This window comes from Pseudomonas sp. G1002 (assembly GCF_013385455.1).
Classification (GTDB): Bacteria; Pseudomonadota; Gammaproteobacteria; order Pseudomonadales; family Pseudomonadaceae; genus Aquipseudomonas.
Genome location: NZ_JACAPY010000030.1, coordinates 1 through 57,671 on the forward strand (window position 1 = coordinate 1; position 57,671 = coordinate 57,671).

Consider the following 57,671-nt stretch of genomic DNA (forward strand, 5'->3'; position numbering starts at 1 on the left):
CTGTAAGAGCGGAACCATAAGTAGCCGTTACCTAAATAACGGATATGTACTCCCCCCAAAGCAAAAAAAAGGCCGCACCCTGCCAAGGAGACGGCCAAAAAAATTGTCGAGGCATTTGAAACTAACGTGCAGTAATCACCGACAGCTTGGTAATCCCCGCGCGCTCGATCGACGCCATGGCTCGCGCCACTTCGCCATAGTTCACTCCATCATCAGCCTGCAGTTGCACCCGCACATCCGGGTCCTTGGCCTTGGCCGACTGCAAGTTGAACTCCAGCAAATCCGGCTGGATTTCATCCTTGTTGATAAACAGTTTGCCGGCCGCATCAATGCTCACCACCAGCGGGTCCTTCTGCTCCACCGGGGCCACCGCCTCGGTCTTGGGCAAGTTGATCGGAATCGCATTGGTCAACAACGGCGCCGTGACGATAAACACCACCAGCAGCACCAGCATCACGTCCACCAGCGGCGTAACGTTGATCTCGCTCAGCACCTCATCACTGTCTTGCGTGGAGAAGGCCATCTCAGGACGCCTCCTTCACTTTTTGCGCGCCACCCTGGGCACCGGCCTTGCTCAGCGTCGGGTGCAGCAGCACGCGGAACGAGTTCTTCTGCGCCAGGCTGTAGAAGTCGTGGGCGAAGTCGTCCAGGTCAGCAGCCGTGAGCTTCAGGCGACGCAGGAAGTAGTTGTAGACCAGCACCGCCGGCACCGCGACGGCAATACCCACACCCGTGGCAACCAGTGCCGCACCGATCGGCCCGGCCACGGTTTCGAGGCTGGCGGAACCGGCGGCGCTGATGCCTTTCAGGGCTTCCATGATCCCCCACACAGTGCCGAACAGGCCGATAAACGGCGAGGTGCTGCCGATACTCGCAACCACGGCCAGGCCGGTTTCCAGGGAGCGACGCTCACGCACGATCTGTTGGCGCAAAGCGCGTTCAAGACGGTCCTGATGGTTGATCGCCTGGCTCAGGTCAGCAGCGTGTGGCGCTTCACCGACCTGGATCGCGGCGTAACCAGCCTGGGCCACACGAGCGGCGGCGCCGGGTTTGGTTTCAGCGAGTTCAGCGGCCGAGTCCAGGCTGGATGCCGCCCAGAACTGTTTGTGGAACTTGCGATCCTGGGACTTGAGGCGGCCGAACTGGACGCCCTTGAGCAGGGCCAGGCCCCAGGTAGCGACCGAAAAGACCACCAGCAGCCAGATCACCGCGCTTTCGATGGATTCAGTTGGAGATGCTAATGCCATGATGTTTTCCCTCTGTGCAGGTCGCGATGTGTCCAACACACCGCATCCAATAATTAATGAATCTTGAAATCGATCGGTACGCTGACCCAGCCGTCCTGGGCCACATCACCCTGCTTGGCCGGTACAAAACTCCAGCGCTTCACGGCAGCCAGTGCGGCTTCGTCGAGTTGCTGGCGACCACTGCTTTTCTGAATCTGGATCTCACCCGGCTTGCCGGTGGCCAATACATGCACCCGCAACAGCACCGTGCCTTCCCAACCCCGGCGCTGGGCCAGTGACGGGTATTCGGGCGCCGGGTTCTTCAGGTACGCGGCGTTGGCCGAGGCCGGTGTGACCGGCGCGGGCGCAGGCGGTGCCGGCGGTGCTGGAGCCGGTGGCGCGGGTACAGGCGGCGCGGGCGGCTGCTCGGCTACCGGTTTCGGTGCGGGCTTGGGCACAGGCTTTGGCACCGGCTTGGGTTTCGGAATCTTTTTCGGCGCCGGCTTGGCGGCCAATTCATCAACCACCGGCGGCGGTGGCTCGACAACCGGTGGCGGCGGCGGTGGCGGTACAGGCGGCGGCGGCTCCACAACCGGCGGAGCCGGCTGGGAAAATTCGATCGTCATCGGCGGGATTTCCGGCGGCACAATCGGCAGCACCGGGGTTGGCTTCTGGCTGACCCAATAGATCACCGCGCCATGCAAGGCCAGCGCGAGAATCCCCAACAGGATCGCTTCACGCCGACTCAACACACCCTTCGGGGTTTTCTGCGTACGCAACTGCCCCAACGGCGCGCGATGCGGCCGGCCAAGGTCGACCAACTCACCACCCGGTGCGTGGCGCCACTGCGCCTCTTGTGCACTGGCGGCGGTCTGGACATTGCCCATTGATTAACTCCCCTGCGGTCTTAAGCAAAAAAACCGACGGGCCTGCCTTGGCGGCCGTCGAGGGCTGAATCATCGGGGGCAGACGCTTATCTCTTAAAGTAATCTTTAAAGTTATAGATAGATCTAAATTGAATAACCGAAACATCCGGATACGCTGAAGCCACGTCCTGCGCGGCCTGGCGCCGAGGGGGAAAATCTCAATGCTTTTGAGGCATACAAAATATTCACTGAAGGCATGGCTCAGCGTGGATTACCGGCACACAAATCCTGCAATTGGCGTAGCAACGCCTGCCCGGCCGCACCAAGGCCGTTGCGTCCATACAGCGCCAGCCGCACGCCCTGCACCGCAGGCAAACCGCTGTCTGCGCCCAACACCACATGCCCGGGCTGCACCACCCGCACCGGCAACAGGCTGATCCCCAGTCCCGCCGCCACCGCCGAACACACGCTGGCCAAGCTGGCGCTGGAATAACCGATGCGCCAGCGCCAGCCGCCTACCTCCAAGTGATGCAGCATTTCATTGCGGTACAGGCCGCCAGCGGGAAACGCCACCAGCGGCAGCGGATCACGTCCCAGGGACGGCGAACTGCGGCTGTCGACCCAACACAACGGCTCCGGCCAGGACACCAGGCAGTCATCGCTGTCACCCATTTGCTTGACCAGCAGCACGTCGAATTCACCGCCGCGATAATCCCGCAACAACTCCGGCCCCAAGCCGCTGGTGACCTCCAGGCGCACCCGGGGATAAGCCTGCACAAACGCCGACAGCAGCGGCATCAGGCGCTCGGCCGCAAAATCCTCGGGCACCGCCAGGCGCAACACGCCATCGCTCTGCTGATTGATCAGCACGTCGGCCGCCTCTTCGTGCAGCGCCAGGATGCGCCGCGCATACGCCAGCAAGCGCTCGCCCTCCACCGTGGCCACCACGCGGCGCTGATCCCGGTCGAGTACCTGGCTGCCCAGTGCATCTTCCAGGCGGCGGATCTGTTGGCTGACCGTGGACTGGGTCAAGTGCAGCCGCTCGGCCGCGCGGGTGAAATTGCCGCAATCGACGACGGCAACAAAGCTGCGCAACAACACAGGATCGAACATGGGCTCACCATTCCATTTGCCACTGATTGGCATGGTTATATTTAATTTCAGAATACCCCTGTGGCTGCCCATACTTCACGCCTCATTGCGCACGAGGGGTTTTCCATGACTGACGATCAACAGCATCTGCATCACGCCGTGCAACTGGCCAAGGCCAACGTAGCCGCCGGTGGCCGCCCGTTTGGTGCGGTCTTGGTGCGCGACGGCAAGGTGCTGGTGGAAGCGGTAAACGAAATCCACTTGAGCCAGGACCCCACCGCCCACGCCGAGATGCTCGCCATCCGCGCCGCCAGCCAACAACTCGGCCCGCGCCTCGACGGTTGTGTGATCTACGCCAGCGGCCAGCCCTGCCCGATGTGCCTGAGTGCGATGCACCTGTGCGGCATATCCCGCGTGGTGTTCGCTGCCAGCAACGACGTGGCGGCGCCCTTTGGTTTGTCCACAGCAGCGATCTACCAGCAACTGGCGCTGCCGCTGGCGGAGCAAAAATTGCCCGTGCAGCACCTGCCGCAGGCAGCGATGCAAGCCCTCTACCGCGAGTGGCAGGCCCTGCATGACGCTGAATAATTCATTCGCCGGCAGGCTCGCCGGTTGGGGTTTGCTGGTGGTGCTCGGCCTGAACCTGCGACCGATCCTCAGTTCCATCAGCCCGTTGCTGGGGGAAATCCGTCTGGCCACCGGCCTGAGTTTCCAGAGCAGCGCCCTGCTCACCAGCCTGCCGGTGATCTGCATGGGCCTGGTGGCGTTGGTGGGGGTGCGCCTGGAGGCGAGGCTGGGGGAGCGTCGCGGAATCGCCCTGGGCTTGATGATGATTCTGCTGGCGTGCCTCGCGCGCTGGCTGTTTGGCCAGGCGCCGGCGCTGCTGGCCACGGCGCTGTTCGGCGGTGCGGGTGTGGCGCTGATCCAGGCGCTGGTGCCGGCGATGATCAAGCGCCAGTTTCACCAGCGCGTGCCGTTGGCGATGGGGGTTTACTCGGCTTCGCTGATGGGCGGCGGTGGCTTGGCCGCCCTGCTCAGCCCGTTGGTGGCGGGGCATTTCCAGCAGTGGCAGGCGGGGCTTGGGATCTGGCTGCTACCGGCCCTGGGCGCACTATTGTTGTGGGCGTGGCTGCCATTGGGTGCGGCGAAAAACCCGCAGGTGACGGCGCCGTTCCAGGGCCTGCGCAACCGTCGGGCGTGGTTGCTGGCGCTGTATTTCGGCCTGGTGAATTGCGGCTACATGAGCATGGTCGCGTGGCTGCCGGCCTACTATCAGCAGTTGGGTTGGGGCGTACTGCCCAGTGGTTCGCTGCTGGCGTTCATGACGATCTTCCAGGTGATCGCCGCGCTGCTGATGCCGGCCCTGGCGCAACGTGGCATTGATCGTCGACCGTTACTGAGCATCAGCCTGCTGGCCCAGACCGTGGGCTATATCGGCCTGCTGACGGCGCCGCTGGAATTCCCCCACGTGTGGGTGGCGTTGATCGGTTTCGGCCTGGGAGCGTGTTTCGCCCTGAGCCTGTTGCTGACCCTGGATCACCGCCGCGACCCACGGGAGGCCGGCCAACTGGCGGCGTTCGTCCAGGGCGTGGGCTTTTTGATCAACGCCGTATCACCGTGGCTGACCGGCTGGCTGCGGGAATTGACTGGCAGTTTCGTAAGCGCCTGGATGGTGCTGACGCTGACGGTGGTGGCGATGCTGATACTCACCCGGGTGTTCAGCCCGGCCACCTACCGCACAGGCTCTATGGATATGCAATTTGAATCTAGATAAAACAATGAACATTCTTTTGCGGAATAAGCGAGGCGATTAGAATCGCGGTTTCCTTCAGGACGCCGGAAAACTCCATGGACCTTCGCCAACTGCGCTACTTCATTGCTCTGAACGAGTACCGCAGTTTTGTTCGCGCCGCCGACGCCATGGGCATTACCCAGCCGGCGTTCAGCCGCAGCATCCAAAGCCTGGAACAGGAGTTTGGCTGTGTGCTGGTGGACCGCGCCCACAAAGACCTGCGCCCCACTCCCGAGGGCCAGGTGGTGTTGCAACATGCCTTGTCGCTCGTTCAGGGGGCGGCGCGGCTGAGCCACGAAGTCACCCGCATGACCAAGCTCGACGCCGGCGAATTGCGCTTTGGCTGCGATGCCGTGGCGGCGGTGAACCTGGTGCCTGGAGCGATCGCACGGTTTGTCGGCGCTCATCCACGAGTACGCAGCGGTTTGCATGTGGATAACTGGGAAAAACTCGGACGCAGTTTGAGTCGCGAAGAGATCGAGTTCTTCATCGCCGATGTGCGCCACTTCGAGGCCGATCCGAATTTCCAGACCCAGGCCCTGACACCCCGGCGCAATGTATTTTTCTGCCGCGCCGGGCACCCGTTACTGGCCAAGGACAGCCTCTCGACCAACGACTTGTTTGACTACCCGCTGGCCACACCGCTGATCGCTCCCGGGGTACGCAAGCTACTGGCCAACCTGAGCGGGCGTGTCGACTTTTCTCCCGCTATCGAACTGGAGCAGTTTGCGGCGCTGGCAGCCATCGTGCACCAGTCCAACGCGATTGGCCTGGGTGCCGAGGATGCGTTTGCCGAAGACTTTGCCCGTGGCGCACTGACGGTGTTGCACTGGCGCAACGTGCCTCACAGCCTCGACAGTTTGAACAACCGCTGCGGGATCATCAGCCGTACCGGGTTTCGCTTGTCGCCGGCGGCGAAGGCGATGATCGAAACCCTGATCACCGTGGATACCCCCTCTGCTGAAGCAAGCTTGCTCGCCCGCAATTAAAAACCAGGCTTGCGCGCGGCAGTCCATTCTCTTGATTTCAATGAAACTGTTATCGGCAATCAGCGGGTTTTTTCGCCTGCCGGGAACCGACACCATTGGCTCCAGAACAGAAAAACCTGGAGCCCTGCCATGTACTTGAAATACCCAATCAGTTGGACTGCCCTTGCCTTGGCAGCAGCCCTCACCGGCACCGCCGCCCAGGCTTCCATGCCGGCGAACCTGCCCGCCGATCAGAGCGTTGGCACCATCGAGCAGGTGCACGCCTTCCACGATGCCATGCCCACCGGCGTGAGCGTTACCGAGACCGGACGCATCTTTGTCAACTTTCCTCGCTGGGGCGACGAGGTGCCGTTTACCGTCGCAGAACTGCGCGACGGCAAAGTCGTACCCTACCCTGACCAGGCGATAAACCAGGCCAACCCCAAAGACCCGGCCAAAGGGTTTATCAGCGTACAAAGCGTGGTGGCCGACGGGCGCGGACGCCTCTGGATACTGGACACCGCGGCGCCTGGCTTCTCGCCTCCACAGCCAGGTGGTGCCAAGCTCGTCGCAGTTGAGCTCGCCACCAACAAGGTGGTCAAGACCCTCGTATTCCCGAAAAACGTCATGCTGCCCGGCACCTACGTCAACGACATGCGCTTTGATTTTCGCGTGGGTGACCAAGGCGTGATCTATATCACCGACTCTTCACTTACCGGCCCGGGCGCGATCATCGTCATGGACATCGCCAGTGGCACGGCCATACGCCGGCTCAGTGGTGCACCCTCGACCTCGGTCGACCCGAACTTCGTACCCACGGTCGAAGGCCAGGTCCTGAAAGTGCGGGATGCCAAAGGCGGCACCCAGCCTTTTGCCGTGGCTTCGGACGGCATCGCCCTGTCGGCTGATGGGCAGACCTTGTATTTCTGCCCGCTGTCGAGTCGGCACCTGTACGCCATCCCCACGGCACTGCTGCGTGACGAGACAGTCAGCGAAGCACGGCTCGAAATGGCGGTCAAAGACCTCGGGGAAAAAGGCGCCTCGGACGGGCTTGAAGCCGACGCCTCGGGGGCCGTGTATGCCGGCGACTACGAAAACAACAGCGTGCGCAAACGGCTGGCGAACGGGCAATGGCAGACCATCGTCCATGATCCGCGTGTGCTTTGGCCCGACACACTGTCAATCGGTCCTGATGGCTACCTGTACTTCATCGCCAATCAGCTGCACCGCCAAAGCATCTTTCACGCAGGCAAAGACTTGCGCCAGAAACCCTACAGCCTGCTGCGCGTGAAGATCGATGCCGCGCCGGCGCCCACACACTAGCGGCGCCGAAGCATGAATATTGATGCGTTGAACCTGTTCATGCGATCAACAGAGCTGGGCAATATCACCGCAGCCGGCAGGGAGCTGGGACTCGCGCCCTCGGTGGCCAGCCACAAACTGGCGAAGCTTGAAGAGTACCTGGGCATGCGCCTGCTGCATCGCACCACCCGTCAGGTCAGCCTGACCGAAGACGGTGCGCTGTTTCTGCCCCATGCAATCCGGGTGCTGGCAGCCGTGGACGAGGCCTATCTGGTCGCGGTGAAAGGCAAGGACGTGGCCAAGCGGGTGTTAAGAGTATCCGCCCCCGGGTCCTTCGCGCGGATGTGCCTGATGCCGGCCATTACCCGGTTCCTGCACGCCAACCCGAAGCTGAAGATCGACCTGATACTGTCCGATCAAATGCAGGACCTGACCGAGATCGGGATTGATGTGGCAATCCGCATCGCCGCCCTGAAGGACTCATCCCTGGTGGCGCGCAAGCTCGGCTGCGACCGACGCATCCTGTGTGCGGCACCCGCCTACCTCCAGGCGCATGGCGAACCGACTTCACCTGCGGAGCTGGTCAATCATTCCTGCATCCTGCTGGGCGACGAGGACCATTGGCGTTTCGTGGGTGCCCAGTCACACAAAGTCACGGCAATCAGTGGTTCGCTCAGAGTCAATTGCGGCGAAAGCGCACGGCTTGCCGCGGAGGGTGGGCTCGGCATCGTCTCTGTTTCACAGTGGAACGTCAGGCCCTCACTGGAAAGCGGCGCATTGGTGGAAATCATGCCGTCCTGTGTCCTGGAGCAAACCCGGGATATCTGGGCGATCTACCCCAGCGCGCGGTTGATCTCATCCAAGGCTCGGGCTTTCGTCGAGTTCATGATCGCCGAGTTCCAGGGCGATTTTTAGCATAGGGAAAAAATCATGACGGTGACTCACCAAGCTGCAGGCAAAACAAATCTCGCGAGCGGTCCACGCGTCGTTCGACTAGGGGTGACAGACTTGTCGTTCCATCGGGTTACCGCTGCGGTGGTAGCGCTGGTGTTGCAACGCATGGGCCTGACCGGGCAAAGACGGCCGTTCGATTCCGAGGCCTTTTACGAATTCTGAATTCGCGGCGTGCTGGCTACAAGGGCCTGCTCACTGAGGCTAGTTTGGCGATGCAGATGTTCTGCAATCTCCCCAAACCGAGGATTCCAACATGCTCTACCTGGTTTTCAGCGGCACCATCAAAGAAGGCAAACAGGCCGAGTTCTATCGTGATGTAGCGGCCGTTTCACAAAAGCTCACCCACCAGCACGACAAGGCCGTGGTCTATCAATGGCATAAGGATGAAGAGAACCCCAACCGGTTCTTTCTCAACGAACAGTGGGAAAGCGTCGCGGACCTGCACGCGCATTTCGAAACGCTCTACAAAGCCTTCGGCCCGGCGAAACCCACCGAGCGCCTGCCGGCGAAAATCCTCGTGTACCTGGATGAAGCACAGGTGAACTTCTACCAGGCCATTCAGTAAATCGCACCCGGTCACCCCAGGGTGACCGGGACGCTTGCTCAGATCGCTGTCCTTTCCACCGGGTTGAGTTCGCTCAGCCGTCCCTCCTGGCGCGCAAACCGATTGGCCCGGGCAAACGTGCCGAAATCGTTGAAGCGCACGCCCATCTCAGCCATCACCTTGTGCGCCGTTTTCACCGTCATCTGGCGGATGTAGAACGGCTCCTTGACCACAAAGTGATGAATCCCGTGGGTGCTGCCGAAGTTGAAGCAGAACGCTTGCAACGGCCACAGCCACCACGGGTTGAGCACCTGGGTTTGCTGGATCACGTTGCCCGGCTCGATGTCGCCGTAGTAGTGCATGTTGGAGCTGACAAAGTGCAGGCAGAAGGTACGCAGCACGTTGGGGCCGATGATCACCACGGCGGCGATGTCGATGATGTGCATCACCGCCAGCGTGTTGGCCGACCAGTCGATCGGCGCGCCCAGCAGGCTGGCGATGCCATTGGCGGCATGAAAGCCGAGGAACACATACCACGCGCCCCAATGCAGCAGCGCCAGCGGTGCGTAGACCAGCGCCGTGCGCTTGAGAATGCCCAGCTTGTGCTTCCAGGATGGTGCGCGCAGCACCCGGATCAGTGCCGACATGATGTTGTCGCCGACCATCAGCAAACGTGCCAGGCCCCACGGTTCACCGTTGGTGATCGCGCGCTCTTCGATGTCGGTTTCGCTGCCGGAAACCTTGTGGTGATTGAGGTGGATATGGCGTCGTACCCAAGGGTTGATGGTGCTGGGCCGCGCCAGCCACACCAGGCCCATCATCAGGTTGTGGGGCAGGCGCTGCTTGCGAAAGTACATGCTGTGGATCAGGTCGTGTTCCAGTTCGTGGGTCAGTGACGCAAGAAACGCGTTGAGCAGCAGGCACACCCACCACGCCATGTGCCCGGTGATATACAGCGCCGCCGAACCCAGCATGCCCACCAGGGCAAAGGCCAGGATGCCCGCGCCCAACGCATCCTGATGCAGCAGCCAGGGGTGGCGCTGGCGCAATAACAGCCCCTCGGCCAGCACCACTTCACGAATATGCGCTGAACGCTGTTGTGCGTTCATCTGCCGGGGGCTTGCAGAAGTACCGTCCATGCTTCCATCCTCTGTCTTATTGATGCGTACATCCTGCCCTATGCGATCTGGCGGGACGCTAGCCCCACACGCCAACCTGTTGACCGCAAGCGCCAATCAACATGACCGAACCGACCTCTCTCGCCAGCTGGACCCGCGCCCTGCGCAAGCAGCTCGACGCCCTGGGCCTCGACAGCGCCGCGCTGTGTGCCCAGGCCGGGCTCGACCCGCAGTTGATGGAAGATCCGAACGCGCGCTACCCGCTATCGGCCACCACGCGCCTGTGGGAACTGGCGGTACAGGCCAGCGGCGACCCGGCGATTGGCTTGCGGGTGTCGCGGTTTGTCAGCCCCACCACCTTTCACGCGCTGGGTTATGCGCTGGTGGCCAGCGGCAGCCTGCGGGAAGTGTTCGAGCGGATCGTGCGCTATCACCAGGTGGTCAGCGACGCACTGAGCCTGGAGCTTAGCCGGGAGGGCGAACGTTACCGCTTTCGCCTGCAACAGCCCGCCGGTACACCCGCACCCGCGTTTGAGGCGATTGATGCGTTCGCCGCGATTTACGTGCGCACCTGCCGCAATCGCCTGGGCCGGGAGTACGCGCCGCTGGCGGTGTACCTGCGGCGGCCCGAGCCGGCTGATCCCAAGCCGTGGCACACGGTATTTCGCGCGCCGGTGTTTTTTGCCGCCGAGGAAGACCGTCTGGAATTTGCGGCCCGGGACTTTGACAGCCACCTGGACGATGCCAACCCCGAGTTGGCCGAGCACAATGAAACCGTGCTCAAGCGCACCCTGGCGCAACTGCGGCCGCTGACCTGGGAACGCAAGGTGCGTTCGGCCATTGAGGCGCAGTTGCCTGACGGTGAGCCGAGCGCCGAGCGCATCGCCCAGGCGTTGCATTTGAGCTTGCGCAGCTTGCAGCGGCATCTGGCGGATGAGGGCTGCCGGTTTGATGCGCTGCTGAACGAATGCCGGGAGAACCTCGCGCTGCTGCATCTGCGGGATCCCGAGTGTTCGCTGGCGGAGATCAGTCATTTGCTGGGGTTTGCCGATACCAGCAGCTTCAACCGGGCGTTCAAGCGCTGGACAGGGATGACGCCGGGGCAGTTTCGGGATGGGTTGAGGTAGCTGGAGTTGCGGCGGCTGCGAGGGCCTCTTCGCGAGCAAGCCCGCTCCCACATTTGACCGCATTCCAAAGGATGTACTCGGTCAAATGTGGGAGCGGGCTTGCTCGCGAAAGCGGTCGATCAAACACCACAAAAGCCAGATCAGTCAGCGCCCGCGATCCCGCCGCAACACCTTCTTCACCCGCGCCACCAACGCCCGGGCCTCAAACGGCTTGAGCAAATAGTCATCCTCATGCAATTCCAGCCCACGCAGCCGATCTTCAATCCCGTCCGGCGTGGTCAAAAACAACATCGGCGTCTCACCCTTCAACCGGATCGCCTGCTGCAGCTTCCAGGCATTCAGCCCCGGCAGCATCACATCCAGGATCACCAGGTCGTATTCGGTGCTTTCCACAAAGCGCAGGGCCGCCATGCCATTGGCCGCCACCTCCACCGTGTAGCTGGCCTCTTCAAGACTGCGGCCCATCGCCTCGGCCGCCTCTGACTCGTGTTCCACTAGCAGGACGCGCATAACACACCTCGAATAATCGTGAACGCAGGCTACCACCCTCAGGCATGCGCCGCCTCGCGCAAACGTTGCGGGTCGAGGATTTCGATCTCGCCATAGCCCAGGCGCACGATGCCCTGGCCTTGCAGGTCCTTGAGCAACGCATTGGTGGTCTGGCGCGACAGGCTCAGCATCGCGGCCAAGTCTTCCTGGGGCAGTTGCAGCACCTGCCGGGCCTGCTCGATGTCGCCATAGCCCTCGGCGATCATCAGCAGGCGGTGCGCCACCCGCACCGACGCCGGCATCAGGCTCAATTGCTCGATATTGATAAAGGTCAGGCGCAGTTTCTGGCTCATCAACAGGGCCATGTCGCGCCAGTAACGCGGAGTCTGTTCAAGAATGTGCAGCAACGCCGGCTGCGGTACCTGCAGCAACGTACACGGCCCGACGGCGCAGGCATCGTGGGTGCGGGGCAACCCGTCGAACAATGAGATTTCGCCGAACCAGTATGGCAACTCCGCCAGGCTCAACACTGCCTCCTTGCCCTGCTCGTTCACCGCGCTGATACGCAGGGAGCCCTCCAGCACCGCATACAACCCACACGGCGGATCGCCGCGCTTGAACAGGTATTGCCCCGCCGTCAGCTGCCGCAACCGGGCGCTGGCCAGCAAGCTATTCTGTAGATCAGCAGGCAGATGGCTGTACCAGTGACCGGTGGCCAGCCGTGGGTGCCATTTCTCTACATCCATGCGAACTCCGAAGATTGTCGGCCAGTTGACAGTGTGTCGTGGGCCTACAGGGCATGATCAAACATCCTACAGGAGGAACAACAATGAAAAGCCTCGTCGACCATCTCAGTCAATACGCCGCCTACCACCGCGACCCGCGCAATATCGCCAGCCACTTTATCGGCATCCCGCTGATCGTCGTGGCCGTGGCCGTGCTGCTGTCACGCCCCGAATGGACGGTGGCCGGGCTGTGGCTGTCGCCCGCGGTGGTAGTGGCGCTGCTTTCGGCATGGTTCTACCTGCGCCTGGAACTGGCGCTCGGCGTGCTGATGACGGTGCTGATGGGCCTGTCGGTGTGGGCCGGGCATGTGCTGGCGGCGCAAAGCACGCTGGTGTGGCTGAGCAGTGGCATCGGCATGTTCGTGGTGGGCTGGGTGATCCAGTTTGTGGGGCATTACTACGAGGGGCGCAAGCCGGCGTTTGTCGATGACGTGTCCGGGTTGATCGTGGGGCCGTTGTTCGTGGTGGCGGAGTTGGCGTTCCTGGTGGGGCTGCGGCATGACCTGAAGCGGCAGATTGAAGAGCGCTCGGGGCCCGTGGCCGTGCGGCACAAGAACGCCACGGCCTGAGCAACACTGGAGATCCAAATGTGGGAGCGGGCTTGCTCGCGAAAGCGGAGTGTCAGTCACCGGATGTACCGACTGAACCACCGCATTCGCGAGCAAGCCCGCTCCCACATGGGTTTTGCGGCGCTTTTAGGCTTTTTGCCAGACCTTGGGCTTGAAGAACAACGTCTCGCCCCGCGCCAAACCCGTCAGGCTGTCGTGGTCTTTTACCACTTCGGCTTCGATCAGTTCGCTCTGGCCTTCGACCTTCAGGGTCACCCGGGTGGTCGCGCCAAGCGGGCGAATATCACGCACTTCAGCCGCGTGGTGGTCTTCCAGTTCATGGCGCGACAGCGACACTTCATGCGGGCGGAACAGCACGTGCTTGTCTTCACCCAAATGCAGGCGGTTGGAGTCCCCGAGGAAGTGATAAACAAAATCACTGGCCGGGTTTTCGTAGACTTCGCCCGGTGAGCCAATCTGCTCGATCACGCCCTTGTTCATCACCACGATGCGGTCCGCCACTTCCATGGCTTCTTCCTGGTCGTGGGTCACGAAGACCGAGGTCAGGTTGATGTCTTCGTGCAGGCGCGCCAGCCAGCGGCGCAGTTCTTTACGAACCTTGGCATCCAGGGCGCCGAAGGGTTCATCCAGCAGCAGCACTTTCGGCTCTACCGCCAGGGCGCGCGCCAGGGCGATACGCTGGCGCTGGCCGCCGGAGAGTTGTTCCGGGTAGCGATCCGACAGCCAATCGAGCTGCACCATGTTCAGCAGCTCGTGGACTTTCACTGCGATCTGGCTTTCGGTGGGGCGCTGGTTTTTCGGTTTCATGCGCAGGCCGAACGCGACGTTGTCGAACACGGTCATGTGGCGGAACAGCGCGTAGTGCTGGAACACAAAGCCGACGTTGCGATCACGCACGTCGTGGCCGGAGACGTCTTCACCATGGAACACGATGTTGCCGGCATCCGGGGTTTCGAGACCGGCGATGATCCGCAGCAGGGTGGTCTTGCCGCAGCCGGACGGGCCCAGCAACGCCACCAGCTCGCCACTCTGGATGTCCAGATTGATGCTGTTCAGGGCCTTGAAGGCGTTGAAATTCTTGCTGACATTACGGACTTCGATCGACATGACTTATTCCTCACCAGCACTTTTGCGCAGGCGGTTGATACGGTTCTCGCTCCACTGCTTGAGCAGCAGGATGAAGAGCGCCAGGATCAGCAACAGGCTCGCGACGGCAAACGCGGCGACGTGGTTGTATTCGTTGTAGAGGATCTCGACGTGCAGCGGCAAGGTGTTGGTCACGCCGCGAATGTGGCCGGACACCACCGACACCGCACCGAACTCACCCATGGCCCGCGCGGTACACAGCACCACGCCGTAGATCAGGCCCCACTTGATGTTCGGCACGGTGACATGCCAGAACATCTGCCAACCATTGGCGCCCAGCAGGCGCGCGGCCTCTTCTTCCTGGGTGCCCTGCTCCTGCATCAGCGGGATCAGCTCACGCGCCACGAACGGCACGGTGACGAAGATGGTCGCCAGCACGATGCCCGGCAAGGCGAACACGATCTGGATGTCATGGTCCTGCAGCCACGGGCCAAAGAAGCCCTGGGCGCCGAACATCAATACGTAGACCAGGCCGGCGATCACCGGCGATACCGAGAACGGCAGGTCGATCAGGGTCACCAGGATACTTTTGCCACGGAACGAGTACTTGCTCACGCACCAGGCGGCGCTGACGCCGAACACCACGTTGAGCGGTACCGAAATCACCACGGCGATCACCGTGAGTTTCAATGCCGACAGCGCGTCCGGCTCAAGGATCGCGGTGAAGAACGCACCCAGGCCATTCTTCAGGCCCTGGGACACCACGATAAACAGCGGCAGCAACAAAAACAGGAAGAACACCAGCCAGCCAAGGCTGATCAGGATGCGTCGGGACACCGCACTGCCACGACGGGCAGCGTTGGCCGAGGACGCGGCGGAAATAGACGATTGGGACATGTTCCGCGCCTCCTTATGGGTGTTCGATGCGCCGCTGCAGCAAGTTGATCAGCAGCAGCAGGACAAAGGAAACCACCAGCATCAGCACACCGATGGACGTGGCGCCGTGGTAGTCGTATTGGTCGAGCTTGACCATGATCAGCAACGGCAGGATCTCGGTTTTCATCGGCATGTTGCCGGCGATGAAGATCACCGAACCGTACTCACCGACACCTCGTGCAAACGCCAAGGCGAAGCCGGTCAACCAGGCAGGCAGCAGCGCCGGTACCAGGATGTAGCGGAACACTTGCAGGGGCTTGGCGCCGAGACAGGCGGCGGCTTCTTCGATTTCCCGGGGGATATCGGCCAACACCGGCTGCACGGTACGCACCACGAATGGCAGCGTGACGAAGGTCAGCGCGAGAGTGATGCCCAGGGGGGTGTAGGCGATCTTGAAGCCCAGGTCGGCGGCGAACTGGCCTACCAGGCCAGTGGGCGTGTACAGCGCGGTGAGTGCAATACCGGCGACGGCGGTGGGCAGGGCGAACGGCAAGTCGATCATCGCATCGATGATCTTGCGCCCGGGGAAGGTGTAGCGCACCAGTACCCATGCCAGCAGGGTACCGATCACGCCGTTGATGATCGCGGCATACAACGCAGTGCCGAAGCTCAGTTTCAACGCCGCCAGCACACGCGGTGCGGAGATGATGTTCCAGAACTGATCCCAGGTGAGTTGAGCGGCATGTACAAACATCGCCGCAAGGGGGATGAGTACGATCAGGCTGAGGTACACCACGGTGTAGCCCAGCGTCAGCCCGAAGCCGGGTATGACGGGGGAGATACGACGCGACATAAGAGTCCTTGGTTAGCGGGTAGATACCACTGTAGGAGCGAGCTTCTGTGGGAGCTGGCTTGCCTGCGATGCCGGCACCTCGGTGTATCAGTTACACCGAGGTGATGCTATCGCGGGCAAGCCCGGCTCCCACAGAAAGCTGGCTCCTACAGTTTGATTTTGCTTACTGCGCCGAGTAGATCTGGTCGAACACGCCACCGTCATTGAAGAATTTCGGTTGGGCAGTTTTCCAGCCGCCGAAGTCTTTGTCGATAGTCACCAGGTCCAGTTTCGGGAACTGCTGGGCGTATTTGGCGGCGACTTTCTCATCGCGTGGGCGGTAGAAGTTCTTCGCCGCAATCTCCTGGCCAGCCGGGCTGTACAGATGCTTGAGGTACTCGGTGGCGATCTCGGTATTGCCCTTTTTCTCAGCGTTCTTGTCGACCACGGCCACTGGCGGCTCGGCGAGGATCGACAGCGAAGGTACAACGATGTCGAACTTGTCGGCGCCGCCGTCTTCCTTCAGGGCCAGGAAGGCTTCGTTTTCCCAGGCCAGCAACACGTCACCCTGACCGTTGTTGACGAAGGTGATGGTCGAACCGCGCGCGCCGGTGTCGAGGATCGGCACGTGCTTGAACAGCTCTTTCACGTATTCCTGGGCCTTGGCTTCGCTGCCACCGGCTTTCAGGCCGTAGGCCCAGGCGGCTAGGAAGTTCCAGCGGGCGCCGCCGGAGGTTTTCGGGTTCGGGGTGATCACCGACACGTCTTTCTTGATCAGGTCGCCCCAATCCTTGATGCCTTTAGGGTTGCCCTTGCGTACCAGGAACACGATGGTCGAGGTGTACGGGGTGCTGGCGTCCGGCAGGCGGGTTTGCCAGTTTTCCGGCAGGGTCTTGCCCAGTTTTGCGATTTCGTCGATGTCGCCGGCCAGGGCCAGGGTCACGACGTCGGCGCGCAGGCCGTCGATTACCGCGCGGCCCTGCTTGCCCGAACCACCGTGGGATTGCTGGATCTTGACGTTGTCACCCGGGTGCGACTGCTTCCAGAAGCTGGTGAATTCAGCGTTGTAGTCCTGGTAGAGCTCGCGGGTGGGGTCGTAAGACACGTTGAGCAGTTCGTAATCCTTGGCAACAGCGGAACCGGCAAACACGGCACTGGCCAGTGCTGCCAGGGCATAACGGCGAATCGACGACATAGAAGGCTCCTGAAATTCTTGGGTGTTGGCTTTTTTCTTATAGTTGCGGGTCTTGCAATCGAATCGCCGGTGTTGCTCAGCTCGGTTTGTTGCCCGGGTTCTGCAAACGGAATTTCTCTTTGCGTTCGATTTGTACTACCTGGGCGTTGTGCACAGTGATTTCCACCGCGCCAAACCGCAGATCGCGCAGGGCGCTCTGGATCTCGCGCAAAATGGCTGCTTCGTCCTGGCCGTCAACGCTACGTAGAGATGCGCTCATGGTCGTGCTCCTGAAATGAGAAGTGCCTCGCAGTGGCGGCACTGCTTGCGGCGTGAGGGCGATAGTAGATAAGCGCGGATATTCTTAAAAATACTATTTAAGAATGTTTATATAACCAGAAAGAATTTTCTGATGGGACGTGGGGTTGCGAGGGGTTTGGCGAGACGACCCGTGAAATAAAGCCGTGTGGAGATCCAAATGTGGGAGCGGGCTTGCTCGCGAAGGCGGTGGGTCAGTGACAGATTTGCTGACTGACCCACCGCCTTCGCGAGCAAGCCCGCTCCCACATTTTGGCCCTGTTTGAAATCAGGACAGGCGGTGGTTAACGAATTGTCGGCGCCCTCGCCCAATCCAGCTCATTGGCCGGCATCGGCCGACCAAACCAGTACCCCTGGCCCAGGTCACAGCGCTGTTCCAATAGAAACCGCGCCTGCTCAACCTGCTCGATACCTTCGGCATGCACCTGCATGCCCATGCTCTGCGCCAACGCGATCACTACCCGCACGATCGCCGCATCGTCCTCATCCCACGGCAACCCGGCGACAAAACCCTGGTCGATCTTGAGCTTCTGCACCGGCAAGCGCTTGAGCCGCAGCAGCGATGAATAACCGGTGCCAAAGTCGTCGATGGCCAGGCGCAAGCCGAGCTCACGCAGGCGATGCATTTGCTCAAGGGCGACTTCCGGGTCTTCCATCACCGCGCTTTCGGTGACTTCCAGCTCTAAAAGCGCCGGATCCAGCCCCGTGTCGTGCAGCACCTTGGCTACTTGCTCATACAGCTCACGCCGGGCAAACAGGCGGCTGGACACATTCACCGCGAGAAACGTCAGCGGTGCGCCGTCTGCCAGCCATTGGCACATCTGGCGGCAGGCCTGGTCCATGACCCAGGCGTCGATGTCGGCAATCAGTCCGGTGCGCTCGGCAATCGGGATGAATTCCCCCGGCGGCACCAGCCCGCGCTCCGGGTGCTGCCAGCGCACCAGGGCTTCGACGCCGATCATTCGGCTGTCTTGCAGGTCGTGCACTGGCTGGTAGTAAACCCGCAGCTCCTGCTGATCCAGCGCGCGGCGCAGTTCACCGGCCATTTCCACGCGGTGCTGGGCGTGGGCGGTAAGCTCTTCGGTGTACAAGGCATAGCCTTCGCGGCCGGCGCTCTTGGCCTTGAACAACGCGGAGTCGGCGTTGCGCAGCAGTTGCTCGGCGCTCAGCGCGTCGCTGGGGAACAGGCTGATCCCGATGCTCACGCTGATAAACAGTTGATGGCCGTCGAAGATGACCGGTTCTTTCATCGCGTCGAGAATACGTTGCGCCAGGGCGGCGGCCTGGCCCACCTGTGGACAACTTTCCGCCAGCACCGCGAACTCGTCACCGCCCAGGCGCGCCAGGGTCACGCCGGGGCCGAACAGGCCTTGCAGGCGCTCGCCGACGGCCTTGAGCAACTGGTCGCCTACGTTATGGCCGAGGCTGTCGTTGATGATCTTGAAATGGTCGAGGTCGAGCAGCAGCAAGGCGCAGCCACGTTTATGGATCTGCGCGGAGGCCAGGGCCTGTTCGGCACGATCGGTGAACAGCAGGCGGTTGGGCAGGTCGGTCAGCGGGTCGTGATGGGCCAGGTGCGCCAACTCGCTCTCGGAGTGCTTGATGGCGCTGATATCGGAGAACACCGCGACGTAGTGGCTGATATGGCCCTGCTCATCACGGATCACCCGGATGGTCTGCCACTGTGGGTAGATTTCGCCGCTTTTACGGCGGTTCCAGATTTCACCGCTCCATTCACCGTCACGTTCCAGCGTCTCGAACATCGCCTGGTAGAAACTGGCCGAGTGGCGCCCGGACTTGAACAGGCTCGGCTGGCGCCCCAGCACGTCTTCGCACTGGTAGCCGGTGATTTCGATAAAGGCCCGGTTGACGTGAACAATCAGCCCCTGGGCATCGGTGACCAGCACCCCTTCGCGGGTGCAATCGAACACGGCGGCGGCCTGGCGCAGGCGCTCGCGGTTTTCCTTCAGTGGCTGCTGGATCAGGTTCGCCCGGGCAAAGTGCGCGCAGAGCAGGTAGATCGCCAGGGCACTGAGGCTGACCCACAGGTAACCGCGTATCTGAAGCCAGCGGCCCAGCTCCACGGGTTCATCGATAAAGTTGATCAATACCTGATGGCTGAGCTGAATCCACACAATCGAAACCAGCAGGTACATCAGCCCGGCACGCAGGGCACCTCGGTATGAAAACAGCATATGTTCAGTAATCCTTACTAAAAAACCAGATTCGCCCTACAAAGGTTACGGATTATAGAATAAGAAACATCCAGTCACTCCTATCTGAAAGGGCGGCTGGTTTTATCTGTAGGCTTAGTGATAATGCGCAAGCTGGTTTTTTCTTTATCTGAGGGCCATACAGCCTATGTGGTACAACGGTTTTCTTGACTTGTCGGCCTGGCAACTGGTGGCAGTCACTCTGTTGATGACCCACGTGACCATTGTCGGGGTCACGGTCTATCTGCACCGCTATTCAGCCCACCGCTCCCTGGAGCTCAATGCTGGCCTGAAACACTTCTTCCGCTTCTGGCTGTGGCTCACCACGGCGCAGAACACCCGCGAGTGGACCGCTATCCACCGCAAACACCACGCCAAGTGCGAAACCGTCGACGATCCCCACAGCCCGGTGATCAAGGGCCTGTCCACCGTGCTGCGCAAAGGCGCCGAGCTGTATCGCGCCGAAGCCGAGAACCCCGAGACCCTGCGCATCTACGGCAAGAACTGCCCGGAAGACTGGATCGAGCGCAAGCTCTACACCCCGTACCCGCTGCTGGGCGTGGCGATCATGGGCGTGATCGACCTGCTGCTGTTCGGCACCATCGGCATCACCATCTGGGCCATCCAGATGATGTGGATCCCGTTCTGGGCTGCCGGCGTAATCAACGGCCTGGGTCATGCCATCGGCTACCGCAACTTCGAATGCCGCGACGCGGCGACCAACCTGATTCCCTGGGGCATCATCGTGGGTGGCGAAGAGCTGCATAACAACCACCACACCTACCCCAACTCCGCCAAGCTGTCGGTGAAGAAGTGGGAGTTCGACCTGGGCTGGGCCTGGATCAAAGTGTTCAGCTTCCTGCGCCTGGCCAAGGTGCAACGGGTCGCGCCGATCGCCCACCGGGTCGAAGGCAAGGGCAGCCTGGACATGGATACCGCGATGGCGATCCTCAACAACCGCTTCCAGATCATGGCCCAGTACCGCAAGTTGGTGATTGGCCCGCTGGTCAAGCAGGAACTGGAAAAGGTCGATCACTCGGTGCGCCACCAATTCCATCGCGCCAAGCGCCTGTTGTCGCGGGAGACCAGCCTGCTGGATGACCGCCACCACGTGCGCATCCAGAGCATGCTGGAACACAGCCAGGCCCTGAAAGTGATCTACGAGAAGCGCCTGGCGCTGCAACAGATCTGGCTGAAAACCAGCACCAACGGCCACGACATGCTGGCGGCGATCAAGGAATGGGTGCACGAGGCCGAGGCGAGCGGGATTCAATCCCTGCGGGACTTTGCCCATCAGCTGAAGACCTATTCGCTGCGGCCTGCCGCGGCCTGATACGGCTGTAGCGAGCCGATTTTTTGTGGCAAGGGAGCTTGCTGTGGGGAGTGGGCTCGCTGCGGCAAGGAAGCTCGCTGTAGCAAGGGAGCTTCTGTGGCGAGGGAGCTTGCTCCCGCTGGAGTGCGCAGCGCTCCCAAGATTTTGGGGCCGCTACGCAGCCCAGCGGGAGCAAGCTCCCTCGCCACAACAAGCTCCCTCCCCATAGCAGCTCCTTCCCCCCAGCAGCTCCTTCCCCACAGCAGCCCCCTCCCCACCGCAACTCCTTCCCCACAGCAAGCCCCTCCCCCCAACAAACTCGCTCCTACATGTTTCTGGCGCCATTTCTTGGTCGCCTCTAATCGGCGCTGATAACGGAACTTCGCAGCAAATTCCCCCTCTCAAACAACACTTCGCCATCCCGGCGGCCCTTGTTGTGACCGCTGCCCAACCCCGCGGCCTGCCCAGAGAGAGTTGTGCCGATGGTCCACGAAAAGACCTTCACCGACACCCCCGTCCTCGAACACCCACGACCGGCAGCCGCCGCTACGTTGCTGGCCCTGATGCATGCCCAGGGCGAAGTGGAACGGCTGAGTGAACGCGAGCAACTGCTGAGTTCGCTGTTGGTCAGTGTGAATGCCGTGCTCTGGGCAATCGAGTGGGACACTCGCCGCGTGCTGTACGTCAGCCCGGCCTATGAGCGGGTTTTCGGACGTACGGCGGGCATGTTGTTGACCGACTATCGGGAATGGCGCAACAGCATCCACCCCGAAGACCTCGACTACGCCGAGCACAGCCTGGCCCAGGTGCTGCACAGCGGCGCCGTGGAAGACCGCGAGTACCGCATCATCACCGCCGACGGGCAGATCCGCTGGCTCAGCGACAAGTGTTACATCAACCAGCAGGCCGAGCCCGGCCAGCCGGTGATCGTGGTAGGCATAGCCGAAGACATCACCGAAAAGAAGCAGCTGGAGCTCGAGCTGCACCGTCTGGCCACCACCGATGTACTGACCCGCAGCAGCAACCGCCGGCATTTCTTCGAGTGCGCCCACCACGAGTTTGAACGCGCCTGCCTGCAAGGCACGCCCCTGGCGTTCCTGTTGCTGGACATCGATGACTTCAAGGTGGTGAACGACACCTACGGCCACCTGGAAGGCGATCAGGTGTTGCAGCGTATCGCCGAGAGCGGTCGGGGAGTTCTGCGCCGTGGCGACCTGTTCGGGCGCATTGGCGGCGAAGAATTCGCCGCCATACTGCCCGGTTGTGCCCCGGAGATGGCAATGCAGGTGGCCGAACGCCTGGGGCACGAGATTGCGCAGCTGAGCTTCAGCCACGACGGTGAGAGCTTTGCGGTCACCGTCAGCCAGGGCCTGGCCAGCCTGACCGCCGAGGACGCCAACGTGGACAGCCTGTTTGCCCGCGCTGACGCGGCCATGTACGAGGCCAAGCGCCAGGGCAAAAACCGCGTGCTCCCCGGCTGACGCTACACGATTACCTGTGGGAGCCGGGCTTGCCCGCGATGCAGGCACCTCGGTATGTCGGTTGTACCGGGATGATGCTATCGCAGGCAAGCCAGCTCCCACACTGGCACGCATCGCCTGCTAGGTTTTGCGCATACGCGTCAATTCCGGCAAACCCACCTTGAGCAAGCGTGCCGTCTTGCCTTTCGCCAATGCCTCGACGCCTTCATGCTCGGTCAGCCGCGCCAGTTGCGCCGCCAGGTTCATCACCAGCGCTTCGCGGGAATACACCCCGCCCTCCAGCGAATAAATCGCCGCGATCAACTGGCGCAACTCCAGCGGCAGGCGCCAGCGTGTGCGCAGTGCCGAACCATAGGCCGCGCCGAAGGTGTAGAGGGACTCGCCAATCGCTTCATCATCCAGTTCGCCACCGCCCAGCAGCCAGTCTTGCAGGCACCGCAGCAAGGCCAGGTCGCCAAGGCGATGGAGGATCCCGGCGCTGTAGCAGCGCTCGTGATCCAGGTCGAGCATGCGCGCCAGGCTGCGGGCGTAGTCGGCGGTACGCTGGGACAGCTGCCAATGACGCTCGGCGTAATCCACAAGGCTCGGGTCGCTCAGTACCACGTTGTGCTTGAGGGCGAGCCCCAGGATCAGGTTCATGCTCTGCCCCGCCGCCAGCTTGTGCAGGGCCATGCCCAGGGTCTGTACCGGCGAACCGTGATGGCCGGCGCTGTTGGCGGCGGCGATCAACACGGCAGTAATCTGCGGGTCCATGCGCACCTGCTCTTCCAGGCGCTTGAGGTCCAGGCCCTCCGGCTCCAGGCTATGTTGCACCGCAGCCTGCACGTCGACCCGCAGCGGCGCGCCGTCGGAGGCTTCCCGGCGGCGCTCCAGAAACACCGGCAAGGTCATGCCCGGCGCCAGGGCCGGGACTTCGCAATACACCGTCTCACCTTCGTTCAACAGCAAGTCCTGCAGGCGCTGGGTCAGGCTTTCCATGTTCAGGGGTTTGGTCAGGTACGCGGTCGGTGCCAGGGGCAAGGCTTCGCGCACGCTGGCGCTGTCGTTGCGGGTACTCAGCAGGATAAACGGCAACAGCGGCGTACGCCGTTGCAGGCGCACGCTGCGCAACAGGCTCAGGCCATCGACGCCGGGCAGCTCCCAATCGGCAATGATCAGGTCATAGGGTTTGTCACGCAGCAACTCGGTGGCCCGCTGGCCATCGGCACACACATCCAGCCGTGCGTCACAGCGCACATTCAGCAACACCTGCTTGAGCAGATCTCGGGACCAAGGGTCGGCCTCGGCAATCAACACACGGGGTACAGCCGGTAAATCAACAGCAGTCATCCAGCACGCTCCATCGGCAATACCAGCACCTTAGACAAAGGAGCCGCCTGCGTACAATGAACAACGGCTGAATACCGTTCATCGGGCACAAAAAAACCCGCCTAAGCGGGTTTTTTGTCGATCAGGTCAACTTTTGATCACAACTCGGAGAAGCACTCTTCGATGATCGCCAGGCCTTTGTCCAACTGCTCGTCCGGCGAAGTCAGCGGAACCAGCACGCGCAACACGTTGCCGTAGGTGCCGCAGGACAGCAGGATCAAGCCCTTGTCACGCGCCTTGGCCACCACGGAAGCGACAGCAGCGGCGTTCGGCTTGTGGCTGTCGCCATTTTCGAACAGCTCGACCGCAATCATCGCGCCCAGGGCACGCACTTCGCCGATCACCGGGTACTTGGCCTGGATCGCTTTCAGACCGGTCACCAGGCGCTCGCCCACAGCCTTGCAGCGGTCCAGCAGGTGCTCTTCTTCGAACACTTCCATCACGGCCAGGGCCGCGGCGCAAGCGATCGGGCTACCGGCGTAGGTGCCGCCCAGGCCGCCCGGAGCAATGGCGTCCATGTATTCAGCCTTGCCGCACACACCGGCCAGCGGGAAGCCGCCTGCGATGGATTTGGCGAAGGTGGTCAGGTCGGCGGCAACGCCCATCTGTTCCATGGCGAAGAAAGTACCGGTACGGCCGGCACCGGTTTGCACTTCGTCGGCGATCAGCAGGATGCCGTGCTTGTCGCACAGTTCGCGCAGGCGCTTCATGAAGGATTTAGGCGCGACGTAGAAACCGCCTTCGCCCTGCACCGGCTCGATGATGATGGCAGCGATATCACGCGGCTCGGCATCGTTCTTGAAGATGCGTTCGATGCTGGCGATGGAGTCGTCATCGCTCACACCGTGCAGTTCGTTCGGGAACAGCGCGCGGAACACGCCGCCTGGCATCAGGCCCATGCCGGCCGAGTACGGCACGACTTTGCCGGTGAGGCCCAGGGTCATCATGGTGCGACCGTGGTAGGCGCCGGTGAACGCGATCACGCCGGCACGGCCAGTGGCGGCACGGGCAATCTTCACGGCGTTTTCTACCGCTTCGGAACCGGTGGTGACCAGCAGGGTTTTCTTGGCGAAATCACCCGGGACCTTGGCGTTAACTTTTTCGCACAGCTCAACGTACGGCTCGTAGGCCAGTACCTGGAAGCAGGTGTGAGTCAGCTTGTTCAACTGTTCGGTCACGGCGGCGATGATTTTCGGGTGCACATGGCCGGTGTTCAGCACGGCGATACCGCCGGCGAAGTCGATGAACTCGCGACCTTCAACGTCGGTCACGGTGGCGTTCTTCGCCGACTCGGCGAAGATCGGGTGAATCTGGCCAACACCGCGTGGTACAGCGGCTTCGCGGCGTTTCATCAGGGATGCGTTGGTCTTGCTCATAAAGTCCTCATTCGCCACTCATCGGGTGGCGTGGTCCAAGGAATACGTGGCGGGGAGGCAACTACGGCAGCATGCGATGATCGACTGCCACAGCTTTCCCGGCCACTACGAATAACGGGGTGAAACACGCAAAGGGACAGCGCTCTCGTGCCCTTTGCGTTTGCAACAATGCCTTGCCGGGCTTAAATGCCCAGGCAGAGGTATTTGATTTCCAGGTAGTCCTCGATCCCGTACTTGGAGCCTTCACGGCCCAGGCCCGAAGCCTTGATGCCGCCGAACGGCGCCACTTCGTTGGAGATCAACCCGGTGTTGACGCCGACCATGCCGTATTCCAGGGCTTCAGCCACACGGAACACACGGCCCAGGTCGCGGGCATAGAAGTAGGAAGCCAGGCCGAACTCGGTGTCGTTGGACATCGCGATCACTTCGGCTTCGTCTTTGAAGCGGAACAGCGGCGCCAGTGGGCCGAAGGTTTCTTCCTTGGCCACGGCAGCATCTTTCGGCACGTTGACCAGGATGGTCGGCTCGAAGAAGTTGCCTTCCATCACCTTGCCGCCAGCCAACAGGGTCGCGCCTTTGCTCAGGGCGTCAGCGATGTGCTCCTGAACCTTGGCCACGGCCTTCTCGTCGATCAGCGGGCCGGTGGTGGTGCCCTCTTCCAGACCATTGCCGATCTTCAGCTTGGCCACCGCCACTTTCAGTTTCTCGGCGAACGCGTCGTACACCGAATCCTGGATGTACAGGCGGTTGGCGCAGACGCAGGTCTGGCCGTTGTTGCGGTACTTGGAAATGATCGCGCCTTCGACGGCCTTATCCAGGTCTGCGTCGTCGAACACGATGAACGGCGCGTTGCCGCCCAGTTCCAGGGAAACCTTCTTGATGTCCTTGGCGCATTCGGCCATCAGCTGGCGACCGATTTCGGTGGAGCCGGTGAAGGACAACTTACGCACGATCGGGTTGCTGGTCAGCTCGCTGCCGATATCGCCGGCGCTGCCGGAGACCACGCTGAACACACCTTTCGGAATCCCGGCACGCTGGGCCAGTTCAGCCAGGGCGAACGCGGAGAACGGGGTTTGCGACGCAGGCTTGAGCACCATGGTGCAACCGGCAGCCAGGGCCGGGCCGGCTTTACGGGTGATCATCGCGGCCGGGAAGTTCCACGGCGTGATGGCAGCGGTAACGCCGATTGGTTGCTTGATCACGATCAGGCGCTTGTCCGGCTGGTGGCCGGGAATCACATCACCGTAGACGCGCTTGGCTTCTTCGGCGAACCACTCGATGAACGAAGCGGCGTAAACGATTTCGCCCTTGGCTTCGGCCAGCGGCTTGCCTTGTTCCAGGGTCATCAGGCGAGCCAGGTCATCCTGGTTCTCGATGATCAGCTCGAACCAGCGGCGCAGCTTGTTGGCGCGGTCCTTGGCGGTAAGTGCACGCCAGGCCGGCAGGGCCTTGTCAGCTGCTTCAATGGCGCGACGGGTTTCGGCGGCGCCCATTTTTGGCACGGTACCGAGGATTTCGCCGGTAGCGGGGTTGTTGACCTTGATCGTTTGACCGTTGTCCGCATCGACCCAAGCGCCATCAATGAAGGCTTGCTGGCGGAACAACTGGGTGTCTTTGAGCTGCATGTCGGCTTTCCTTAACAGCACCGCGCACGCGCGGAGCGAATTAGAGTTGTTGAAAGGCGCCTTGAGGGCTGCCGTCAGGGAAATCATTCACTGGGCGCAAGCACGTAAATAGCGCACGAAAGGACAAATGTGCGGTTCAGCACCCAGGCAGGAGCGTTTGAAATCTCAAACGAATCCTAGGATCAATGGGGGTGCAGGGCAATAGTCTGTTCGAAAAAAAGAACGAAAACGGCGCATTTGCTCGATTTTTCTGATCAGCGTGTTTCGGGCGAGTTCCGCCCTATTGCGCCGAGACGCCCGGCACAGGGCGTCAGCGGCGCGTATTCCTACGGGCGGCCGGGCGAAAAGCGGCATGGACGCCCAAGGTCGACATGGGTATGATGTCGCCCGCACAAGCATCCGTAGCTCAGCTGGATAGAGTACTGCCCTCCGAAGGCAGGGGTCGTGGGTTCGAATCCCGCCGGGTGCACCAGATACAGATGAAAAAGCCCCAGGTCGAAAGGCCTGGGGCTTTTTTGTGGGCGTCGATTCAGGGTTTCTGCAACACCTCCAACCGCGCCGGCAAGTCTTCCTTGGGAAAGCGCTTGTGCAACTCCAACAGCTTCTCATCCGCCGCCTTGGCCTCTCCCGCCTGCCGCAACCGCAGGATTTCCTGCAGCCCTTGCTCCAATGACGGCAGCACAACAGCCGCGCGCTTGCTCATCTTCGCCACCGGCTCATCCGCCAGCGAACCCGCGACTTCTGCCTGCACCTGCGGCGCACTGTCAGCCTGCGGAGCCACGGAGAATCGAGCCATCGGCGCGGCAGCCGGGGCCGGGCGGGCCAGTTCCTGCGGGGCGGCCGCGTAAGTGCCTGTGGATAACTCCGGCTGCGGCACCGGCGAGCGCGTGACCAAACCAATCATCAGGGCCACACCCGCGACGGTGGCAAACGCCATCTGCCAGCGCGGCCGTTGGCAGGCCTGTAACCAACGCTGCCACAGGCTGGGTTGCCGCACCGGTGCTTCACGGTGGGCGGTGGCCAGGATGAAGGCGTCCAGGGAAGCCGGCGGCTCGCCGCTGGTGTGTTGACGGAAATGCTCGATCAGCAGCTCGTCGTTCGAGTCCTGGGTATGTCGGGGGTCAGTCATGCGGGTACCTCCTCGGCCAGCAGTCGGCGCAGTTTCTGCTGGGCGTAACGCAAGCGGCTTTTTACCGTTTCCAGTGGGGCGCCGGTGAGCGCGGCGATTTGTGGCACTTCCAGCTCGCCATGCAGGCGCAGCAGGAACACTTCGCGCTGATCTTCGGGCAAGTCTTGCAACGCGCTGTCCAGGCGCGCCTGGTCGCGGCTCAGGCTCAGCAGTTGCTCAGGCCCGGCGCTGTCGTCGGGCTGGCCGTGAAGCTGCTCATCGTAGCTGTCGTGCAGCGGGTTGTGGATGCCGTGCTTGCGCCAGTGGTCGATCAGGCGGTTGCGGGCAATCTGGAACAGCCAGGTGCGAAAACTCGCCCGCCCCTGTGGCTCGCTGGTGCTGCGGATCAGGCTGAGCCAGGTGTCCTGGAACACTTCCTCGGCCAGTTCGGCCTTGTTGCTCAAGGACACCAGAAAACGGTACAGGCCCTGTCGATGCCGCGCGTACAGGGCCTCGAACGCTGCACCGTCGCCGCTGCGGTAGCGGGACAGCAGGGCTTCGTCGCTGGGTGAATCCATCAGGTGGCGTACTCCTTTGAGGTGGATCAGTGTCTGGCCGGGGCCTGGAGGCTCTGGGCCAATTCGACCAGTTGCACAAATTCGCCGCGCAAACCAAAAGGGTCGTCGCCCCGTGCGGAACGGGCCAGTGCGGCCGTGTCCTTGAAACTCATGCTGCCAGTGTAGCGGCCATCACCCTTGAGTTGCTGGGCGAAGGCGGCCACGGCGGCAGAGAAGCGCAGGTCGTCGCTGGGTTTGCCGCTCTGCGGGTTGCTGATCGGGTGTTCGATCAGTCGGCTGTTGCCGCCTTCCGCTGGTTTGTAGCGTACCCGCAACATCGCCAACTCATCAGTTTTACCGTCAGCCTTGGCCGCCGATGCGTAGCGCAGTGGCTCCAGCCAACCCTGTTCACCCTTCGGGACAATTTCATACAACGCGGTCACTGTATGCCCTGCACCGATTTCGCCGGCGTCGACCTTGTCGTTGTTGAAATCCTCACGCTTCAGGGCGCGGTTTTCATAGCCGAGCAATCGGTATTCACTGACCTGCGCCGGATTGAATTCCACTTGCAGCTTCACATCCCGGGCCACCACGGCGAGGGTCGAGCTGAGCTGATCTACCAACACTTTGCGGGCTTCGCGCAGGTTGTCGATATAGGCGTAGTTGCCATCACCAGCGTCGGCCAGTTGTTCCATCAGGTGTTCGTTGTAGTTATCCACACCGAAGCCGAGGGTGGTCAGGGACACGCCGCTTTTGCGCTGGTCGACCGCCATTTGCTTGAGGCTGTCGAAGTCGCTCACGCCTACGTTGAAGTCACCGTCGGTGGCCAGCAGGATGCGGTTGATGCCTTTGTCGATAAACCCTTCGCGTGCCATTTGGTAGGCCATTTCGATCCCCGACGCGCCTGCGGTGGAGCCGCCGGCGGTGAGTTGGTCGATGGCGTTGCGGATTTTGGTTTTGTCCCGGCCCGAGGTGGGCTTGAGCACCACTCGCGATTCGCCGGCGTAGACCACCAGCGAGACGCGGTCCCGGTCGCGCAATTGATCCACCAACAGTTTCAGGGTGCTCTTGACCAGCGGCAGGCCTTCGCGGCGATTCATCGAGCCGGATACGTCCACCAGAAACACCAGGTTGGCCGGTGCCAGGTCTGCCACCGCGCGGTCCGAGGCCTTGATGCCGATGCGCAACAGTCGGGTGTGGGGGTTCCAGGGTGACGGTGCCACTTCAGTGGTCACGCCAAAGGGCGAGCCGTCGGTGGGCAAGGCGTAGTCATAAGGGAAGTAATTGACCATCTCCTCCAGTCGCACAGCACCTTCGGGCGGCAGGCTGCCTTGATTGAGGAAACGTCGTACGTTGGCATAGCTGCCGGTGTCGACATCGACGCTGAAGGTGGAGACCGGTGTTTCGGCAACGCTGCGAATCGGGTTGTCCGGGAGGTTCTGATAGTGCTCCCGAGGCTCGGTCTGGTATTGCATGGCGATCGAGTCGTTCATGACCAATCGCGACGCCATCGGTGCAGGCGCAACCATCCGCTTGACCATGGCCCCCTGGACGCTGGCGGGCTCACTTTGCACCTCCACGACAGGCGCCGACTCAGCGGGCTTGGCCACGTCACGGGATGAAGAGAGCCCACACCCGGCAAGCGCCACCAGCAGGGTCACGGTGAAGCCTTGGGCGGCAGGGCGTAACAGCAGAAGAGGACGGGACATGGGCTGAACCTCGTGAATGAATGATCCGTTCACAAGGTCAGACGCAAGGGGCTGGCGATTCGGGTTAAAGCAACTTAGAGCGACGGAATATTTCCCGTCGCTGCCACAGTCGCCACCGGGACACGCTCGTTAGGCGCAGTTACGTCATACACATGCTGCTCACAGCCCTTCCCGATAATCACGAATTCCACCAGGTAAACCTTTTGCTTCTCAGGCTTGAAGGTCGAACTCATGGGGCCGCACTCATACACATAGGTTTTGACGAGGCCGACATAGTTGGCGTTGTAGACCCGTGACTCGCCGATCACTTCAAAGGGCTGCCCCGGGTCAGCCTGCACTTCCAACTGCGGGAAGCGTTTGGCGACGGCGCTGTTGCCCACTTCGTTCATCTTGGCGATCCAGCCGAATACCTTGCCACGGCCGGAATCCACCACCGTCCCGAGGATTTCCGGACGCTGATCTGCATCGGAACTACGGCGTACGGAGAACTGCACCGGATAGGTAAAACCGGTTGCCTTCATGATGACCTTGGCGTGTTCGGCGTCCACCTCGACCTTTTTCTGCTGCAACTGGACGCCGTCCGTCAGCAGGCTTGGCGAGGAGTTCCTGGCAGTGGAGTGGCAGCCGGCCAAGACCAGGGCGAGGATTAAGAGTGAGGTCTTTTTCATGGGTTACTTCCTTGAGCACATTTAAAAGTCTGGCTCGGGCTACGTGGGAGAACCGCAGCCCGATGCCGTTTTCTATCGGCCGTAATACTTAAAACGCGTACCGCGCCTTGAGCATGACCCCATCGGCATCAAAACCACTGCGGGCCTGGCGGGTGTAGCTGGCACCCACGGTAAAGTCCGACACCTGGTAGTTCACGCCGACACTGGCTTCATAGCTGTCACGCGCCACCGAAGCGCCGGTGACGGTGAACGCAGAACCGCCGAGCACATAGCTGGAGGTTTGTGCGACGCGATCACCCATCAGGTCGTGATACGCCATCAAGGTTGCTTCCGGCTGCAAGCTACCGGCACCCATGGGCAAGTTGCCCGCCAAGCGCACACCAGCGCCCAGCTCGCCCACTTCATAGCGTTGCGACTGGGTGCTCAGCGCGGCCGAGGAGCCCTTCTCGTCGAAACCGTCCATGCGCACGTTGGCGTAACGCGCTGCCACACGCGGCTCGATCACCACGGCCTGCGACGGCTTGAAGCTGTAGCCGCCGATCACACTGGCAGACAGCACATTGCTGTCGTAACTGCCCTTGGCTGTGGTGCCGGCGATATGGCGTTTGCTGTCGTTGTCGTTATGGCCATAGCTGAGGCTGCCGTCGACGAACCAGTTTTGCAGCGACCAGTTGCCGTACAGCGACAGCGCATGGCCCTCCACATCGGTCTTGTTGCCGAGGTCGGAATGGATGTTGGAGTTAAGGTAGCTGTAAGCCACGCCCAACGTGGTGGTGTCGTTCAAGCGCCCGTCCACACCCACGGCCATGCCGCTGCTGTTGGCCGAGTAGCCGTTGTTGCCGCCACGCCCGTCCTGGTCCATGTTGCTGCTCAGGCCCTGCACCCACACGCCGCCGACTTGGTGGCTTTCGCGCTGGTCGGTGAGGCGGTTGAAGATCGCGCCGTTGACCACGGTCTGGCCCGACAACGCCACGTCCAGGGCGCCGCGATTGACGTCCGGCTTGAGTTGTTCGCTGACCTGAGCAAGCTGCTGTGCTGTGCCGGCGTCAGCCAGGGTTTGGAACACTGGGTCGTTCTGATTGAGTCCGCTCAGTACGTCGTTTTTAAAGGTGTTCACCGCCGTCGCTGACGCAGCGCCGGCGCCCACCGCGGCGAGCTCCTGCTGCACTTGCTGGTTGTCTTTAACCGCCACCACGGCCTTGACCGTTTGCGCGTCGGCCGAGTAGCTCAGCACGTTCAGCAGAGAGGACGAGCTGGCCACAGACAGGCCATTGTCTTGCACGCTGGTGGCTTGCAACAGGGTGTACTGAGTGCCGTTGTTGGTGCTGGCGAAGTCGCCCGGCTTGGCGCTCACGGTCAGCTTCGAAGCCTGGGCGAAATTCGCTGCACCGTTGACAGTCAGGTACGGCGTGGTCGGCACTACGCTGTCGGCCAGGTGCATATCAATACCTGCGCCGCTAGCAACGTTGAGGTTGCCAGTGATCGCAGTACCGGGCGCCGACAGGTTCAGCGAGCCCGAGTTGACCGATACCGGCGCGATGATGCGGCTGCCGGTGAAATCGGCCTGGCCTGCGACATTCACCGCGCTCAAGTTGAGCAGGTCGCCGGTGATTTTGCCGCCGGTCCAATTCAGCGTGGCAAGGTTGGCGGCGTCGATGGCGATGCCGGCGTTACTGCGGATTTCGCCGGCTTGCTGGTTGATCTCGAACGCCGAGGTCTGGTCCGCGGCATCTACATGAATGGCTGTACCATCGGCGCTGATCGTGCCGCGGTTAACGATGCCGCGCGCGCCGGTCGCGCTGTTCTGGGCAAAGGTTGCCCCGGCAAACTCGAAGGCATTGGCGTTGGTGCCCGTGGCCTCGACGGTGCCGGTGTTGAGGATGTAGTCGACCTTACCGTTTAGAAACATCACCGTCTTGGCGTCATTGCCGTTGGCAGAAAGCAGGCCGCTGTTTTCGATGCGCAGAGGGTTGGTGTCGGTTTCCACCTCGATGCCCCAGGCGCCCTCGCCCGTCGCCTTGAGCGTGCCGGCGTTGAGGATTTTGCCGCCGACGGTGGTCCCCAGATTGTTCTGACGGTCGAGGATCAGGCCGATGGCGTAATCACCGTTCATGTCGATCACACCGGTGTTCGAGACGTCGCCGGCGATGGTGGTGCCATGCAGGTAAATGCCTTCGCCGCCATCCACGTAGGAAGGTGAAGCCGGCGGCGTCAGGGGCAGCGTGGAACGGATGGTGCCGGAGTTGATGACACTTCCACCGATGGTCGTCGCGCCGATCTCAAGCCCCTCGTAACCCCCATTTTTCATAAGAATGTTGCCCGCCTGGACCACGTCCCCGGTGACAGTTCCCGGGCTCAGGTTCTGCGGGCCCGACCAGAACAGCGGGTCCAGGGCAATCGCACGGATGGCGGCGCCCTGGGAATCCAGAGTGATGTCGGCACGGTTGATCAACGAACCCTGGATAGTGGTGTTGGCCACACCCAGTCCGGCAGGGTTGGTGGTGGTCGGCACCACTACTTCGGAGAACGTCCCGTTGATAATCAATGACTCATTAAAGGTCTCGCCGACCCAAATGTTCTTGCCCTGCCCCAGGTCGAATTCCACCGCCAGCGCTTGCGTACTGATTGCGCCGACCATGAGTGCCAACAGGCTTTTCTGGAACTGCTTACGCTTCATTTCAAACTCCATGAACTACATTAAAAGCCGCCAATAGGCCCGGCGGCAGTAGGTGTGCTAAGCGAGGGATCAATTGATCCGAATGCATTCCCCCAGGGTGCCTTCCTGAAACGCAGGCGCGCGCCTGTGCACCACAGCGGGCGGTGACAGAAAAGAGGCTTGGGGGGCGAGGTTCACATTAATCCTTAATGTCATTTGAAAACGCTGCAGTCCATGCAGCCCGACCGGTTGCGGGTGGGCGGGGTAAAGACACTGGGATATACAAAATGTTCAAGGTGCTCGGCGAGTTCTATCAAACTGCTCGCGTCAGGATCAGCCACCGCAAGCCACGCGGAGACCTCTCGCTGGTCTACTTGAGCTCCTTCACCAGATAACTCCCGGAGATCTGCGTGATACCCATCAACGCGCGGCGCAACGCCTCAGGATCAGTGCGATAAGTGAGCGGCGTGTAACCGTAGACATTCTGGCCATTGAACGGCGTGATCGACTCCACCGTGCGCCAGAGCATCTCGTCGCCACGGTCCATGCGCGCCACCACGGTTAGCGTCGGGTAGACCACGCTGCTGAAACCCTGGGTCAGGCGAAAGCCCCACTCGCCTACCGTCAGTTGAATCTGCGCATCGGCCGGCTCGTCGTCACCCACCACTTTGAGCGATGACGTCTTACCCAAGGCATCGATAAAGGCCTGCTTGAGCAACACGCCCAAGTCGATATTTTCGGCGTCCATCACCGTGAGGATCGCGGCCGGCGTCGACATCTCGGCCAGTTGCCCTGCCTTCATGCCGGCGGCAAACCCCGCGCCGCTCAAGGCCGCCGTGCCCAGCTTGGACGCGCCGCTGGCCATGCCGACGCCCGCACCAAGCCCGGCGCCCAGGGCCGCACCCCAGGCTTGTTCACGGCCCATGTAGACCATGTTCTTTTCCCACTTTACGGGCAGCACTTTGACCGTCTTGACCTGCGCACGATGCTCGGGCGTGAGGGGCTGGCTGACGCAGCCGCCGAGGATGAGGGTGGAGAGGAGAACCAGGAGAAGGTTTTTCACATCAGTCCTTTAATGTTGGTGGTGAATGCGTTTAATCAACGCCAGTGTGTCGGCAATGGGGGTGAAGACATGAGGCATTGGGATTGAGCCAGTACTTTGCTGCCTTGCGTGGGTTTGGGTGCGGGCTTATAGTCCGGGCCGTCGCCCACATGGCGATTCAGGTTTGGCGACCTGACAACAGAGCGCAAAAGCATCCCGCTTCTATGCAGGTGTTTTTGCACCCGCAAAGCTGTGCATGATATGGCGGCTGTGCGCGGGAGACCTTCGGGTCTGCCGGTTTACTCTGTTGCCGGTTCGCCAACCTGCGTACAGCTGCCACCCATTCGTTTGGCGACGAATGAGTGGTGGCTTAATCCACCAACAGAGTACTGACAATGAATCGATACATGCCCCTCACGGGCCACGACTGCACCGTCCCCGCCCTGCTTATCGACACCCATGCGCCCCTCGATGTCCTCCACGACGCCGCCGTGTACCGGATTCGCGCCGTCACCCAACTGCTGGAAAACCTGGCCTTTCGCGAACAGCTCAGCAGCGATGCTGTGGTGCTTCAAGACTTCGCCCAATTGCTGGCTATTCCGCTGCGCGATGGGTGTGATTTGCTGGATGTCATCAGTCGCAGACTCAATACCGATCCATCCTGAGTAAAAGCCGGGCGGCCTGGGTGCCGCCCCTTTTACTCGGTTAAACAACCTCACTTGCCATGAAGCAAAACTTTTAAAGCATCTTTAGGGTCAAAGAGGGTCAAAGGGGACGGATTTATTTAATCAACTCATCTGGATTTTTAAATATTTAAATAAATCCGTCCCCTTTACGTAAATAAATCCGTCCCCTTTACGCATTACGCTCACAGGATGAGTGCAGGAAGGCGGCAAAAAGGGTGCAAATAGAGTGCAAAACACCGGCGCAAGGCCGGTGTCGATAGTGCCTGATCAAGTTGGGTATATTGAAAACTACATTTGTCGAATATCAGATAAAAAATCATAAAATTCTTTTTCTGTCATCTCAAACTCTGGCCCTTCGACCATTGCCATTAGTGACAACAACGCAATGTCTAAATCTTTTGTGAGAGAAAGGTTTGGATCTTGGTAAATATCAAGTGCCTCTTTTGATATTTTAAAAATATCAAATCCATCAGCAACTGCTCTTCCAAGTCTGTCAGCCACTATGTCTTCCATGCTCATTGCTGCCCCCAACTCTTTAGCTCTGCTGCGGTCGGAGGGTAGTGCTGAGCATCAACCGGCTGCCCATTAATACTTTTCGGGTGGACACGGATTACTTCTCCTGCATGGTCATAGCTTTCCATCCATTGCCTCGTACTGCCCGTTTTAGGATCAAACTCCGTGGCGAAAGAAGCACCCCGAGTAGGTCCTTCTGTCCTTGCAGGAACCTCTTGGGTTAATGGGTCAAAGGGGACTGGGTCAAAGGGGACGGATTTATTTAATCGACCCATCTGGAGTTTTTTAAATTTAATATTTAAATAAATCTGCCCCTTTTACGTCAATACATACGAGAGAAATGCTCATCAATAGAACTTCCAGACCAAAAACTCACATCTGAAAATTCCAGACTATCAGAAACAACAACTATCCCCCTAAGCTCAAAAGGAATATCTTCTATACCAGCCTTAACGCTAGGGATTAAGTAGCGAAAATAGTCCCCCATTTTAGACTCTCCATCATAACCGGAAGGGAAGTCCTCCCCAGACACACTACCTTCTATAGCATGGTATATATAGACACCTTTAATTGCTGGAAGGTTATATTCTGTCAGCCTGGCTTGGAGTGAAGATCGATCCGCTATCCATCGTTCCACTTCAGCCCTAGAGTCTAGGTGACGATATGCACAGGCAGAGTATAAATCAAGAATTGTTTTACCGTTTTTAGCTTTCGGATATTCTTCGTAATCACCAGACTCTTCCCACAAGTACTCACTTAAGCTATCAAGCTTCTGCTCCACAGCTGTAACTTCCAACAAAACCTTTGGTAACGATCCAAAACAGTTATTCACCATGACGGCAATAGCACCGGCTTTGTCCATCGCAAACCAAGTAACAATTTCTCCAAATCCTGGAACCCATTGTTCATCAATAACCATCATTTATTCCCCAGTTCAAAGGGGACGGATTTATTTAATCAACTCATCTGGAGCTTTAAACATTTAAATAAATCCGCCCCCTTTACCTTACCTTTACCTTAAATATTTAAATAAGTTCGCACCCTTTACGCTTATTGTAAATAGAGGCTAGACCACCAATACCCGCATTCGCAATAATGATGGTCTACACAGACTTCTTCATATAACTCTAACCACTTAACTATCAGTTTTTAGTTTAATCTCAGCTCCGTCTGGCAAGTCTTTAATTTGGCGGGCAATATCAGCCCTAAACCTCATCCCCTCCACAGCATCTGCCATATACATATTATCCAGCACAAACTCTCCTCCCAGCACGAATGGCACCTTCGGCAACAAACGTTTTCCTGTGGGAAGCTGACCATTTTTCTTTTGCCATTGATGCGCTAACGGGTAGCCCGTGAGCGCCTCATAATCACTAAGTATTATTTTTGCCCAGCTTTCAATATCGTCGGCCAAATACTCTAGTGCCCCGGTTTCCGGGTCAAAAATATAAATCTTGTTATCTTTAATACAGAACTGCCCACCGAAAATGTCTTCAGCAAAAAATAAGCAACCATCGGCAATACCCTTATAAGCACCGCGCCAAAGAGTATCTTCATTCCAATCACGAAGACCAATTTCGTCCTGACTAGAATGTGTGGGAAACACATGTAAAGCGCTTTCTAGGGCGTAGAAGCCATTGCGTTGAACCAGCATCCTTAAAAGTTGATCAGATAAAGCACCGGCCAATCTATGTGACGGCCCAGAAATTTCCGGCGCATGATCACTCAAAGATGAGCTTGCATTCGATAACAATTTTTCCAAGCTGGACATATTCTAATCCACCACATCTATTCGAATCTTCGTTCCGTTTGGTAACTCTCTACATTGAGCACCAACACAGGCACCAGCCCCGCGATTGTCGCTAGGGTTGATATGTCTTACGGAGGAACCTTGACCACCCTCTTGAAACATTGCAGGTGGATATTCATCACGATCAAGGCCTGGCTTGGTTTCAGTACCGCGCAAAGAGTCACGCCTGCGTGATGCTGCATTCGCGCGATCTATGGTCAGAGTACCAGGCTTACCCGTGTCAATAGCATCTTCGATGTGTTGCGCTGATTCAGGAAAGCGGCTTTTGCTGACTGTGACAATCTTTTCAGCGTCACCGCCAGCGGCCCCAGTTGCTTTTGCACCAGCGGCTTAAGCTATTTGTCTAGCAGATCCTCGACCGTAAGCCTATCAATTTCTCTGAAGACTACTTCTATCTCGTGCCCTTCGTCACCAATCCAATCAAAGACCGCATCACGTAGAATCTCAAGGTATACCTGTAGATCCTCTCTTGGCAATTCTGGAAGAGTCACATGTACAAGGACGATTTTGTGGCATGGAATCCAGCTAAGATCTCTTAAGCAATCATATAAGGCATCCCAGTTAAATCCAAAATACCCCGGCAACCAAAGCAGGTAATACAGCGATCTTATCAATTCCTCTGCAATCCCAATGGACGGGTCAATCCGCACATAAAAAACCTCGGCCGCGTCATATGAAGGCGGGATGTCCACAAACTTGAATGGCAACATTTTCGACAGGCCTCAATTTTTTATCGGGATGAAGGTTTTGGGGTCAAAGGGGACGGATTTATTTAATCAACTCATCTGGATTTTTAAATATTTAAATAAATCCGTCCCCTTTACGCACAAGTGTATGCATTTTCAGCGAGCCCTGTATCGTCATATAAAAAATGTATTGTGTAATCAAGTTCATCATAAGCTAAATCCGGCGATGAACGTTCTACCCAGGCACGGTACTGGTAATCTGAGTTCGACAAACCTGCCAGATAGGAAACCAACTCCTCTCTCATACTCGGAAATTTTAATTCGGAGAGTTCCAAGTTTTCCATTTTTTATACTCACTCTGGGCAAAGGGGACGGATTTATTTAATCGACCTAGCTGGAGTTTTTAAATCTAATATTTAAACAAATCCGTCACTTTTACGTCCTAAATAAATCCTTCTCCTTTACGTTAAAGAGCAACTCTGCCAGCATTAAAACGTGGATTGCCCCCTATTTTCCAAAACGTGTGCAGATAGATAAACACTCAACTTATCAGACAAGCCTATCCGTTCAATATAATCAACAATATATACAGCAGAGCTCTCGTCCGCCTCACATACCGGCTCAGACATTTGCTCTTGTAGCCCTACAATCTTATAGGCCTTATTGGCAAAAAAACCGATCACCAACAATATTAAAATTAAACTATTTTGCTCTACGCTTTCAGATGCAAAATTTCCTTCTGCCAGCGGTCCGCTCTGCATATCATCGGAGTCTAGATAATATGCTAATTCATCAGCACTGAGCCCTCGATCAGACAACCATCGCCAACACTTATCAACTGCCTCCTGACATTTTTTTTGCGTATCACTCGCCGAGTCAAGGTTACGTAGAGCATAATCAAGCAACAGAAGGAAAATTGAGGCTTTCTTTACCCACATCATACTGTCAATGACTTTAAGCGCTTCTTCATTGTCCATTAACTATTCTCCCATCTTTAACTAGGACTGTTAGACGATTTGGCATTGCTGCCCCTCCCTCAGCGGTAACTCTTAGCAGAAGAGTAGGATAGCGCTGACTGAATTGTTTAACCACCCCATTCAGGTCACTATTACCCGTCAAACCTGCACTACACTTATTACAGATACCACTTGCATTTGGTTAAAGGGGACGGATTTATTTAATTAACTCATAAGAAATTTTTAATATTTAAATAAATCCGCCCCCTTTACGCTGTTATATCATCGACCGAGAAATAGGGGGTCAGACCACTATTAATACTTTAATTAGAAAACCGTGGCCTGAACCCTATTTCCCGCGCCCGATTCTCGCTCTAATTCACGCGTTAAACAAAACTTCTCTCAGCAAGTCCTGCCTCTCTGCCTGAGCCCCTACGGCTGCAGTGAAGCACTGGTTATAGGCAGCAATCTTCAAAACGCCGCCCAAATCTTCTACTGCAAAGCAGTCGATATCCATTAACTTCTTTTCGTCGACACCCACTAACTGAAGCAAGGATTTGCTTACCCACATGAAAGCGCCAACCGCCTCAATGTAGCCGTTTCTTAAAACCCAACGCCCAGGATTTTTTGATATATCTACGACCTCTTGGGTCAGCGGAAAAGGCAGCCCATTACTTTTCTTGGGCAGATGAGCGTGTTCGACGCGCTCAACTTCAAAGAGCGTAAGACTCTCGGCATTTTGCCATCGATCATACTCGGCGTCGTAAATTCGAGCCTGAACAAAGCCGGGCTCATCGATTAAAGCTTCAATCAAGGTCTGTGCAACTTCAATCGAATTCGCCAGGTGTTTCATATCAAGCCGATAAAACGCTTTATCTGCCACATACGAAAACTCGACAGAACCGTTTGCCAGCTCAATAAAAAAACTCTGACACTTGTTTTTCTCCAAGTAATTCGAAACGTCCGCCAACCCTATTTTCTTGCCGGTAAAGCCATCAATGACGGTATCCTCATTAAAGTTTTTGAGCTGTTGTATTAGCCGCCCCCATACAACTGAAGCGCCATCATGTAGCCTCTCGCTAAAGACAATTTCAATTTCAGCCATATGATTAGCCACCGAACTCTTTAATAATCACAGTAATATTACGTTGCTTTCCATACTCTATAAGCTTGCTCGCGTCAGCCATTCCGCCCGGTTGAACTCGGATGTCCAAAATTTTCGTTGCCGGTACGCCATCCACGGTAATTTTTGAACTTTGCAAGGTGTCCATATGGGTTCTCATGTCATAAGACCACCCTTTACCTCGGGTATCAATCGTTTTCAAACTCACCACATTGGGTCAAAGGGGACGGATTTATTTAATCAACTCATCTGGATTTTTAAATATTTAAATAAATCCGTCCCCTTTACGCACTTGGTATTTTTCCGTAAGGGTTCGCAGCATTTGCGTTGACAAATATCTTTCCACCAGGCTCAACCACGCGAGTAGCTTCCGGAAGAAAATCCATCATTGAGTTAGTACCACCTGCACTCTTGGGAATGAATGGGTTACTAGCAACAATCTCTCCCACCGAACTATCCTTGAAAGGAAGTTTCGTTGCGTCCGCTCGAATACCAGACTGAATATCTGCTCGGACATCCACGTTTATAGCACCAGGAGTTTGAGCATTCTTCCCACCAAATAACTCAACAGTGGGTTTCCCACCAGAACTAGCTAATTCTCCTGTCGCTTTTGCACCGAGCCTTTCTCAACCATTTTTTAAACGCAGAATCGTTATTCAACTGAAAGACATTATTCTTTTTTCTAAGAAATCGATAAAGTTTTTCGCATACAAACTAGAAGTTTGATCAGAAAGTTCAAGCCTATAAACAGGATACTCTCCATCATTAAGACCATCGTCCGTGGCAAAATAAAATGATTCCCCTGCACCCGGCGGTTCGCAGATAAATAGCCTCTCCTTCCCACACAACCCATTTCGACCGTTAACGATTGACATATAAACGATATCCCCCCCCCTTACACTATCAAAATCCATTTCGTAGATACTATAAATCTCCTCCCCAGATATTTCCCCGCCAGAATAACACTTCAGCCACCATTTATAGCTATCAGGCAACTTCAACCCAAGACGAGCTTCAGCTTTATAAATCCACTCATCAGCAATCCCGTCACCATAATCAGCAAACTCAACGTAATCCGACTCTTTAATAAGATTAATTATTCTCGAATAATCCACGCCTAATTACTCCCCGCTCCGAGCCCGCAACTTCCAATAATCCGACTGATAAGAGTTAAACTCTTTAGCCTGCTTTGTCAATGTTTTTGCATTCAAATCCGTAGGAACTGAAACATAGTCAGTCGTAGGGTTTCTGTATTCTGCAGAGTCTTTGTAACGAGTATACCTAAAGCTTTGAGCGGCATTGGATGGGACATGAAGAACACTGCTATTCTGGCTATGGAAAACAGAACCAACTTCTGCAAGTGAACCACGAGTACCAGCGAATCCATTAACTTCAGTTTGCGAGAGATGATGTAACTCAACTGATTTCCCATCATACCCAATTGGTGCTCGACCCGAGGCCATCCTCTCAAGGTTTGAGCCTTCAACAGTTTTACCTCGTACTCTCCAGGTCGATAGGGCCTCTGGGTCAAAGAGGTCGTTACGTTGATAAACAGTCCTATCTAGAACTGTTGTTTTATTCCAAAAAACATCAACTTTAGGCGTCGTACTTGCAACATTACTACCCGCCGTCGTGCCCGTACCAGCAGAACCTAGCCCTTTTGCACCACTGGCAAGCTCTCCAGCTAACTTACCATTAAAGTATTTACTCGCGCCGCCAAACAGAGCCGCCTGAGCTGCGGATTTCGCCGTGCTCCATGCCAGGTCAGACGTTACGCTCGACTCTCCTGGAAAGGTTTCCGGAAAGAAAGAAGCTAGCACTCGGTCGGGCTCATTGGATTTAAAATCCGCCGTAATCCGGCTAGCAGAATCCCATGCCCCCACCATCGAGGTGGTGCCAAGCGCTCCTAAGCCGATGGGTAAGGCACAGGTAACAACGCCAACACATGCGGGTGACGACATCACCATCCCGGTATATGCAGTAGCCCCTCCGACTAGGCCAAGGGCAGTGTCTTTGCTTGCTCCAACGACCTGCACCGCCTTGCCGTGAGCATTGAGCGTATCGTCGCTCCAATCCTGCCAACTACGGCCACCAAACTGGCCGGTCGCCTCAAGTAACGCGATCTCCTCACTAAAAGTGGCGCCGCGATCCTGAAGTGCCTTGAAGTCCTTATAGGTTTCATCGTTGGTCGGGATCGACTCTGCGCAACTAACCAAAGCGCAGGCCGCCGCATTCAAACGATCAGCCTTTTCCGGATGGAACCGTCGCTGTTCATCCAACGCATCGGCTTGAGACTTGTGAAGCTGGTGGTTGTACTGCGTGGCATTTTTCGCCACCCAGCCACCCTTCTCCAATTTGCTAGCATCTGCATCTTTTTGTGTGGCCGCAGCTAAAACACCGACCAGTTGAGAACTCATGGACAACAATGTCTTGTCGCCCTTCACGATGTCGTTAAGCTGTACGACCAGTGCCTCATTGGCGCCGGCTGCCAATGCGCCTGTACGGAAATCTCCACCCGTTGCTTCGGCCAAGAGGCCACCGACCATCGCATGAATCGCGATCTTGGGAATTGAACCGTTTTCGATGTTCCACTTTTTCGTGTAGTCGCCGACGGCATTGAAGCTGGCCGCTGCCAGGGTATTGAATAGCGCAGTTTTCAGCGCCTCACTCCCACTGCCGCCCTGCCCCAATGCTTTACTCAACAGCGTTGAAGTACCGCCTTGCAATGTCTGGTTCGCGGCAAACTGCCCTACACCAGTCCATGTGTTGAGCTGTGGCCCCGTTATTTGCTTAGTCGCCTGATCAGTATGAGTTCCGGTCCAGCCATCAAAATAAGCTGCGGTCAATCCAGCGGTCACACCGGAAATCGTATACCCCTTCAAAGCATCCGAAGAGGTGACATCCTTGAACACCGCCCCTAAGTTGCCACGATTATTAACGACACTAACCGTCGCATTGGTCGCAGCGCCTGCCGCTACGGCTCCCGCACCTGCCGCGACAGCGACGCCTGCTCCAGCACCTGCAGCCGCAGTCATTGCCAACGGCCCGACAAATGCGGCCATCAGAATTGCTATTACAATCTGCGAGCCCGCACCTAAACCGGAGTTACTGTATTTGAAGCTATCGTGGATCTCTTTGACTTGGCGCCAGTCCACGTCACCGCGCTTTTCAGCATCCTTGAGCCAAGCCAGATTCGGATCGGCTTTGACCATGGTATCGATGGTCTGACTAACGGTTTGCTGATCGATCTGCCTGACATCAATCTTCAATCCGTCGACAGCTTTGATAACGACCTGCCCTTGAGCGATCATTTCACTCTGGCGCAGCGTTTCGTCAGTGTTGCCTTTACCTTTGGCGCTGAACCAAGCGAGGTCACCCTTGCTCTTGGTATGGCTCTCGTCATGAAGGTCTTTGACGCCTTCAAAGACGATGGCCCCGCCACTGTTAAGAATGATGTCATTACCACTATCAAGCTTCGCGACCTGGTAACGCTGGTCACCTTCGCTGATCAACGTGAGGTTGCCGCCAGTCTTGATCTCGGTCCCAACGTTCGTGGTGCGGGTTACTTCGTCTCGCTGCTCTTTCTTCGCGCCCCAGCCACCGTTCTCCTTCATGTCATACAACGTATGAGTACTGTTCTGCGCCGCCAGCAAATTCAACTTATCCCCGCTATACAGATAAGCCTCATTCCCCGCACTGATCTTGCTCGCCACCAGCGTGGTGTCGCGCCCGGCCTGGCTCGTAAAGTCCCTGCCCGCCGTCAGCACACTGGCTAACTGCGTGGTCTGCTCATCCGCGGTCTTAATGCGTTTCTTGCCGTCTTTTTCCTTGCCTTCGACGTTGTGCACATCGCTGACAGACGCCACGTTGAAATCGCGCCCGGCCTGAATGTTCAGGTCCTTACCCGCGGTGGCGTTGCTGCCGATGATGTTGACGTCTTGCCCCGCCACCATGCTCAGGTTGCCACCGGCCGTGACCGTGGCCGCTTGGTTTTTCACGTCGGTGGTGATGCTGGATTTGTGCCCGCCGTCGCTGAAGGCGTGGATCTCGCTGGTGTCGCTGACGGCGATCAGGTTGAGGTCGCGCCCGGCTTTCAGGTCGGCATCGCCGCCGGCGGTGAGTGCACCGTGGTTGGTGAGGTCGCGGCCAGCGTCGATGGCCAGGTTTTCGCGGGCGGTGATGGTGCCGGCGCTGCTGTCGGTGAGGGTGCGCATGCCGGCACCCTGGCGCACCTGGATGGCGGTGTTGTCGTTGGTGATGTCGCCCTTCAGGGTGGTGAGGCTGACCTGGGTGCCGCGTATCTCGCCAGCCATGGAATTGCGGATGCTGTCCTGGGCCAGCAGGCTGAGGTTGTTGCCGGCCTCGATCAGGCCGCCGGTGTAGAGGCTGCCGCTGCTGGCCACTGAGAGGTTGTTGCTGGCGCGCAGGGTGCCGACGTTGATCAGGTCGCCGCCGGTCATCAGGTTGAGGTCGCGGCCCTGGATCAGGCTGTTGCCGCGCACGTTGCGGGAGTCGGCCTGGGCCAGGTAGAGCACCGGCACGAGCACGGTCTGGCCGTCGACCACGCGGTTTTCCATCCACACGATGTCGTGGGTCAGGGCGCCGACTTGCTGGTCAGTGAGGGATACGCCGACGCTCAGGCGCAAGGCGTCCTTGCTGGCCAGGGCGTTGTCCATCAGGTAGCGGAACTGGTCGTAGTCGCTGGTCAGGCCACCGGCGAGGAAGCGTTGCCCGGTTTGCGCCAGCACCGCATCGCGGATCAGCCGTGACTCGTATTGCCCGTCACCCAGGCGACGCCAGGCGTTGTCGGGGCTGTAGCCGAGCTTGCCGAGCATGTAGTCGGAGCTGAAGAAGCCCGCCACAGTGGTGAGGTTCGGGTTGGTCTCGATCAGGTAGTGACTGGTGGGGTCGGCGTTTTTGATGAACAGGCCGTAGTCGCCCTTGGGCAACTGGAAGCCGGGCGCGGTGGTGGGGTCGACCGGGGTGAAGGACTCGCCGGTGTAGTCCACGGGTACGTAGCGGCCGTCGGGCGCGATGCTGGTCACCGGCAATACGCTGCTCGGCGCCTGGGCGGTGGCGTCGTTGACGTGCTTGCTCAGGTTGATGTTGATGCCGCCGACGGGGATGCCGGTCTGGTCGTCACCGAGGGTGCCGGTCAGTTGCTCCAGGGTGTTGGTGTGCAACGTGCCATTTTGCAGGGTGCGCGCAACGTTGAGGTTGACCGCGCCACCGGCCTGTATCGTCGCGGTGTAGCCTGGGCCGCCGTTGTCGGTCCAGGTGGTGACGTTGCTTTGCTCGGAGAAACGCCAGTCGCTCGACCGGGCCTTGAGCACCTCAAAGCGTGCTTCATCGAAATTACCCGCTGCCACTGCTGCGTTGAAGGCGGGTACGTCGATGTATTCCATCCGGTCCCACTCATCGGTGTCGATGCGCTGCGGGGTGCCGATGACGATGGTGTTCTGCCCGGTGCGAGTCGCGGCGCCCTGGTTGAGCAGGTCGTTGGCGGTGATGCTCAGGTTGCCATTCGCCGCCAGCAGGCTATAGCGGTTCTGGACGTTGTCGCCCTGGATCAGCAGGTCTTTGCCCGCCACCAGGCGCGCAGAGGCCGAGTCCTTGATCGCGGATTCAAGGTAGGTCTGGTTGATGGTGATTTGACCGCGCTTGAACGAGTCGTGCCCGCCGCAGTGCTGGCCGCACTGCCAATTGAGGCTGCCGGTGGTGATGGTCTGGCCCAACTCGAATTCAGCCTTGGCGTTTTCCACATTCCGCGCACTGATGCCGATATTGCCTTCGCTTTCAACCGTACCGGAAAGGTTGCTGAAGCCCGCCGCCATGCCGCCATCGAGCGCCGCGAAACTCAGGTTGCCCTTGCTGTAGACGTCGCCGTACAGGTTGCTGAAGCTGTTCCCGCGCAGGGTCAGATCGCCGCCGCTGAACAGCAGCGTGTCGGCGCTATTGCTGATGCCATTGCTGGCGCTGAGGTTGACGTTGCCTTGTGAACCGAGGGTGCCGCGGTTGTTGATGTGTGCGGCGGCAATGTCGAGTTGCTGGCGTGCGGTGAGGTAGCCGAGGTTATCCAGCGTACCGCCCAGGGTGATGCGGGTGGTGGTGCCGCCGGCCAAACGCCCGCCGTTCTGGCTGAGGTTGTTGGCGACCACGCTCAGTTTTTGCTGGGCCGAAAGGCGGCCACTGTTGGTCATGTCGCCGGTCAGGTTGACACTCAGGTCACCGTCGCTGAGCAACTCGCCCGCGTTATCCAGGCTGGCGATATCCAGGGTCAGACCCTTGGCGCTGGCCAGGCGGTCGCCGGCCTTGAGGCTCAGGCCCTGGGTGCTGGTGTAGTGCAAGGCTTCATTGAGTTGCACACGGCCGAGGCCATCGACCCGGCCGAACGACCAGTCGGCGGTGCCCAGGCCATTGATGCTGCCCTGGCTGCCGCTGAGGCTGCTGGTATTGAGGCTGAACACGCCGGTGCCAGCGTGCTGCAGTTGCCCGGCCTGGTTATTCAGATGCCCGGCGCTGAGGCTGAAGGCCTGGCTGCCGAATTCAAGAATGCCGTTCTGGTTATTCAGTTGGTCGGTGACCGTCAGCGTGCTGCTGGCGCCTTCCATCGCCCGCAGTTGGCCGCCCGCGCTGTTGTCGAGGTTGCCGCCATTGAAGGTCAGGCCCTGGTTGGACTCAATCAGGCCGCCTTGGTTGGTCAGTTGGGTACGCGAGGTCAGGCTGAGCTGATTGCCGCTGATCTGGCCGTTGGCGCTGTTGTCCAGGGTGGCGCCGGAGACGGTGACGTGCTCCTTGCCGAACAGTTTGCCGCCCCGGTTGGTCAAGGCCTCGACCGTCAGTTGCAGGTCGCTCTTCAAGGCGGTCAACGCGCCGGCCTTGGTACCGTCTTGGCTGTTGTCGACGCTGTCGGCTGTCACCGTCAAGCTGTCGCCTTGCACGGTGCCGCCCTGGTTGTTCAAGGTGCCCAGCGTCAGGTCGACCGCCGCACCACCGCTGAGGATCATGCCCTGGCGATTGCTCAGGTCCTGGCCGCGGTAGCTCACGCCCTGATTGCCGGCCAGGAGTTGGCCCTGGTCGTTGTCGAGGGTTTGCGCCGCGATATCCAGGCGCTTGCCCCGCAAGGTGCCGCCCTGGTTGTCGAGGGTGGTCAAGGCCTTGACCAGCACACTGCGTTCGGCGGCGTCGATCACACCGTTGGTGTTGGTCAGCAGGTTGCTGATGTTGAGGGTGATGTCGCCGTCATTGCTGACCAGCGCGCCCTTGCTGCTGTTGTCGAGGTCTTGCGCGGTGACAGTGAGGGCCTTGCCCAGCAGGATCCCGGCGCTGTTGCCCAGGCGGTTGCCGGTCAGCAGCAGGTCACCCTCACTTTGAATACGGCCCTGGGTATTGAGCAATTGGTCGTTCAGCACCACGCTCACACCCGGCACACCACCGGCCAGCAACCCGGCACTGCGGTTGTCGAGGCTGCCGGCGCGCACGTCCAGTTGGTCACCGACGATACGCCCGGCGCGGTTGTCGATCTGCCCGCTTCGCGCATCCAGCAGCAACTGCTTGCCGATGATGGCGCCGCCCTGGTTATCCAGGCTCGCGGCGTGCAGCTCGATGTCGCCCTGGGCGGCCTGCAAGTGACCTTTGGCGTTGTTCAGCTGTTGGGCGACGGTCAAGGTCAACTTGCCGGCATCCGCGCTGAGTACACCTGCGTCGTTGTTGCTGAGGCTGCCGAGGGTAGCGGTGAGTTGCCCACCCACCAGCTTGCCGTCCTGGTTGGCGACGTCACCGGCGCGCAGGTTCAAGTCAGTGCCAGCCTGGGCATGACCCTGGCTGTTGTTGAAAGTGTTGGTGACGGTGAGGTTGAGCGCGCCTTTCTCGGCACTGATCAAGCCCTTGGCACTGTTGTCGAGGCGGGCGGCGTTGACCGTCACGGCGTCGGCAACCAGGAAACCGTTCTGGTTGTTGATCGTGTCCGCTGTTACACCGAGGTTGCCCGCGACAATCTGCCCGCCGGTGTTATTCAGCGTGCCGCTGTTGAGCGTCAAGCTGCCGCCCGCGACCTGGATATGGCCCTGGCGGTTATCCAGCGAATCGGTTTGCAGCGTTGCCGCCTGATCGGCACCGAAGCGAATCAGCCCGCCGAGGTTGACGATGGCCGGCGCGTTGATCGCCAGCGCTTGCTCGCCATACACCCGCGCGGTGGCGCCCTGGTTGGTCAGTCTGGCACTGTTCAGCGTGACGGTTTTACCCTGGATCACTGCGCCCTGGTTGTTCAGTTCCCGGGTGGCCGTGGCGCTCAGCGAGCGGCTGGCCAGGACGTTGCCGCTGGTGTTCAGGGTTTGCGTATTCACCACCACATCGCCGGTGGCATTGCGGCTGTTATCGGCCTGCACGCCTGCTTCGATGATGCCCGGGTTGGTGACGGTGGTGGCGTTGAGTTCGATGCGTTGGCCAGCGGCCAGGCTCTTTTGGTTGACCAGTTCTTCAGCACTGCTCACCTGCACATTGCCGGCGGCGTAGACCTTGTCGGTCAGGTTCACGTTCTGCGCGGTGACCTTGAGGTTACCGGTGGTCGCCGTCTGCGCCATGCTCAGGCGCCCGTTGGCATCCAGCTGGATGTCGCCGCCACTGGCGGCCAGCGTACCGTCGAGTTTCACCCCTACGCCGGCCTCGGTGCCCACCAGTTTGATCGCACCGGCGTACATGCCGCCCAATGCCGAGGAATCGATGGCCAGCTCGGGCTTTGCGCTGCCGTCATCGGCGCGCGCGGTGGCTTTCAGGCTTTTGGCATCGACGTCGTTACGCCCGGCAATGACGGTCAATTCTCGTGCATTGATCTGCGCATTGATCTTGGCCGAACGGGTGATGATCTCGAAGCGGTCGACGTTACTGGCGTTCAGGCCCTGGCCGTCGATGGTCACGGCACCGCCGTCAACCTGATAACGCTGCAACTGGCCGCTGGCGTCGAGCACCGGTTTGCCGGTGGTGAGGGTCACGTTGGGGGTGTTGATAAAGCCGCAACCGCTGCACGTGACGCCGTACGGGTTGGCGACGATGACCTTGGCCGACTGGCCCGCCACTTCGGTGTAGCCGCGCAGTTGGCTGGGGCTGCCGCCGTTGACTTCGTTGAGGATGACGCTGGCCGCGCCGCCCTTGAGGTTGGGGTTGCCGACGATGTAGCCACCCAGCTGGGTGTTCGTCATGGGGCCGTTGGCGTTGTTGAGGATCACGCCGTTGGGGCCGACGTTGTAGTCCTTGAATTGGTTATGGGACAAGCCACTGCCATTGGGGGTGGCGATGTTCACCACCGGTACGCCATTGCCGGCCTGGCCGACGGTGGTGCCCGGCGCACTGACCACAATGCCTCCGGCCTGGGCCAGCAGCGGCTGCCAGAACAGCGCGTTGGCCAGGATCAGCACCAAACCGCGCTTGGGCAGGCCGAAGAACGAGTCTCGCGGTTTCAGCGCAGCAGAAGGTTGGCGGGCCAGGAAGGCAAAGTGGCGAACATCCATTGTCATATTCTCGATGTAACGGGGCGTTGAATTACAGGAAGAAATCCATGCGGAAGTAGATCGGCGCTTCGCGCTCGCTCATCACTGCCGGGCGTTCCAGGGAATGGGCAAAGGTCACGCTGGTGCTGACGTATTTGCCACGGGCGAACAACTCCAACGAGTTGCTCGAGACCCGGCCATGCACTTCACCGTTATAGCGGTCGTTGCTGATCACACCCTGGTCGTAGCCGACGCTGGCGCCGTATTCGGCAAAGGCCGGGCGCATCCAGTCCCAGGTCACCGGGCGCGCCCAGCGCACGTCGTTGCGCCAGTAGCCGCCGCTGTCGCCGGTGAGCTGCTGGTCTTTGAAACCGCGCACCGAGGCCGAGCCGCCGAGGCTCATGCGCTGGGGGCTGAACAGAATGTCTTCACTGCGTTGGCCGGTGGCCAGGCTGGAGAAACTGAACGACTCACCCCATAGCGTGAACGGCTGTAAATAGCTGACGGTGGCGGTGTATTTGCGGTAGCGCGCGTTGGGCAGGCGATTGCCGTATTGATCGCGCTCGTTTTCAGCTTGGGCATCGAAGGCGCCGATACCGTTCTGCATGCCCAGGTCGAGGTTGACGAAGGCATTGCCGATGCGGCGACCGTGGTTGATGCCCAGTTGCAGTTCACTGAGGCGGTTGCTGCTGGGCTCGGTGCGCACGTCGAGGATGTAGTTGTTGGTGCGCAGGTGCGACAGGCCGACGTTCACCGAGGTCTTGCTCACGTCGTCACGATGGATCACGCGCTCGGCGCGCAGTTGGTGGTTTTCGTTGTCGCCGTTCTGCTTGAATTTAAAGTCGTTGGTTACGCCAAAGGTGCGGTAATCACTCTCGCTGTAGGTGTAGCTGAAGTTCCACCAGCCCCACGGCACGTTGTAGTAGAGCATGGTGTTTTTCGAGGTTTTCTGGTGGTCGCTGACGGCATCGTGGCCGCCGCGCAACACCAACTGGTCGGCCAGGCCCAGCGGGCTGTCCCACTCAAGGCCGGCGCCCCACTGCTGTTCGCCGGTGCTTTTCTGGCCGTCGTTATTGCGCGACAGGCTGGCGCGCCAGGGCTTTTGCGGGACGTTCTTGACCTGCACTTCACTGCCGCCCACCTGGCTGCCGGGGGTCAGTTCCATTTGCGCCTGCTTGGACGGCAAGCGATTCAACTGGTCCACCAACTGCTCGATTTCCCGCAGGTTGAGCTGCTCGCCGACCTTGCCGGGAAAGGCCATGGCCAGCTCGCGCGGGGACAGGTTGCTGCCGTCGGCGCCCTTCAAGCCTTCGAGCTTGCCTTCCACCACCAACACCTGGAGGTGGCCGGTGGAAAGGTCCTGCTGCGGCAAGTAAGCACGGCTGGTAACCATGCCTTTGTCGATGTAGTAGTCGGTGATCGACTTGAGCACTTGGTTGAGCTGGGAGACACCCAGGCACTGGCCGATATACGGCTTGAGCAGGCGCTCGCGGTCCGGTGCAGGCAGGCTGTCGGCACCCTTGAGTTCGATGTCTTTGATCGGGAAGCAACGGGTGTCGGCCGGGGTGGCAGGCGCTTCGGGCTTGGCTTCTTTGCCGGGCAGTTCCTTGAGGTCTTCAAGGCGCCGGCGCTGTTCTTCCAGCAGACGGTTTTGCCGGTCGCGGATCAGGTCCTGGTCGCCAGGCGTAGGCGCCGCCACCGCACTATTGAGTGCGAAGCAAGTCAGCAGGCAAACGCCCAGCAGCAGCCGAGTCCGTGGCAATAATAAAGACATGTTCGATCCGTCGAAAAAGCGGGGGCCGGCAAACTAACATCGAACTTCCGGTGGGCCAAGATTCTGGCTTAGTGGGAAGTTATGTTTAACAGGCATATAAGTTGCTGATTATTAACAACAAATAAATCATGCAACGTTTAATTGCTTGCAATTGGAATTTTTATTCCGACAAGCGGTAACAGTTTTGATACACCTCCAATGGTGGCGCTTACAATTGCCATTACTTGGCCATCAATGCGGTATCAAGACTGGTTAGTAGCCAAAAGATGAGAAAAGTTCGCGGTTATTTTGTGAATTGGATCCCATTTTTCGATATCCCGGTTAACCAACCTCCTTGGTCCGCTCCTGCCCCGCTACCAACTTCAGCCCTGGCCGCTCCACATGCCGGGACACATGGGCTGTCACTTCCTGCACGCCCCCTTCGTGGTCGTTATGAATCACCAGCACACCCGGGCGGCGCAGTTGCTCCAGGTCACCTTCCCCCAGGCTGAAGCTGTCGCTCAAATGCTGGTCGCTCAAGGCCTTGGCCGCCGAGCGCCGCTGGGCAAAGTGCTTGCCACGTCGCTGCTGGTAGCGTGCCCAACTGATCAGCACGACTGCGTTGAACACGGCGATCCACAGGTAGATCTGCAAGGTATCCAGCGCCGCGAAAATCGGCGCATCGATCCGCGGGCCGCCGTGGCTGTCGAGCATCGGCACCAGCCCGCGCACCAGCAGGATGATCAGCCCGGCCCAGGCCAGCAGGGTCAGGAATACGTCGATGGCCCACATCACCGGGCGCTGTTGGGTTCGGATCAGGTTCATGGCTGCACATCCGTAGTGGGGGCTTTGATACCGCGATCCGGGCTGACCCAGCGCGCGCGTTTCTGGTGTTGGCGGAACAACACTTTGGGGAAGCTGACCAGGGTGGTGAATAGGCTCACCAACCAGAACACCAGCGGGTACCAGACGGTCCAGAACAGGGTTTTCCACAGGCCCTTTTCATAGCGCCGGTCGATCATGATGCTCACCGCGAACTGCACCAGGCACACCACTGCCAGCAGCAGGCCGGTGAAGGCCGGCGGCATCAGCGAGTCGACGGCGATGGCGGCGGGCAGCGTCACCACCTTGCCCACCGCCCAGAAAATCACCGAGAGCAAAAAGGTGAAGGCCCAACCGGTGGACAGGCAGTACTCGAACAGCAGCGGCCACAGGTAGCGATGGCGCCATTGCCAGATGCCACGAATATTTTTGAACAGCACTTCAGCGCCGCCCTGGGCCCAGCGCAGGCGTTGCTTCCACAGGCCGCCGAGGGTTTCCGGCATCAGGATCCAGCACAGCGCGCGGGGCTCGTAGAAGATGCTCCAGTGGTCCAGTTGCAGCTTCCAGCTCACGTCGATGTCTTCGGTGATCATGTCGGTGCTCCAGTAGTCGACCCGGTCCAGGGCCGCCCGCCGAAACGCCACCACCACGCCGGAGACGGTGAAGATCCGCCCGAAGACCCGCTGGGTGCGCTTGATCAAGCCGATGATCGAAGAGAACTCGCCCACCTGCACCCGGCCGATCAAGGTGGAGCGCGTGCGAATCCGCGGGTTGCCGGTGACCGCCCCCAGGCGCGGGTTGTCGAGCATCGGCGCCACCAGGTACGCCGCGGTGTTCGGCGAGAGCAACGCATCGCCGTCGATGCACACCAGGTATTCGCTGCGCGCCGCCACTGCGCCCATGCGCAGGGCCACGGCCTTGCCCTGGTTTTGCGCCAGGTGCAGCACCCGCAGGCGCGGCTCTTTCAGGGCCAACGCATCGAGCACGGCGGCGGTGTTGTCGCTGGAGCCATCGTTGATCGCGATCACTTCGATGTTGCGGTATTGCTGGGCCAACGCGGCGCCGATGGTCTCGGCGGCGTTGTCGCCTTCGTTGTAGCAAGGGATCAGGATCGAGATCAGGGGCTCACCGGCCAGCACCGGCGTCGGCGTGTCATCCGCCCACGGCCAGTGGCGCTCCCAGTGCAGCCAGAAGTACAGGCCGCCGGCGATCCACAAGCCGGACATGAACAGTGGATAGAAGAAGACGAAGTCCATCAGGAACTGCCCGGTGACCAGAAAGATCAGGCCCAGGGGCACACCCAATACCAGCGACAACACGATAAGCGCGAGGATTCTGTCGAACATGAGTCAAGGATTCCACTGGTTGGAAAGGGCCGGACGCACGGTTTTCAGATCCGGCGAATTCTCCAGGAAGTTGTCGGGGTAGTAGCCAAAACTGGTCACGCCCTGACGCTTGAGCACGCCCATCCACTCGGCCATTTGTGCACCGTCCAGATCGGGGGCGGCCGAGGTACGCCAGTCCTTGGCTTGCAACTCGAAGACTGTGCGTTGCAGCGCGCCGGGGCGGGCCTTGACGGTGGCCACGAGCTTTTCCAGCCAGGCGTTGGAGCACTTGAGGTCCTGGCCTTCCATCAGCGGCATGGCCATCGGCGCAGTCCAGTCGTAGCTGGTGAGGAAGTCGTCGAGGTTCTGCGCGAACCAGGCTTCGCTGCCCGGGTTGAGCATCGGTTCGGCGAAGATATTGCGTGCAGTCTGCACCTGCGGGCCGCGCAGCTTGCGGACCTTGGCCGTCAGCTCATGGGTGAAGTCGATCAGGTAGCGGCTCTTGAAACGCGTCCAGCGGTGCATCACCGCAGGGTCGGCGCGCAGGGCTTCGATGGTGTCCGGCAGGCCATTGGCGGCGTAGGCCTTGAGCGCCAGCGGGCTGGCGTCTTCGAAGTCCGACAGCACCGCGTCGTCGTGGAACAGCACGCCGTCGATGGCACTGGTGCGCGCCAGGTCTTCGTAGATCTCACCGATGACCTGCCGCACTTTCGGATCGAACGGCGACAGGCGCTGGTACTGGTCCGGGTCGATGGCGACCTTGCCGGTTTGCGGGTCCCAACGGGTAACGCGGGGCAGCTTCGAATCGAGGGCGAAACTGAGCACCGGCATCCAGGCAAATACGTTCACGTGGGCCCGGGTGCGCAGTTGCCAGGTGACGCGGTTGAACAGGTCGGCGCGCACCGGCAAATGGCGGTTGGGGAAGTACAGCGAACGCACCAGGCCATCGCCCTTGGGGTCGGCGAAAGCCTGCAGGAACACGGTGCTGGCACCCATGTCGACCACGCGCTGGATCAGTTTGTCGAGGTTGCGCACCTGCTGTTCCGGGTCCGGGTCGTAGACGTTGTCCAGGTCCACATGCAGCACCCGCAGCGGGGCTTCAGTCTGGGTCGCGACGATGGCGTTGGCGTAGTGTTCGCCGTCCGGGTCGGAGGCCACCAGGAAGCGCGGGCTGCTCATCAGGTTGCCGAGGCTGTCGAGACCGTCTTCCAGGGTCAGGGCCATCTGGTAACCCTGCTCGCCCACCACCGCCAGCGAGGTGCCATCGGCAGCGCCGTAAGGCCACACCCACACGCGCGGCGCCTTGCCGGTGACGGCGCGGATCTTGTTGGAGATCGCCGTCACGTCGGTGCGCATCCGCGCCTGGAACTGGGCTTCGGTTTCGTAGCGATGGGTCGCCGGGTCAAAGCGTCGGGTGGTGGCGGCCGGTTGCAGGTTGCCCTGTGGGTTGGCCAGCACGCCCTTGTGATTGGCGTCGGTGTGCGCGGCGATTTCCACCAGGCCGGACTGGGCGATTTCGCGCACCTGCTGCCAGGTCAGGAAGTCCGAACGCGGCCGAGGTGTACCGGCGAAGTCCACCGGCTGGTTCAGCGGCGTATCCACCCACGAACCCACCGGCGCCAGCAGCGCGTGCCAGTTGTAGCTGCGCAGGATCGGCATCACACGGGTGTAGAAGCTCGCGTAGCCGTCATCGAAGCTGAGCATGATCGCCTTCGCCGGCAACTCCGGGCCGCCGTTGCGGGCCGCCAAAATCTGGTCGACGGTGACGGGCTGGTAGCCGTTTTCCCGCAGCCACGCCAACTGCTCGATCAAACGTTCGGTGCGCACGGCCACGACAGCCTGATCGGGGTCGCGGTCCTCGATGTCGTGGTAGGCGATACCGAGGAAATGGTTCTTCGGCCACGCCGCTTCGCTGGCAGGCTTGAGCCGCTCGGCGGGTGGGGTGAAAGGTGCGGGTTGCTGGGCGCAAGCGCTGCTCAGCATTAACCCCAGGGCCAACAGGCAACGGGACAAGACGGGCATGATCGGACTCTTCTAGAAGCGGTAGGTGAGGTCGACGATCAGGCGCAGGTCGCTTTCGCGCTCACCGTCATAAGGTCGGCTGATCCAGCTGAGGTTGGCGCCGGTTTCGAGCACGTCGTTCCAGCGAAACCGCTGGCCGTAGCCCACCAGTGCAACGCCGCCGGTACCGTAGTCGCGCTGGCTGTAGGTGCCCGCCCCCACCTGGAACTGCTGGCTCCACTGGGTTTCGTAGCGGTGGTAGAGCACGTGGTTGACGGTGGCCGTGGGCAGCACGCTGAAGTCCGAGCGCGGGTTGAAGTACGGCGTGTCTTCCTTGGTGTTGCGGCTGGTGCCGACTTCCAGGCCCAGGTCGACTTGCACCCCCGGCGAGCTGTACACGCCCTGGCGACCGGTGAGCAGCGCTTCAAGGCGGTTGTTGCCGTCGCTGAAGTGGGACGGGCTCAGGGCCAGTTTCCATTCGCGGCTTTCGTTGGCGCGCCAGCGGATAAACCCGCTGCCGCCGTTGGCAGTAATGTCGGCATTCAGTGCCCGCAGCGGGGTGCTCGCGGAGAGGTAATCGAGACTGCCGCCGTACTGCCATTGGTCATTGATGTCGCGGGCAATCGCGATGCGTGCGCCCTGCTTGTCGCCAAAGCCGTAGGAGTGGTTGGAGACCTCGGCTTCGAGGGTCATGTCGCGGGTGCGCCGCTCTACACCGAGGCGCTGCCAACGGTGTTGGCCGGTGCCTTCTTCGAAATCGGCGGTGGCGTAGCCGGCCCCGCCAAACACGCGCCAGTCTTCATCGATGGGCGGGCTGTAGAGCAAGGTTTCGATGCCGAAATCGCGGCTGCCGGACACCGCGCCCGCGCCGTTATCGCCGCCGCCGTTGCTTTTGCCGGTGTAGGCCTCGACGCGCAATTCGGCCATGTCGTGCACATCCCGCAGGCGGCTGAGGCGCTGTACCTGGCGGTTGTCCGGGGCGCGGTCGACCACGTCATCGGTGAGTGCATCGAGCTGACGCCATTCCTGCAGATCGAGGGCAGTGTGGCCTTGGGAAACCTCCAGGCCGATGTCGCGCGGGGCCTGGGCTTCGGTTTCCTTGAGGGTGTTTTCGGCGCGCCGTGGCCAGTCGCGGGCACGGTACATATCGGCCTGGGCCAGGCGCAGGCCGATATTGCCCGGGGCCTGTTGCACCAGGGCTTCCAGGCCTTTTTCGCTGGCGGGCAGGTCGGCGCCATAGGTGCCGGCCTGGGCGGCCAATTGTTGGGCGTCCATCCAGGCGTCGTTGGGGTTGCCGATGGGCAAGCCCTTGAGCTCGACCCGGGGTTTCTGGGTGCTCGCCAGGTTGTCGGCGACTTCGCGAGCTTCCACCACTTGATCGTTTTCGAGCAGGGCGTAGAACAGCGCGGTGCTGTCTTCGACGTGATCGCCGGCGTCCGCATCGCTTGCCGCCAGGGCCTGGCGATACAGCGGCGCGGCCTTTTCCGGCTGGCGCTGGTCGAGGTAGGCGGCAGCGACCCAGCGCAGGGCGTAGGTCGGCAGTTGCACGCCTTCGCCCTTCAGCACTTCGTAGTCGCGGATCACCTCGGCGGTGCGCGCCCGGGCTTTCAGCGCGCCCAGACGGTCGATGCGCCAGCGCACCACGTCGTCATGGGCGTTGGCATCCGGTGTCCAGGTGGTGAGCAGTTGGTCGTAATCCTTGAGGGCACGGTCGGCGATGACGTAGCGCTCTTTTTCACTGCGGGTCGCGAACTCGGCCATGCGCACGCGCTCGGCGGCCAGGTCGCCTTCGAGGCGGCGTTGGGTGACCGGGTCCAACAGGCCAGGGCGCCGGGCAGCGAGGCGCAGGGCCGGTTCCGGCAGGCGCGCACGTTGCAGGGCGACGATGTATTCGCGGGCGACTTCAGGTTTGTTGCCGGCACGCATGAACGCCTGGTCGAATTCGAACAGCGCGTCATAGGTAGAACCGGCACGGGTCAGTGCGTAACCCAGGGCCATGCGGCGGTCGGCGTCGTCGGGCTTGGCGGCCACCAGGGCGCGGGTGCGCTGCACCGCTTCAGCGGTCTGGCCGGCGTCCGCCTGGGTCAGGGCCAGGCCGAGTTGCAGGTCCGGGTTATTCGGCTCGCGCAGCAACGCCTGGCGATACACGGCAATCGCCGGTTCCCAACGCTGCTGGTTGCGATAGGTGCGGGCGACGGTGGCCAGCGCCTGGGTGGTGAGGGTGCGTGAGCGGCCCTGGGCCTCGTAGACCGTCAGCACCTCGGCGTCCTGGCGCGCC

Annotated in this window: 50 protein-coding genes and 1 tRNA gene (1 of these 51 running past the window's edge); 13 read left to right on the top strand and 38 right to left on the bottom strand. The window is 59.8% G+C overall.

Going from position 1 to position 57,671, the window contains the following annotated elements; genetic code table 11:
- Positions 1-121: 121 nt before the first annotated feature.
- From HX801_RS20410 to HX801_RS20425, 4 genes are all read right to left on the bottom strand, one after another.
- Positions 122-523 carry a biopolymer transporter ExbD gene (locus tag HX801_RS20410; protein WP_003218118.1) on the bottom strand — a complete coding sequence of 134 codons (402 nt, stop codon included), beginning with the start codon at positions 521-523 and terminating at the stop codon, positions 122-124.
- Position 524: 1 nt separating this feature from the next.
- Positions 525-1,250 (bottom strand): MotA/TolQ/ExbB proton channel family protein, encoded by a 726-nt coding sequence (locus HX801_RS20415; protein WP_085984637.1) that lies wholly within the window; start codon positions 1,248-1,250, stop codon positions 525-527.
- A gap of 50 nt (positions 1,251-1,300) precedes the next feature.
- The gene (locus HX801_RS20420) at positions 1,301-2,113 is read right to left on the bottom strand and encodes an energy transducer TonB (RefSeq protein ID WP_003218120.1); all 813 of its coding nucleotides are present in this window, start codon (positions 2,111-2,113) and stop codon (positions 1,301-1,303) included.
- Positions 2,114-2,353: 240 nt separating this feature from the next.
- Positions 2,354-3,205 carry a LysR family transcriptional regulator gene (locus HX801_RS20425; RefSeq protein ID WP_008433713.1) on the bottom strand — a complete coding sequence of 284 codons (852 nt, stop codon included), beginning with the start codon at positions 3,203-3,205 and terminating at the stop codon, positions 2,354-2,356.
- Positions 3,206-3,310: 105 nt separating this feature from the next.
- On the opposite strand from HX801_RS20425, the gene HX801_RS20430 reads away from it, so the two are divergent.
- The 7 genes from HX801_RS20430 (at position 3,311) to HX801_RS20460 (ending at position 8,765) form a co-directional block, all read left to right on the top strand.
- Positions 3,311-3,772 (top strand): nucleoside deaminase, encoded by a 462-nt coding sequence (locus HX801_RS20430; protein WP_102606281.1) that lies wholly within the window; start codon positions 3,311-3,313, stop codon positions 3,770-3,772.
- On the top strand, positions 3,759-4,958 hold the full coding sequence (locus HX801_RS20435; protein ID WP_177022625.1) for a CynX/NimT family MFS transporter: 1,200 nt from the start codon (positions 3,759-3,761) through the stop codon (positions 4,956-4,958). Before HX801_RS20430 ends, HX801_RS20435 begins: the two co-directional genes overlap by 14 nt.
- 74 nt (positions 4,959-5,032) lie before the next feature.
- Entirely contained in the window at positions 5,033-5,965 is a 933-nt protein-coding gene (locus HX801_RS20440; protein WP_003218124.1) for a LysR family transcriptional regulator, read from the top strand.
- Positions 5,966-6,094: 129 nt separating this feature from the next.
- Positions 6,095-7,267, top strand: a complete 1,173-nt coding sequence (locus HX801_RS20445) for an L-dopachrome tautomerase-related protein (protein WP_177022626.1) — start codon at positions 6,095-6,097, stop codon at positions 7,265-7,267.
- Positions 7,268-7,279: 12 nt separating this feature from the next.
- The gene (locus tag HX801_RS20450) at positions 7,280-8,161 is read left to right on the top strand and encodes a LysR family transcriptional regulator (protein WP_008433706.1); all 882 of its coding nucleotides are present in this window, start codon (positions 7,280-7,282) and stop codon (positions 8,159-8,161) included.
- Positions 8,162-8,176: 15 nt separating this feature from the next.
- On the top strand, positions 8,177-8,362 hold the full coding sequence (locus HX801_RS20455; protein ID WP_177022624.1) for a hypothetical protein: 186 nt from the start codon (positions 8,177-8,179) through the stop codon (positions 8,360-8,362).
- A 91-nt stretch (positions 8,363-8,453) separates the two neighbouring features.
- A complete protein-coding gene (locus HX801_RS20460) occupies positions 8,454-8,765 on the top strand; it encodes a putative quinol monooxygenase (RefSeq protein ID WP_177022627.1) in 312 nt (103 codons plus the stop codon).
- 38 nt (positions 8,766-8,803) lie between these two features.
- Here the strand turns inward: HX801_RS20460 and HX801_RS20465 are convergent, their stop codons facing one another.
- Positions 8,804-9,883 (bottom strand): fatty acid desaturase, encoded by a 1,080-nt coding sequence (locus HX801_RS20465; protein ID WP_023659329.1) that lies wholly within the window; start codon positions 9,881-9,883, stop codon positions 8,804-8,806.
- Between the two features lie 101 nt (positions 9,884-9,984).
- Between HX801_RS20465 and HX801_RS20470 the strand changes: the two genes are divergently transcribed.
- Positions 9,985-10,989 (top strand): AraC family transcriptional regulator, encoded by a 1,005-nt coding sequence (locus HX801_RS20470; RefSeq protein ID WP_003218131.1) that lies wholly within the window; start codon positions 9,985-9,987, stop codon positions 10,987-10,989.
- Between the two features lie 144 nt (positions 10,990-11,133).
- Here the strand turns inward: HX801_RS20470 and HX801_RS20475 are convergent, their stop codons facing one another.
- Positions 11,134-11,499: a response regulator gene (locus HX801_RS20475; RefSeq protein WP_003218132.1), complete on the bottom strand. Its 366-nt coding sequence runs from the start codon at positions 11,497-11,499 to the stop codon at positions 11,134-11,136.
- 38 nt (positions 11,500-11,537) lie between these two features.
- Positions 11,538-12,224, bottom strand: coding sequence for a Crp/Fnr family transcriptional regulator (locus tag HX801_RS20480; protein ID WP_003218134.1), 687 nt, complete (start codon positions 12,222-12,224; stop codon positions 11,538-11,540).
- An 83-nt stretch (positions 12,225-12,307) separates the two neighbouring features.
- Here HX801_RS20480 and HX801_RS20485 point away from each other — a divergent pair, with 83 nt between their 5' ends.
- Positions 12,308-12,832 carry a DUF962 domain-containing protein gene (locus HX801_RS20485; protein ID WP_003218136.1) on the top strand — a complete coding sequence of 175 codons (525 nt, stop codon included), beginning with the start codon at positions 12,308-12,310 and terminating at the stop codon, positions 12,830-12,832.
- Between the two features lie 126 nt (positions 12,833-12,958).
- Here the strand turns inward: HX801_RS20485 and HX801_RS20490 are convergent, their stop codons facing one another.
- The 6 genes from HX801_RS20490 to dibA form a co-directional block, all read right to left on the bottom strand.
- Complete coding sequence (locus HX801_RS20490; RefSeq protein WP_003218138.1) at positions 12,959-13,939, bottom strand: sulfate/molybdate ABC transporter ATP-binding protein; 981 nt, start codon at positions 13,937-13,939, stop codon at positions 12,959-12,961.
- 3 nt (positions 13,940-13,942) lie between these two features.
- A complete protein-coding gene (cysW, locus tag HX801_RS20495; RefSeq protein ID WP_003218139.1) occupies positions 13,943-14,815 on the bottom strand; it encodes a sulfate ABC transporter permease subunit CysW in 873 nt (290 codons plus the stop codon).
- A 13-nt stretch (positions 14,816-14,828) separates the two neighbouring features.
- Positions 14,829-15,647 (bottom strand): sulfate ABC transporter permease subunit CysT, encoded by an 819-nt coding sequence (gene cysT, locus HX801_RS20500; protein ID WP_003218141.1) that lies wholly within the window; start codon positions 15,645-15,647, stop codon positions 14,829-14,831.
- Between the two features lie 163 nt (positions 15,648-15,810).
- Positions 15,811-16,821, bottom strand: coding sequence for a sulfate ABC transporter substrate-binding protein (locus HX801_RS20505; RefSeq protein ID WP_003218143.1), 1,011 nt, complete (start codon positions 16,819-16,821; stop codon positions 15,811-15,813).
- Positions 16,822-16,897: 76 nt separating this feature from the next.
- Positions 16,898-17,080: a sulfur starvation response protein OscA gene (gene oscA, locus HX801_RS20510; RefSeq protein ID WP_003170956.1), complete on the bottom strand. Its 183-nt coding sequence runs from the start codon at positions 17,078-17,080 to the stop codon at positions 16,898-16,900.
- Positions 17,081-17,402: 322 nt separating this feature from the next.
- Positions 17,403-19,313, bottom strand: a complete 1,911-nt coding sequence (dibA, locus tag HX801_RS20515) for a phosphodiesterase DibA (RefSeq protein ID WP_177022628.1) — start codon at positions 19,311-19,313, stop codon at positions 17,403-17,405.
- 166 nt (positions 19,314-19,479) lie between these two features.
- Between dibA and desA the strand changes: the two genes are divergently transcribed.
- Together desA and HX801_RS20525 are read left to right on the top strand one after the other, a co-directional pair.
- Entirely contained in the window at positions 19,480-20,664 is a 1,185-nt protein-coding gene (desA, locus tag HX801_RS20520; protein WP_087693634.1) for a delta-9 fatty acid desaturase DesA, read from the top strand.
- Between the two features lie 461 nt (positions 20,665-21,125).
- Complete coding sequence (locus tag HX801_RS20525) at positions 21,126-22,124, top strand: sensor domain-containing diguanylate cyclase (protein ID WP_003218149.1); 999 nt, start codon at positions 21,126-21,128, stop codon at positions 22,122-22,124.
- A gap of 120 nt (positions 22,125-22,244) precedes the next feature.
- Here the strand turns inward: HX801_RS20525 and HX801_RS20530 are convergent, their stop codons facing one another.
- The 3 genes from HX801_RS20530 to gabD all read right to left on the bottom strand — a co-directional run bounded on the left by HX801_RS20530 (position 22,245) and on the right by gabD (position 26,493).
- On the bottom strand, positions 22,245-23,453 hold the full coding sequence (locus HX801_RS20530) for an HDOD domain-containing protein (RefSeq protein WP_003218151.1): 1,209 nt from the start codon (positions 23,451-23,453) through the stop codon (positions 22,245-22,247).
- Between the two features lie 137 nt (positions 23,454-23,590).
- Positions 23,591-24,868, bottom strand: coding sequence for a 4-aminobutyrate--2-oxoglutarate transaminase (gene gabT, locus HX801_RS20535; RefSeq protein WP_087693631.1), 1,278 nt, complete (start codon positions 24,866-24,868; stop codon positions 23,591-23,593).
- 182 nt (positions 24,869-25,050) lie between these two features.
- The gene (gene gabD / locus HX801_RS20540) at positions 25,051-26,493 is read right to left on the bottom strand and encodes an NADP-dependent succinate-semialdehyde dehydrogenase (protein WP_003218155.1); all 1,443 of its coding nucleotides are present in this window, start codon (positions 26,491-26,493) and stop codon (positions 25,051-25,053) included.
- Positions 26,494-26,888: 395 nt separating this feature from the next.
- Here gabD and HX801_RS20545 point away from each other — a divergent pair.
- A tRNA-Arg gene (locus HX801_RS20545) sits at positions 26,889-26,965 on the top strand.
- Positions 26,966-27,022: 57 nt separating this feature from the next.
- On the opposite strand, the gene HX801_RS20550 is transcribed toward HX801_RS20545, so the two are convergent.
- From HX801_RS20550 to HX801_RS20575, 6 genes are all read right to left on the bottom strand, one after another.
- The gene (locus HX801_RS20550; protein WP_177022629.1) at positions 27,023-27,622 is read right to left on the bottom strand and encodes a hypothetical protein; all 600 of its coding nucleotides are present in this window, start codon (positions 27,620-27,622) and stop codon (positions 27,023-27,025) included.
- Positions 27,619-28,179, bottom strand: a complete 561-nt coding sequence (locus HX801_RS20555; RefSeq protein WP_003218160.1) for an RNA polymerase sigma factor — start codon at positions 28,177-28,179, stop codon at positions 27,619-27,621. The genes HX801_RS20550 and HX801_RS20555 overlap by 4 nt, the downstream gene beginning before the upstream one ends.
- Positions 28,180-28,205: 26 nt before the next feature.
- Positions 28,206-29,867, bottom strand: a complete 1,662-nt coding sequence (locus tag HX801_RS20560; protein WP_177022630.1) for a VWA domain-containing protein — start codon at positions 29,865-29,867, stop codon at positions 28,206-28,208.
- 74 nt (positions 29,868-29,941) lie between these two features.
- On the bottom strand, positions 29,942-30,535 hold the full coding sequence (locus HX801_RS20565; RefSeq protein ID WP_008433680.1) for a hypothetical protein: 594 nt from the start codon (positions 30,533-30,535) through the stop codon (positions 29,942-29,944).
- An 88-nt stretch (positions 30,536-30,623) separates the two neighbouring features.
- The gene (locus HX801_RS20570) at positions 30,624-33,212 is read right to left on the bottom strand and encodes an autotransporter domain-containing protein (protein ID WP_177022631.1); all 2,589 of its coding nucleotides are present in this window, start codon (positions 33,210-33,212) and stop codon (positions 30,624-30,626) included.
- 349 nt (positions 33,213-33,561) lie between these two features.
- Positions 33,562-34,254: a hypothetical protein gene (locus tag HX801_RS20575; protein WP_087693614.1), complete on the bottom strand. Its 693-nt coding sequence runs from the start codon at positions 34,252-34,254 to the stop codon at positions 33,562-33,564.
- 386 nt (positions 34,255-34,640) lie between these two features.
- Here HX801_RS20575 and HX801_RS20580 point away from each other — a divergent pair, with 386 nt between their 5' ends.
- Positions 34,641-34,898, top strand: coding sequence for a hypothetical protein (locus HX801_RS20580; RefSeq protein ID WP_017478047.1), 258 nt, complete (start codon positions 34,641-34,643; stop codon positions 34,896-34,898).
- Between the two features lie 309 nt (positions 34,899-35,207).
- Here HX801_RS20580 and HX801_RS20585 read toward each other — a convergent pair whose 3' ends face one another.
- The 16 genes from HX801_RS20585 to pgaA all read right to left on the bottom strand — a co-directional run.
- Positions 35,208-35,438: a hypothetical protein gene (locus HX801_RS20585; RefSeq protein WP_003218173.1), complete on the bottom strand. Its 231-nt coding sequence runs from the start codon at positions 35,436-35,438 to the stop codon at positions 35,208-35,210.
- Positions 35,439-35,754: 316 nt separating this feature from the next.
- Positions 35,755-36,354, bottom strand: a complete 600-nt coding sequence (locus HX801_RS20590) for a hypothetical protein (protein ID WP_080673289.1) — start codon at positions 36,352-36,354, stop codon at positions 35,755-35,757.
- 213 nt (positions 36,355-36,567) lie between these two features.
- The gene (locus HX801_RS20595) at positions 36,568-37,203 is read right to left on the bottom strand and encodes an SMI1/KNR4 family protein (RefSeq protein ID WP_087693609.1); all 636 of its coding nucleotides are present in this window, start codon (positions 37,201-37,203) and stop codon (positions 36,568-36,570) included.
- A 374-nt stretch (positions 37,204-37,577) separates the two neighbouring features.
- Positions 37,578-37,952 (bottom strand): barstar family protein, encoded by a 375-nt coding sequence (locus HX801_RS20605; protein WP_087693608.1) that lies wholly within the window; start codon positions 37,950-37,952, stop codon positions 37,578-37,580.
- Between the two features lie 110 nt (positions 37,953-38,062).
- Positions 38,063-38,272, bottom strand: a complete 210-nt coding sequence (locus tag HX801_RS20610) for a hypothetical protein (RefSeq protein WP_256344275.1) — start codon at positions 38,270-38,272, stop codon at positions 38,063-38,065.
- Positions 38,273-38,416: 144 nt separating this feature from the next.
- Positions 38,417-38,905, bottom strand: a complete 489-nt coding sequence (locus HX801_RS20615; protein ID WP_003218174.1) for an Imm6 family immunity protein — start codon at positions 38,903-38,905, stop codon at positions 38,417-38,419.
- A gap of 358 nt (positions 38,906-39,263) precedes the next feature.
- Positions 39,264-39,989 carry a hypothetical protein gene (locus HX801_RS20620; protein WP_008433670.1) on the bottom strand — a complete coding sequence of 242 codons (726 nt, stop codon included), beginning with the start codon at positions 39,987-39,989 and terminating at the stop codon, positions 39,264-39,266.
- Between the two features lie 4 nt (positions 39,990-39,993).
- The gene (locus HX801_RS20625) at positions 39,994-40,155 is read right to left on the bottom strand and encodes a hypothetical protein (protein ID WP_008433669.1); all 162 of its coding nucleotides are present in this window, start codon (positions 40,153-40,155) and stop codon (positions 39,994-39,996) included.
- A gap of 136 nt (positions 40,156-40,291) precedes the next feature.
- Positions 40,292-40,528 (bottom strand): methyltransferase domain-containing protein, encoded by a 237-nt coding sequence (locus tag HX801_RS20630; RefSeq protein ID WP_256579544.1) that lies wholly within the window; start codon positions 40,526-40,528, stop codon positions 40,292-40,294.
- A 135-nt stretch (positions 40,529-40,663) separates the two neighbouring features.
- Entirely contained in the window at positions 40,664-41,122 is a 459-nt protein-coding gene (locus HX801_RS20635; RefSeq protein WP_008433668.1) for an SMI1/KNR4 family protein, read from the bottom strand.
- A gap of 6 nt (positions 41,123-41,128) precedes the next feature.
- Entirely contained in the window at positions 41,129-49,513 is an 8,385-nt protein-coding gene (locus HX801_RS20640; RefSeq protein ID WP_177022632.1) for a DUF637 domain-containing protein, read from the bottom strand.
- Positions 49,514-49,544: 31 nt separating this feature from the next.
- Positions 49,545-51,266 (bottom strand): ShlB/FhaC/HecB family hemolysin secretion/activation protein, encoded by a 1,722-nt coding sequence (locus tag HX801_RS20645; RefSeq protein ID WP_177022633.1) that lies wholly within the window; start codon positions 51,264-51,266, stop codon positions 49,545-49,547.
- A gap of 321 nt (positions 51,267-51,587) precedes the next feature.
- The gene (pgaD, locus tag HX801_RS20650) at positions 51,588-52,070 is read right to left on the bottom strand and encodes a poly-beta-1,6-N-acetyl-D-glucosamine biosynthesis protein PgaD (protein ID WP_003218178.1); all 483 of its coding nucleotides are present in this window, start codon (positions 52,068-52,070) and stop codon (positions 51,588-51,590) included.
- Entirely contained in the window at positions 52,067-53,413 is a 1,347-nt protein-coding gene (gene pgaC / locus HX801_RS20655) for a poly-beta-1,6-N-acetyl-D-glucosamine synthase (RefSeq protein ID WP_177022634.1), read from the bottom strand. The genes pgaD and pgaC overlap by 4 nt, the downstream gene beginning before the upstream one ends.
- Positions 53,414-53,416: 3 nt before the next feature.
- Positions 53,417-55,414, bottom strand: a complete 1,998-nt coding sequence (gene pgaB, locus HX801_RS20660) for a poly-beta-1,6-N-acetyl-D-glucosamine N-deacetylase PgaB (protein ID WP_177022635.1) — start codon at positions 55,412-55,414, stop codon at positions 53,417-53,419.
- Positions 55,415-55,426: 12 nt separating this feature from the next.
- On the bottom strand, positions 55,427-57,671 hold the 3' portion of the coding sequence (pgaA, locus tag HX801_RS20665) for a poly-beta-1,6 N-acetyl-D-glucosamine export porin PgaA (protein WP_177022636.1). 209 nt of this gene lie beyond the right edge of the window; the window shows 2,245 of its 2,454 coding nt (coding positions 210-2,454); its start codon lies beyond the right edge, outside the window; the stop codon is at positions 55,427-55,429.

Coding starts and splice junctions, on each gene's coding strand:
- HX801_RS20410 (WP_003218118.1), bottom strand. CDS start 523: ATGGCCTTCTCCACGCAAGACAGTGATGAGGTGCTGAGCGAGATCAAC.
- HX801_RS20420 (WP_003218120.1), bottom strand. CDS start 2,113: ATGGGCAATGTCCAGACCGCCGCCAGTGCACAAGAGGCGCAGTGGCGC.
- HX801_RS20425 (WP_008433713.1), bottom strand. CDS start 3,205: ATGTTCGATCCTGTGTTGTTGCGCAGCTTTGTTGCCGTCGTCGATTGC.
- HX801_RS20430 (WP_102606281.1), top strand. CDS start 3,311: ATGACTGACGATCAACAGCATCTGCATCACGCCGTGCAACTGGCCAAG.
- HX801_RS20435 (WP_177022625.1), top strand. CDS start 3,759: ATGACGCTGAATAATTCATTCGCCGGCAGGCTCGCCGGTTGGGGTTTG.
- HX801_RS20440 (WP_003218124.1), top strand. CDS start 5,033: ATGGACCTTCGCCAACTGCGCTACTTCATTGCTCTGAACGAGTACCGC.
- HX801_RS20445 (WP_177022626.1), top strand. CDS start 6,095: ATGTACTTGAAATACCCAATCAGTTGGACTGCCCTTGCCTTGGCAGCA.
- HX801_RS20450 (WP_008433706.1), top strand. CDS start 7,280: ATGAATATTGATGCGTTGAACCTGTTCATGCGATCAACAGAGCTGGGC.
- HX801_RS20455 (WP_177022624.1), top strand. CDS start 8,177: ATGACGGTGACTCACCAAGCTGCAGGCAAAACAAATCTCGCGAGCGGT.
- HX801_RS20460 (WP_177022627.1), top strand. CDS start 8,454: ATGCTCTACCTGGTTTTCAGCGGCACCATCAAAGAAGGCAAACAGGCC.
- HX801_RS20465 (WP_023659329.1), bottom strand. CDS start 9,883: ATGGACGGTACTTCTGCAAGCCCCCGGCAGATGAACGCACAACAGCGT.
- HX801_RS20470 (WP_003218131.1), top strand. CDS start 9,985: ATGACCGAACCGACCTCTCTCGCCAGCTGGACCCGCGCCCTGCGCAAG.
- HX801_RS20475 (WP_003218132.1), bottom strand. CDS start 11,499: ATGCGCGTCCTGCTAGTGGAACACGAGTCAGAGGCGGCCGAGGCGATG.
- HX801_RS20480 (WP_003218134.1), bottom strand. CDS start 12,224: ATGGATGTAGAGAAATGGCACCCACGGCTGGCCACCGGTCACTGGTAC.
- HX801_RS20485 (WP_003218136.1), top strand. CDS start 12,308: ATGAAAAGCCTCGTCGACCATCTCAGTCAATACGCCGCCTACCACCGC.
- HX801_RS20490 (WP_003218138.1), bottom strand. CDS start 13,939: ATGTCGATCGAAGTCCGTAATGTCAGCAAGAATTTCAACGCCTTCAAG.
- cysW (WP_003218139.1), bottom strand. CDS start 14,815: ATGTCCCAATCGTCTATTTCCGCCGCGTCCTCGGCCAACGCTGCCCGT.
- cysT (WP_003218141.1), bottom strand. CDS start 15,647: ATGTCGCGTCGTATCTCCCCCGTCATACCCGGCTTCGGGCTGACGCTG.
- HX801_RS20505 (WP_003218143.1), bottom strand. CDS start 16,821: ATGTCGTCGATTCGCCGTTATGCCCTGGCAGCACTGGCCAGTGCCGTG.
- oscA (WP_003170956.1), bottom strand. CDS start 17,080: ATGAGCGCATCTCTACGTAGCGTTGACGGCCAGGACGAAGCAGCCATT.
- dibA (WP_177022628.1), bottom strand. CDS start 19,313: ATGCTGTTTTCATACCGAGGTGCCCTGCGTGCCGGGCTGATGTACCTG.
- desA (WP_087693634.1), top strand. CDS start 19,480: ATGTGGTACAACGGTTTTCTTGACTTGTCGGCCTGGCAACTGGTGGCA.
- HX801_RS20525 (WP_003218149.1), top strand. CDS start 21,126: ATGGTCCACGAAAAGACCTTCACCGACACCCCCGTCCTCGAACACCCA.
- HX801_RS20530 (WP_003218151.1), bottom strand. CDS start 23,453: ATGACTGCTGTTGATTTACCGGCTGTACCCCGTGTGTTGATTGCCGAG.
- gabT (WP_087693631.1), bottom strand. CDS start 24,868: ATGAGCAAGACCAACGCATCCCTGATGAAACGCCGCGAAGCCGCTGTA.
- gabD (WP_003218155.1), bottom strand. CDS start 26,493: ATGCAGCTCAAAGACACCCAGTTGTTCCGCCAGCAAGCCTTCATTGAT.
- HX801_RS20550 (WP_177022629.1), bottom strand. CDS start 27,622: ATGACTGACCCCCGACATACCCAGGACTCGAACGACGAGCTGCTGATC.
- HX801_RS20555 (WP_003218160.1), bottom strand. CDS start 28,179: ATGGATTCACCCAGCGACGAAGCCCTGCTGTCCCGCTACCGCAGCGGC.
- HX801_RS20560 (WP_177022630.1), bottom strand. CDS start 29,867: ATGTCCCGTCCTCTTCTGCTGTTACGCCCTGCCGCCCAAGGCTTCACC.
- HX801_RS20565 (WP_008433680.1), bottom strand. CDS start 30,535: ATGAAAAAGACCTCACTCTTAATCCTCGCCCTGGTCTTGGCCGGCTGC.
- HX801_RS20570 (WP_177022631.1), bottom strand. CDS start 33,212: ATGAAGCGTAAGCAGTTCCAGAAAAGCCTGTTGGCACTCATGGTCGGC.
- HX801_RS20580 (WP_017478047.1), top strand. CDS start 34,641: ATGCCCCTCACGGGCCACGACTGCACCGTCCCCGCCCTGCTTATCGAC.
- HX801_RS20585 (WP_003218173.1), bottom strand. CDS start 35,438: ATGAGCATGGAAGACATAGTGGCTGACAGACTTGGAAGAGCAGTTGCT.
- HX801_RS20590 (WP_080673289.1), bottom strand. CDS start 36,354: ATGATGGTTATTGATGAACAATGGGTTCCAGGATTTGGAGAAATTGTT.
- HX801_RS20595 (WP_087693609.1), bottom strand. CDS start 37,203: ATGTCCAGCTTGGAAAAATTGTTATCGAATGCAAGCTCATCTTTGAGT.
- HX801_RS20605 (WP_087693608.1), bottom strand. CDS start 37,952: ATGTTGCCATTCAAGTTTGTGGACATCCCGCCTTCATATGACGCGGCC.
- HX801_RS20610 (WP_256344275.1), bottom strand. CDS start 38,272: ATGGAAAACTTGGAACTCTCCGAATTAAAATTTCCGAGTATGAGAGAG.
- HX801_RS20615 (WP_003218174.1), bottom strand. CDS start 38,905: ATGGACAATGAAGAAGCGCTTAAAGTCATTGACAGTATGATGTGGGTA.
- HX801_RS20620 (WP_008433670.1), bottom strand. CDS start 39,989: ATGGCTGAAATTGAAATTGTCTTTAGCGAGAGGCTACATGATGGCGCT.
- HX801_RS20625 (WP_008433669.1), bottom strand. CDS start 40,155: ATGGACACCTTGCAAAGTTCAAAAATTACCGTGGATGGCGTACCGGCA.
- HX801_RS20640 (WP_177022632.1), bottom strand. CDS start 49,513: ATGGATGTTCGCCACTTTGCCTTCCTGGCCCGCCAACCTTCTGCTGCG.
- HX801_RS20645 (WP_177022633.1), bottom strand. CDS start 51,266: ATGTCTTTATTATTGCCACGGACTCGGCTGCTGCTGGGCGTTTGCCTG.
- pgaD (WP_003218178.1), bottom strand. CDS start 52,070: ATGAACCTGATCCGAACCCAACAGCGCCCGGTGATGTGGGCCATCGAC.
- pgaC (WP_177022634.1), bottom strand. CDS start 53,413: ATGTTCGACAGAATCCTCGCGCTTATCGTGTTGTCGCTGGTATTGGGT.
- pgaB (WP_177022635.1), bottom strand. CDS start 55,414: ATGCCCGTCTTGTCCCGTTGCCTGTTGGCCCTGGGGTTAATGCTGAGC.